Annotated in this window: 59 protein-coding genes and 2 riboswitches (1 of these 61 running past the window's edge); of the genes, 13 read left to right on the plus strand and 46 right to left on the minus strand. The window is 35.7% G+C overall.

The features are described 5' to 3' along the window. Positions 1 to 260: 260 nt before the first annotated feature. The 6 genes from thrB to yutH form a co-directional block, all read right to left on the minus strand. Positions 261 to 1,184, minus strand: coding sequence for a homoserine kinase (gene thrB, locus BKP45_RS14925; RefSeq protein ID WP_071390497.1), 924 nt, complete (start codon positions 1,182 to 1,184; stop codon positions 261 to 263). Beyond that, on the minus strand, positions 1,181 to 2,245 hold the full coding sequence (gene thrC, locus BKP45_RS14930; RefSeq protein ID WP_071390498.1) for a threonine synthase: 1,065 nt from the start codon (positions 2,243 to 2,245) through the stop codon (positions 1,181 to 1,183). The genes thrB and thrC overlap by 4 nt, the downstream gene beginning before the upstream one ends. Beyond that, on the minus strand, positions 2,238 to 3,542 hold the full coding sequence (locus BKP45_RS14935; protein WP_071390499.1) for a homoserine dehydrogenase: 1,305 nt from the start codon (positions 3,540 to 3,542) through the stop codon (positions 2,238 to 2,240). The genes thrC and BKP45_RS14935 overlap by 8 nt, the downstream gene beginning before the upstream one ends. 418 nt (positions 3,543 to 3,960) lie before the next feature. Beyond that, positions 3,961 to 4,182 (minus strand): DUF1450 domain-containing protein, encoded by a 222-nt coding sequence (locus BKP45_RS14940; protein ID WP_071390500.1) that lies wholly within the window; start codon positions 4,180 to 4,182, stop codon positions 3,961 to 3,963. Continuing rightward, positions 4,182 to 5,444, minus strand: a complete 1,263-nt coding sequence (locus tag BKP45_RS14945) for an ATP-binding protein (protein ID WP_071390501.1) — start codon at positions 5,442 to 5,444, stop codon at positions 4,182 to 4,184. Before BKP45_RS14945 ends, BKP45_RS14940 begins: the two co-directional genes overlap by 1 nt. Positions 5,445 to 5,780: 336 nt before the next feature. Continuing rightward, positions 5,781 to 6,797, minus strand: coding sequence for a spore coat putative kinase YutH (gene yutH / locus BKP45_RS14950; protein WP_071390502.1), 1,017 nt, complete (start codon positions 6,795 to 6,797; stop codon positions 5,781 to 5,783). A gap of 460 nt (positions 6,798 to 7,257) precedes the next feature. On the opposite strand from yutH, the gene BKP45_RS14955 reads away from it, so the two are divergent. Further along, positions 7,258 to 7,752: a phosphatidylglycerophosphatase A family protein gene (locus BKP45_RS14955; protein ID WP_211272979.1), complete on the plus strand. Its 495-nt coding sequence runs from the start codon at positions 7,258 to 7,260 to the stop codon at positions 7,750 to 7,752. Between the two features lie 464 nt (positions 7,753 to 8,216). Here BKP45_RS14955 and BKP45_RS14960 read toward each other — a convergent pair whose 3' ends face one another. The 3 genes from BKP45_RS14960 to BKP45_RS14970 form a co-directional block, all read right to left on the minus strand. Continuing rightward, positions 8,217 to 8,984 carry a TIGR01457 family HAD-type hydrolase gene (locus BKP45_RS14960; RefSeq protein ID WP_071390503.1) on the minus strand — a complete coding sequence of 256 codons (768 nt, stop codon included), beginning with the start codon at positions 8,982 to 8,984 and terminating at the stop codon, positions 8,217 to 8,219. Between the two features lie 679 nt (positions 8,985 to 9,663). Further along, positions 9,664 to 10,299 carry a helix-turn-helix transcriptional regulator gene (locus BKP45_RS14965; RefSeq protein ID WP_071390504.1) on the minus strand — a complete coding sequence of 212 codons (636 nt, stop codon included), beginning with the start codon at positions 10,297 to 10,299 and terminating at the stop codon, positions 9,664 to 9,666. Between the two features lie 108 nt (positions 10,300 to 10,407). Continuing rightward, on the minus strand, positions 10,408 to 10,857 hold the full coding sequence (locus BKP45_RS14970; RefSeq protein ID WP_071390505.1) for a DUF86 domain-containing protein: 450 nt from the start codon (positions 10,855 to 10,857) through the stop codon (positions 10,408 to 10,410). A gap of 207 nt (positions 10,858 to 11,064) precedes the next feature. On the opposite strand from BKP45_RS14970, the gene glpX reads away from it, so the two are divergent. Then, positions 11,065 to 12,033 carry a class II fructose-bisphosphatase gene (glpX, locus tag BKP45_RS14975; protein WP_071390506.1) on the plus strand — a complete coding sequence of 323 codons (969 nt, stop codon included), beginning with the start codon at positions 11,065 to 11,067 and terminating at the stop codon, positions 12,031 to 12,033. A 93-nt stretch (positions 12,034 to 12,126) separates the two neighbouring features. Beyond that, positions 12,127 to 12,393 carry a DUF3055 domain-containing protein gene (locus BKP45_RS14980; RefSeq protein WP_071390507.1) on the plus strand — a complete coding sequence of 89 codons (267 nt, stop codon included), beginning with the start codon at positions 12,127 to 12,129 and terminating at the stop codon, positions 12,391 to 12,393. Between the two features lie 79 nt (positions 12,394 to 12,472). On the opposite strand, the gene BKP45_RS14985 is transcribed toward BKP45_RS14980, so the two are convergent. Both BKP45_RS14985 and lipA read right to left on the minus strand, forming a co-directional pair. Beyond that, entirely contained in the window at positions 12,473 to 12,787 is a 315-nt protein-coding gene (locus BKP45_RS14985) for a YutD family protein (RefSeq protein WP_071390508.1), read from the minus strand. 144 nt (positions 12,788 to 12,931) lie between these two features. After that, a complete protein-coding gene (gene lipA / locus BKP45_RS14990; RefSeq protein ID WP_071390509.1) occupies positions 12,932 to 13,840 on the minus strand; it encodes a lipoyl synthase in 909 nt (302 codons plus the stop codon). Positions 13,841 to 14,139: 299 nt separating this feature from the next. Here lipA and BKP45_RS14995 point away from each other — a divergent pair, with 299 nt between their 5' ends. Then, positions 14,140 to 15,147, plus strand: a complete 1,008-nt coding sequence (locus BKP45_RS14995) for a M23 family metallopeptidase (RefSeq protein ID WP_071390510.1) — start codon at positions 14,140 to 14,142, stop codon at positions 15,145 to 15,147. Positions 15,148 to 15,931: 784 nt separating this feature from the next. Here BKP45_RS14995 and BKP45_RS21720 read toward each other — a convergent pair. The 10 genes from BKP45_RS21720 to BKP45_RS15045 all read right to left on the minus strand — a co-directional run bounded on the left by BKP45_RS21720 (position 15,932) and on the right by BKP45_RS15045 (position 26,673). Next, on the minus strand, positions 15,932 to 16,036 hold the full coding sequence (locus BKP45_RS21720; RefSeq protein WP_084788005.1) for a methionine/alanine import family NSS transporter small subunit: 105 nt from the start codon (positions 16,034 to 16,036) through the stop codon (positions 15,932 to 15,934). Then, complete coding sequence (locus BKP45_RS15000; protein ID WP_071390511.1) at positions 16,036 to 17,556, minus strand: sodium-dependent transporter; 1,521 nt, start codon at positions 17,554 to 17,556, stop codon at positions 16,036 to 16,038. The genes BKP45_RS21720 and BKP45_RS15000 overlap by 1 nt, the downstream gene beginning before the upstream one ends. Positions 17,557 to 18,146: 590 nt before the next feature. Then, positions 18,147 to 19,706, minus strand: coding sequence for a Na+/H+ antiporter NhaC family protein (locus BKP45_RS15010; RefSeq protein WP_071390513.1), 1,560 nt, complete (start codon positions 19,704 to 19,706; stop codon positions 18,147 to 18,149). An 89-nt stretch (positions 19,707 to 19,795) separates the two neighbouring features. Then, positions 19,796 to 19,983: riboswitch (Lysine riboswitch) on the minus strand. Between the two features lie 94 nt (positions 19,984 to 20,077). Beyond that, positions 20,078 to 20,863 (minus strand): sporulation protein YunB, encoded by a 786-nt coding sequence (gene yunB / locus BKP45_RS15015; RefSeq protein WP_071390514.1) that lies wholly within the window; start codon positions 20,861 to 20,863, stop codon positions 20,078 to 20,080. Between the two features lie 196 nt (positions 20,864 to 21,059). Next, positions 21,060 to 21,542 (minus strand): dihydrofolate reductase, encoded by a 483-nt coding sequence (locus tag BKP45_RS15020; RefSeq protein WP_071390515.1) that lies wholly within the window; start codon positions 21,540 to 21,542, stop codon positions 21,060 to 21,062. Continuing rightward, positions 21,539 to 22,336: a thymidylate synthase gene (locus tag BKP45_RS15025; RefSeq protein ID WP_071390516.1), complete on the minus strand. Its 798-nt coding sequence runs from the start codon at positions 22,334 to 22,336 to the stop codon at positions 21,539 to 21,541. The genes BKP45_RS15020 and BKP45_RS15025 overlap by 4 nt, the downstream gene beginning before the upstream one ends. Positions 22,337 to 22,429: 93 nt before the next feature. Further along, positions 22,430 to 23,524, minus strand: coding sequence for an HD-GYP domain-containing protein (locus BKP45_RS15030; protein ID WP_071390517.1), 1,095 nt, complete (start codon positions 23,522 to 23,524; stop codon positions 22,430 to 22,432). A gap of 254 nt (positions 23,525 to 23,778) precedes the next feature. Continuing rightward, positions 23,779 to 24,087, minus strand: a complete 309-nt coding sequence (locus BKP45_RS15035) for a YunC family protein (protein WP_071390518.1) — start codon at positions 24,085 to 24,087, stop codon at positions 23,779 to 23,781. A 168-nt stretch (positions 24,088 to 24,255) separates the two neighbouring features. After that, positions 24,256 to 25,659 carry a bifunctional metallophosphatase/5'-nucleotidase gene (locus tag BKP45_RS15040; protein WP_245747525.1) on the minus strand — a complete coding sequence of 468 codons (1,404 nt, stop codon included), beginning with the start codon at positions 25,657 to 25,659 and terminating at the stop codon, positions 24,256 to 24,258. A gap of 195 nt (positions 25,660 to 25,854) precedes the next feature. After that, positions 25,855 to 26,673, minus strand: coding sequence for a sulfite exporter TauE/SafE family protein (locus tag BKP45_RS15045; RefSeq protein WP_071390519.1), 819 nt, complete (start codon positions 26,671 to 26,673; stop codon positions 25,855 to 25,857). 308 nt (positions 26,674 to 26,981) lie between these two features. Between BKP45_RS15045 and BKP45_RS15050 the strand changes: the two genes are divergently transcribed. Further along, a complete protein-coding gene (locus BKP45_RS15050; protein WP_071390520.1) occupies positions 26,982 to 28,082 on the plus strand; it encodes an acyltransferase family protein in 1,101 nt (366 codons plus the stop codon). 16 nt (positions 28,083 to 28,098) lie between these two features. Here BKP45_RS15050 and BKP45_RS15055 read toward each other — a convergent pair whose 3' ends face one another. Further along, positions 28,099 to 29,181, minus strand: coding sequence for a serine hydrolase domain-containing protein (locus tag BKP45_RS15055; RefSeq protein ID WP_245747528.1), 1,083 nt, complete (start codon positions 29,179 to 29,181; stop codon positions 28,099 to 28,101). Between the two features lie 200 nt (positions 29,182 to 29,381). Here BKP45_RS15055 and BKP45_RS15060 point away from each other — a divergent pair, with 200 nt between their 5' ends. Further along, positions 29,382 to 29,630, plus strand: coding sequence for a hypothetical protein (locus BKP45_RS15060; protein WP_071390522.1), 249 nt, complete (start codon positions 29,382 to 29,384; stop codon positions 29,628 to 29,630). A 154-nt stretch (positions 29,631 to 29,784) separates the two neighbouring features. Here the strand turns inward: BKP45_RS15060 and BKP45_RS15065 are convergent, their stop codons facing one another. Further along, the gene (locus tag BKP45_RS15065) at positions 29,785 to 30,018 is read right to left on the minus strand and encodes a hypothetical protein (protein WP_071390523.1); all 234 of its coding nucleotides are present in this window, start codon (positions 30,016 to 30,018) and stop codon (positions 29,785 to 29,787) included. A 404-nt stretch (positions 30,019 to 30,422) separates the two neighbouring features. Between BKP45_RS15065 and BKP45_RS15070 the strand changes: the two genes are divergently transcribed. Further along, the gene (locus BKP45_RS15070) at positions 30,423 to 30,785 is read left to right on the plus strand and encodes a hypothetical protein (RefSeq protein ID WP_071390524.1); all 363 of its coding nucleotides are present in this window, start codon (positions 30,423 to 30,425) and stop codon (positions 30,783 to 30,785) included. A 490-nt stretch (positions 30,786 to 31,275) separates the two neighbouring features. Here BKP45_RS15070 and sufB read toward each other — a convergent pair whose 3' ends face one another. The 13 genes from sufB to BKP45_RS15125 form a co-directional block, all read right to left on the minus strand. Continuing rightward, the gene (gene sufB / locus BKP45_RS15075; protein WP_071390525.1) at positions 31,276 to 32,673 is read right to left on the minus strand and encodes a Fe-S cluster assembly protein SufB; all 1,398 of its coding nucleotides are present in this window, start codon (positions 32,671 to 32,673) and stop codon (positions 31,276 to 31,278) included. Positions 32,674 to 32,789: 116 nt separating this feature from the next. Further along, complete coding sequence (gene sufU / locus BKP45_RS15080) at positions 32,790 to 33,227, minus strand: Fe-S cluster assembly sulfur transfer protein SufU (RefSeq protein WP_071390526.1); 438 nt, start codon at positions 33,225 to 33,227, stop codon at positions 32,790 to 32,792. After that, a complete protein-coding gene (locus tag BKP45_RS15085) occupies positions 33,214 to 34,437 on the minus strand; it encodes a cysteine desulfurase (RefSeq protein WP_071390527.1) in 1,224 nt (407 codons plus the stop codon). The genes sufU and BKP45_RS15085 overlap by 14 nt, the downstream gene beginning before the upstream one ends. Continuing rightward, entirely contained in the window at positions 34,437 to 35,729 is a 1,293-nt protein-coding gene (sufD, locus tag BKP45_RS15090; protein WP_071390528.1) for a Fe-S cluster assembly protein SufD, read from the minus strand. Before sufD ends, BKP45_RS15085 begins: the two co-directional genes overlap by 1 nt. A 27-nt stretch (positions 35,730 to 35,756) precedes the next feature. Next, on the minus strand, positions 35,757 to 36,542 hold the full coding sequence (gene sufC, locus BKP45_RS15095; RefSeq protein WP_071390529.1) for a Fe-S cluster assembly ATPase SufC: 786 nt from the start codon (positions 36,540 to 36,542) through the stop codon (positions 35,757 to 35,759). A gap of 436 nt (positions 36,543 to 36,978) precedes the next feature. After that, complete coding sequence (locus BKP45_RS22655; protein ID WP_169824138.1) at positions 36,979 to 37,116, minus strand: hypothetical protein; 138 nt, start codon at positions 37,114 to 37,116, stop codon at positions 36,979 to 36,981. Between the two features lie 315 nt (positions 37,117 to 37,431). Next, on the minus strand, positions 37,432 to 37,593 hold the full coding sequence (locus BKP45_RS22660; RefSeq protein WP_169824137.1) for a hypothetical protein: 162 nt from the start codon (positions 37,591 to 37,593) through the stop codon (positions 37,432 to 37,434). A gap of 233 nt (positions 37,594 to 37,826) precedes the next feature. Continuing rightward, the gene (locus BKP45_RS15100) at positions 37,827 to 38,192 is read right to left on the minus strand and encodes a carboxymuconolactone decarboxylase family protein (RefSeq protein WP_071390530.1); all 366 of its coding nucleotides are present in this window, start codon (positions 38,190 to 38,192) and stop codon (positions 37,827 to 37,829) included. Between the two features lie 142 nt (positions 38,193 to 38,334). Then, positions 38,335 to 38,919, minus strand: a complete 585-nt coding sequence (locus BKP45_RS15105; RefSeq protein ID WP_071390531.1) for a TetR/AcrR family transcriptional regulator — start codon at positions 38,917 to 38,919, stop codon at positions 38,335 to 38,337. A 334-nt stretch (positions 38,920 to 39,253) separates the two neighbouring features. Then, complete coding sequence (locus tag BKP45_RS15110; protein WP_071390532.1) at positions 39,254 to 40,129, minus strand: MetQ/NlpA family ABC transporter substrate-binding protein; 876 nt, start codon at positions 40,127 to 40,129, stop codon at positions 39,254 to 39,256. Positions 40,130 to 40,200: 71 nt separating this feature from the next. Beyond that, a complete protein-coding gene (locus tag BKP45_RS15115; RefSeq protein WP_071390533.1) occupies positions 40,201 to 40,869 on the minus strand; it encodes a methionine ABC transporter permease in 669 nt (222 codons plus the stop codon). After that, a complete protein-coding gene (locus BKP45_RS15120; RefSeq protein WP_071390534.1) occupies positions 40,862 to 41,887 on the minus strand; it encodes a methionine ABC transporter ATP-binding protein in 1,026 nt (341 codons plus the stop codon). The genes BKP45_RS15115 and BKP45_RS15120 overlap by 8 nt, the downstream gene beginning before the upstream one ends. A gap of 347 nt (positions 41,888 to 42,234) precedes the next feature. After that, positions 42,235 to 42,349, minus strand: a riboswitch (SAM riboswitch). A gap of 113 nt (positions 42,350 to 42,462) precedes the next feature. Beyond that, entirely contained in the window at positions 42,463 to 42,816 is a 354-nt protein-coding gene (locus BKP45_RS15125) for an SCP2 sterol-binding domain-containing protein (protein WP_071390535.1), read from the minus strand. A gap of 293 nt (positions 42,817 to 43,109) precedes the next feature. On the opposite strand from BKP45_RS15125, the gene BKP45_RS15130 reads away from it, so the two are divergent. Next, positions 43,110 to 43,343, plus strand: a complete 234-nt coding sequence (locus BKP45_RS15130; protein WP_071390536.1) for a YusG family protein — start codon at positions 43,110 to 43,112, stop codon at positions 43,341 to 43,343. Between the two features lie 58 nt (positions 43,344 to 43,401). On the opposite strand, the gene gcvH is transcribed toward BKP45_RS15130, so the two are convergent. From gcvH to BKP45_RS15145, 3 genes are all read right to left on the minus strand, one after another. Continuing rightward, positions 43,402 to 43,785, minus strand: coding sequence for a glycine cleavage system protein GcvH (gcvH, locus tag BKP45_RS15135; RefSeq protein WP_071390537.1), 384 nt, complete (start codon positions 43,783 to 43,785; stop codon positions 43,402 to 43,404). A gap of 307 nt (positions 43,786 to 44,092) precedes the next feature. Next, entirely contained in the window at positions 44,093 to 44,458 is a 366-nt protein-coding gene (locus BKP45_RS15140) for an arsenate reductase family protein (RefSeq protein WP_071390538.1), read from the minus strand. A 70-nt stretch (positions 44,459 to 44,528) separates the two neighbouring features. Continuing rightward, the gene (locus BKP45_RS15145) at positions 44,529 to 44,717 is read right to left on the minus strand and encodes a hypothetical protein (protein ID WP_071390539.1); all 189 of its coding nucleotides are present in this window, start codon (positions 44,715 to 44,717) and stop codon (positions 44,529 to 44,531) included. A 294-nt stretch (positions 44,718 to 45,011) separates the two neighbouring features. On the opposite strand from BKP45_RS15145, the gene BKP45_RS15150 reads away from it, so the two are divergent. The 5 genes from BKP45_RS15150 (at position 45,012) to BKP45_RS15170 (ending at position 49,001) form a co-directional block, all read left to right on the plus strand. Then, positions 45,012 to 45,287 carry a hypothetical protein gene (locus tag BKP45_RS15150; RefSeq protein ID WP_071390540.1) on the plus strand — a complete coding sequence of 92 codons (276 nt, stop codon included), beginning with the start codon at positions 45,012 to 45,014 and terminating at the stop codon, positions 45,285 to 45,287. 12 nt (positions 45,288 to 45,299) lie between these two features. Beyond that, on the plus strand, positions 45,300 to 45,641 hold the full coding sequence (locus BKP45_RS15155) for a spore coat protein (RefSeq protein WP_071390541.1): 342 nt from the start codon (positions 45,300 to 45,302) through the stop codon (positions 45,639 to 45,641). 294 nt (positions 45,642 to 45,935) lie between these two features. After that, positions 45,936 to 46,211, plus strand: a complete 276-nt coding sequence (locus BKP45_RS15160) for a hypothetical protein (RefSeq protein ID WP_071390542.1) — start codon at positions 45,936 to 45,938, stop codon at positions 46,209 to 46,211. A 99-nt stretch (positions 46,212 to 46,310) separates the two neighbouring features. Further along, complete coding sequence (locus tag BKP45_RS15165) at positions 46,311 to 46,886, plus strand: methyltransferase family protein (RefSeq protein WP_071390543.1); 576 nt, start codon at positions 46,311 to 46,313, stop codon at positions 46,884 to 46,886. Positions 46,887 to 48,125: 1,239 nt separating this feature from the next. Then, positions 48,126 to 49,001, plus strand: coding sequence for a radical SAM/SPASM domain-containing protein (locus BKP45_RS15170; RefSeq protein WP_071390544.1), 876 nt, complete (start codon positions 48,126 to 48,128; stop codon positions 48,999 to 49,001). Between the two features lie 114 nt (positions 49,002 to 49,115). On the opposite strand, the gene qoxD is transcribed toward BKP45_RS15170, so the two are convergent. The 7 genes from qoxD to BKP45_RS15205 all read right to left on the minus strand — a co-directional run. Further along, positions 49,116 to 49,418 (minus strand): cytochrome aa3 quinol oxidase subunit IV, encoded by a 303-nt coding sequence (gene qoxD / locus BKP45_RS15175; protein WP_071390545.1) that lies wholly within the window; start codon positions 49,416 to 49,418, stop codon positions 49,116 to 49,118. A gap of 1 nt (position 49,419) precedes the next feature. After that, complete coding sequence (qoxC, locus tag BKP45_RS15180; RefSeq protein ID WP_071390546.1) at positions 49,420 to 50,025, minus strand: cytochrome aa3 quinol oxidase subunit III; 606 nt, start codon at positions 50,023 to 50,025, stop codon at positions 49,420 to 49,422. Beyond that, complete coding sequence (gene qoxB / locus BKP45_RS15185) at positions 50,025 to 51,980, minus strand: cytochrome aa3 quinol oxidase subunit I (RefSeq protein ID WP_071390547.1); 1,956 nt, start codon at positions 51,978 to 51,980, stop codon at positions 50,025 to 50,027. The genes qoxC and qoxB overlap by 1 nt, the downstream gene beginning before the upstream one ends. Beyond that, entirely contained in the window at positions 51,964 to 52,914 is a 951-nt protein-coding gene (qoxA, locus tag BKP45_RS15190) for a cytochrome aa3 quinol oxidase subunit II (protein ID WP_071390548.1), read from the minus strand. Before qoxA ends, qoxB begins: the two co-directional genes overlap by 17 nt. 518 nt (positions 52,915 to 53,432) lie before the next feature. Continuing rightward, positions 53,433 to 54,866, minus strand: coding sequence for a UDP-N-acetylmuramoyl-L-alanyl-D-glutamate--2,6-diaminopimelate ligase (locus BKP45_RS15195; RefSeq protein WP_071390549.1), 1,434 nt, complete (start codon positions 54,864 to 54,866; stop codon positions 53,433 to 53,435). Between the two features lie 770 nt (positions 54,867 to 55,636). Further along, positions 55,637 to 57,040 (minus strand): sensor histidine kinase, encoded by a 1,404-nt coding sequence (locus tag BKP45_RS15200; RefSeq protein ID WP_071390550.1) that lies wholly within the window; start codon positions 57,038 to 57,040, stop codon positions 55,637 to 55,639. 13 nt (positions 57,041 to 57,053) lie between these two features. Beyond that, positions 57,054 to 57,671: the 3' portion of a response regulator transcription factor gene (locus BKP45_RS15205; protein WP_071390551.1), read on the minus strand. Its footprint extends 84 nt past the window's final position; 618 of the gene's 702 nt are visible here — the last part of the coding sequence; its start codon lies off the right edge, out of view; it ends in the stop codon at positions 57,054 to 57,056.

A 57,671-nucleotide genomic window follows, 5' to 3' on the forward strand; every position in this document is an offset into this window, starting at 1 on the left:
AAAAATCGTATGACATGATCAACCTCTTCAACCTTCTTAATGAGCACATCTTTCAATCCTGGCAAATCTATGATAAAATTCACTCACACGCAACCCCAATCTTTTACTTGTTTCTCGTCAATTCAAGTATAAAAGAATTGGTAGGTTGCGTGTTCTTTTTTGCTTCATGGGCTACGCCCATGAAGCAAAAAAGAAGAATATCACCACTAACCTAATTGTTTGGATACCCCAACAATTATTATAGAGCCTTTATTTTACAATTATAATTCAATTTCTAAGGTCTCATTTATAACCTCAACTTGAACTCCGCTATTATCTACCTGAACTTGTAGGTATTCAAAATTAAGGAAACTTCTTTTTAGCGAAGAGATAACTTGTTTACCTTCATTAGCTGGTGCAAGAACAATTAATGTTGGTCCCGCACCACTCAAGGCAGCTCCATAAGCTCCAAAATCTTTAATCGTTTCTACGATTTCTTTCAAACCAGGAACTAATGACATGCGATGAGGCTGATGAAATAAATCACGTGTCATCATCTCACCTGCTAATGACCAATTATTGGTGAGAAGTGCGCCAACTAGTACGTTACTTACACTGCTAGCCAAAACAGCATCAGAAAATGAAAGAGTCGTAGGAAGTACGCCTCGAGCTTTCTTAGTAAGAAGCTGTTCAGAAGGCACCATCATAATAATGTCTACATCGTTCAATTCTCCTTGCATTACAAAAGTTTCATCTGAACTATGGCTACCAATAACCAATCCTCCACATACAGAAGCTGCAGCATTATCAGGATGTCCTTCAATTAAACTAGATTCTCTTACCTTGTCCTGTTGAGTAAGCGAAAGGGAAGCCATTTGGTTGGCTAGCTCAATAGCTGCAACAATGGCAGCGGCGCTACTTCCCATACCTTTTCCAAGGGGAATTCCACTAGTCATTTTCACATGACATGGTGGCATTTCTTTTCCATATTTTAAAGAGATCTTATTAGAAATATCATAGATTAAATTATCTTTTCCAGGTGAAATACCGTCTAAGTTTGGCCCTTCAAATGAAAACGTCCATTCATCTGCATAACTTGCTTCGAGGCGTAAATATCTATTTAATGCAAGCCCAACCGAATCAAAGCCTGGCCCAAGGTTTGCAGTACTTGCTGGAACTGTAATTACTACAGTTGGTTTTGTCACTGAAACACACCGCCTCGAATTTGCTCTAAGAAAGCATCTTCGTCGTTTGGTAATACTGTCGGCTTAACAGAGATTGTATTCATAGCAGTATTCGGATCTTTTAGTCCGTTACCTGTTAAGACACAAACAACTTGAGCACCTTTTTTAATTTCACCACTTTTTAATTGTTTCATTAACCCTGCAATAGAGGCACAAGATGCAGGTTCTGCAAATACCCCTTCTGTTTTAGCAAGAAGCTGATACGCTTCTAAAATTTCATCATCTGTAACGAAATCTACAGCGCCATTTGACGTTTCCGCTGCTTCTACTGCTTGTTTCCAGCTAGCTGGGTTTCCAATACGAATTGCCGTCGCAATCGTTTCTGGATTATGAATAACTTCATTTCTTACAATTGCCGCTGCACCTTCTGCTTCAAAACCGCGCATTTGTGGTAGGCCAGTATTTTTCTTCTCATTATACTCTTTAAAACCTTTCCAGTAAGCTGTAATATTACCAGCATTCCCAACTGGAATCGCTAATACATCTGGAGCTTTTCCTAACGCATCACAAATTTCGAACGCGGCTGTTTTTTGTCCTTCGATGCGGTACGGATTTACAGAGTTTACGAGCGTGATCGGTTCTACTTCACTAATTTTTCGAACAATTGCTAATGCATCATCAAAATTCCCTTGAATTTCAAAAATCTCAGCTCCATACATAACCGCTTGCGCAAGCTTTCCTAACGCAATTTTACCTTCAGGAATAACAATGATCGAACGTAAGCCTGCTCTAGCACCGTAAGCTGACGCTGCTGCTGACGTATTACCTGTTGATGCACAAATAATTGTTTTACTACCTTCTTCTTTCGCTTTGGCTACAGCCATAACCATCCCGCGGTCCTTAAAAGAGCCTGTTGGGTTCGCTCCCTCTACTTTTACGTATAGCTCTACTCCCCACTCTTTTGAAAGAGTGTCTAACCGAATTAAAGGTGTGTTTCCTTCGTTAAGAGTTAGCATAGGGGTATTTTCATTTACAGGTAAAAATTCCCTGTATTCGTGTAGCAACCCTTTCCAACTACTCATCGTAGCTAACCCCCTCAATACGATAACTACTCTTCACTTCTTTTACGACTTCTAAATCTGTTAAACAACTGCTAATTAATTCATACGTTTTTTTATTTGTTTTATGGGTAATGATAACCACTTCGGCTACATCTTTATTTTTAATCGGCATTTGTAGAAGCTTTTCAAACGAAACGTTATTTTCTGAGAAAAGCGTTGTAATCGCTGCAAATGCACCTGCTTTATCTTCTACGTGTAATCTCATAAAGTATTTCGATATAACATCTTCATCTGTTTTCATTTGTTTTTCATGAAGTGGTGGTAGAGCACTTCTACCATTTACACCTAACCGCATATTTTTCATCACAGTAATTAAATCTGATACTACCGCTGTCGCTGTCGGTAGTGATCCAGCTCCTGGTCCATAGAACATCGTCTCGCCAACTGCTTCTCCATATACATAAACAGCATTAAATACATCATTTACAGAGGCCAATGGATGATTTTTCGGAAGAAGTGTTGGTTGAACACTAACTTCTACTTTCCCTTCGTCACGTTTAGCTACGCCTACCAATTTCATACGGTATCCTAGTTGTTTAGCATAGTCCAAATCTTCTTCGGTTACTGCTGAAATTCCTTGCGCTGAAACATCATCTAACCCAATATTCATTGAAAATCCTAATGTCCCTAAAATAGCCATTTTTCTTGCTGCATCAAGTCCCTCAACATCTGCTGTTGGATCACTTTCTGCATAACCTAATTCTTGAGCTTCTTTAAGAACATCATTATAGGAGCTTCCTTCATTACTCATTTTTGTTAGGATATAATTTGTTGTACCATTAACTATTCCCATCATTTTAGTAATTCGATCTGACGATAACCCTTCAACTAATGACCGGATAATCGGAATTCCTCCTGCGACACTTGCCTCGTAAAATAAATCACAACCATTTTTCGATGCAACTGTTAAAAGTTCTGCACCATACATAGCCATTAAGTCTTTATTTGCTGTTACAACATGTTTTTTATTTTCTAGGGAGCGAATAATATAATCCCTTGCTTCCTCAATTCCACCCATAACCTCAACTACAACGTCAATGTTTGGGTTTGAAATAATGTCTTCTGGATCTTCTGTTAAAACACGTTCATCAATCTCGATAGCACGAGGCTTCTTTGCATCCTTAACTAAAATTTTATCTACAACAACGGATGAACCAACCTGATGCTTTAACTCTTGTTGGTGATTTTCGACAATACGTACAACGCCACTACCGACTGTACCAAATCCTAATAAACCAATTGAGATTTTTTCACTCATGTTATTCACTCCCCACGATCTCTTATATATTATAAACCAAAAATTTGTACGTTCATAAAACATGTTTGTTTTTTCTACAAATACATTTGTTTATCTATAATGGACATTATATTCTCTAAACTTGTTATTTACAAGAGTATTTCACCAATTTATACGTCTATTTTTAAATTTTTTTTATTTTCATATAATAAAGCGTTTACAGTGCTTCTGAGTAAAATTGGTACGATAAAACATACTTGTTCACTTTTGTTTATTAATAATCACTATATTTAAATAGTCTGGCTAAAATGTTTAAGAATATTTTGTATAGACCTATAAGATTTATAGGACTGTGAGCATTTTAGTGTTCTTCATCTAATACCATTACTAAAAGGAACAAAAGTAAAACGAGAAAACCAATTTGTCGGCTTTCTCGTTCTTATAGGTTACTCACAATTAATTTCTTTAATTCATCCGGCGTATCAGCTACATATCGGTTCCCATTTAAGATTGTATGAAACTTTGTCGAGCAAATCAAGCAGTTACCGATACAATTGAATGTTTCGATACGAACGTTCTCTTTTTCTTCAAGCGATGATAATAATTCATCACTTCCATTTAACCTATTAATCAAACAACACTCAATGCGGTTAACTCTCATCACAAATCACCAACACGAGGAAATACTACCTTAAAACTTGTGCCAACACCCTCACTACTTTTAACTTCTATACGCCCCCTCATGCCCTCTATTATTTTATAGCTGACCATTAACCCTAATCCTGTTCCCTTTTCTTTGGATGAATAGAAAGGCATTCCTAAATTACTTAACTGCGTCTCTGACATGCCTTTTCCTGTATCATGAACCTCAACAATAACATCACTATCAGTAGACTTTAAGTAAATAGTAACGTTACCTTTCTTCTCCGTAGCCTCGATAGCATTTTTAATAATATTAAGAAAAACTTGTTTAAATTTATTTTGATCACCATACATACTTATGTTTTCTGTTGCACAATGAAAAGAGATATTGACACTTTTTAATAGAGCATAACTATGTAAGGTATCTTTTACTTGAAGAAGTTCCTTTTTAACATTTATAGCTCTTATTTTACCTACTTCTTCTTTAGCTAATGACAAATACTCATGAATAATGGCTTCTGCACGATCCAATTCAGATATCATTAACTTGTTATATTTTTGATAAGATTTAGGTATATCGCTCGCTTGGCCCATTAACTGCATAAAACCTCTAATAACTGTCATTGGGTTACGAATTTCATGAGCAATACTAGCTGCTAGTTGTCCAACAAGATATTGTTTCTCTTTCAGATGGATTTGTTGATACAATAAATTCCTTTCTTCTAGAGCTTCTATTAACGAAACAACCGAAATAACAGACACTATATTAGTAATAACAAAAAATAAAAAGAATAAAACAATTTGACCATTCAAGGATAAATCAAAAATATAAATATAATTACAAACAACCATAAGTACTGCTGATAAAGTAGCCATAAATACTACATTACTTTTCTTCGTTTTAATTATTTTTGATTCTTTACAAAAAATTATTAAGATTACAGAACAGAAACTATATATGAACAACGTTATGTATGCGCCTATCGTCATACTTATTAAAAAGCGAGCAATGATAAGAACTGCTGTAACGACTAAACCAACAAATGGCCCACCGTAATAGTAAGCTATAAGCCAAGGAATACTTCTTAAATCCATAATTGTTTCATTTCCAACTACCGCTGGGAATAACATACAAATAATTACCGAGACACTCATTAGGATACCAATGACCAGCTTTTTCTGTACTCTTCCTAACTGATAGCCATTTGGACGAAACATCGAATAATACAAAAGAATTGGCACTAAAACTATTACAATTTGAACCAACATATCTTTAAACATTATTTTCACCTTCTGACATTCCAATTTTTACTATCTGTCAATATAATAGCACTTTCTAAACGTATGTATATACTAATGTGCTTAAATCCATAAGAAAGCCCTACAAAACTAGCGAAAGCAGCGACATAAGTACTAGTTTTGTACAAGGTTTTCACTAGACTCAAAAGTTTACTTTATTTAATGAATTTCACTCTATTATTTACAAACACCAAGTACATAAAATTAGCTTGTATTAAAAAAAGTTAATTGCAAGTGGTAGTACTAATGAATATATACTATACTACCACTTACTTTTCAAATAAAACTTTATTAATATTGACGGTTCTCGGTGTTTTTTTACGTTGATAACCAATCTACTTTTGGAATGTATTGTTGCAATGAAGAGGGGATAATTCGATCATGGAACTCTCTTAGAAAATTTTCCGCTTTTTTTTCTTCACTGAATAATTTTAAAAGTTGATCTGAATAATCTTCAATAAATTCATCTTGAATACTTCGATAATACCCTTCAATGATTTGATAATAATCAATTGGGAATAAAATCCTAGCATAAATATATCGCCAAGTTTTTGGACTAATTACTTGTACTTGCTCATATTCCTTAATAAATTGATTTATTTTTTCATATGTTTCTTCTGTTGTTCCTACTTCTCTTATCCATTCAGCAAGATCTCTACTTGGATGATCATAAACAAACTCTATTGGACTTTTTACTCCGGCATTAGTCTTGTCATCAATCGTTAACCAAGTACGTTCTGAAAACTTGTAGTGACAAATCGTTTTAGTTTCATTGCCAAATTGATCACCAAAGTCTAAATCTGTATCTACAATATATTGTATTGCATTTTCAGTCCTACCTAAATAGTAAGGAAAGGATGTCATAAACATTTGGTCAAAAGTTGATTTTTGTTTTTGAGATGCTACGTTTTGATATGCAATGTCTAACTGCGACAACCGCCTTATCCAAAATTGAGACCAAGTCCCTTCCTGTTTCTTTTGCTTTTGATATGCTCTTCCTCTATTGTGGAAACGAGCTAACTCATGACCTAAAGTTTTCTCTCGTTTACTTCTTGAGAAATACTGAGGAAATTGAAACAATACACAGTTCTGACCATCAATAAATCCAGTTAAAGAGTTATGAACATTTGGTACAAAAGTAGCAACTTCATGATCACCAGCTACTTGTATATGATTTCCCATATTAATCATCTCTCTAAGATCATCATCTTCAATTTCATCTACACAAACTAAAAAATAATGCTTATTTTGGGCTGTGAAACCTTCGTAATCTCCAAGCATAAACCTTTGTTCACAATATAGTTTATACTCATCAAATATATTGCGCTCAAACAACGATACTCACCTCAACTTTCAAGTGAAGTTTCTTGACTACAATAAAGCTGCACTTCAAACAATGGGGGTCTTACTGCACCTTAAGAGTGGGATAAAAAAACTCACAGGTCGTTTTTTTGAATGTTGCCCTACTTTTACATCATTGTTCATAATTTATTTTACTTGCTCTCTTCGATATATAATAAAACCAAGATAATGTATACATACTGTTCTACACATTAGTCTATGACTGAATTGGGCAAAATGATTCTCATTAATTTAGGTAATTGAAATAAGTATGGAATAAAGGCCCCATTTCATTCAAACAATGTAGAAGAGTTGTAATTTATTTAACAATTATTAAGTATTAGAAAAACTTGACTTAAAGCTAAGCCATTGCATAAGTCTTAGTTACTTTAATCCTTTAATAAAAACCGACGTAAAATTGTAATAATATTACAGAAAGGGTCTAGGTGATATCATGAAAAAAGAAATGGATATTGTAGAAAAAACCGCTAGGGAATGGTTAGTTAAACGTGGAGTCACACTCGACGACATTGCAAATCTTGTCTATTTTCTTCAAGTAAAATATCATACAAATTTACAGATTGATGACTGCAAAGAAAATGTTGATCGTGTTCTTGCTAAACGTGAAGTACAAAATGCCATTTTAACAGGAATTCAATTAGATATGCTTGCTGAAAAAGGATTGCTCGAAGAACCCTTATTAGATATTGTTAAACGTGATGAAGGTCTATATGGTGTAGATGAAATTATTGCTTTGTCTATTGTAAATGTTTATGGATCTATCGGATTTACTAACTACGGGTACATTGATAAACAAAAACCTGGTATTTTAGAAGAACTTAATGATAAAGACGGGAAGCTTTGTCACACATTTTTAGATGATATCGTCGGTGCAATTGCAGCTGCAGCATCTAGCCGCCTTGCCCACCGAGCAGCAAATGTAGAGTAGAAAGAAAAGCGTAAGGCGCCCGCCTATCGGCGACAAACACTGGAAGGCCTAATCTAGCGGTCGGTTTTTGACCGAAAGAGTAGGCCTGAAGTGGTCGAGCCGATGGCGCCTGGAGCTAGACAAAGAAAAGCGTAAGGCGCCTTGAGCACGAGCGATAGGCACTGGAAGACCTTTGACAGAAGCCGCTCTTTGGCTCCTTACGTGCTTCTGCGTCTTCATGTACCGCTTCGTAGAAAGCTTCCTCGAAGCAGTGTTTTGTGCGACGAGTAACCGCAGGAGCAATTGTTTTCCGTGCGACGAGTAACCGCAGGAGCAAAGCTGCATGAAGCTAATCAACGAAGAATTTCAAGCGGCAATTGAAGTCAGTTGCTTGCATGAGTGACCGAGCTCATAGGCGCTGGTTAAACACCTCTAGAAGTAATTTAGGGTAATGCTTAATAAGCATTACCCTCAAATTTTTTTACCTAAAGAAATTTCCACTCCTCTAGTGAAGTAATTGAAAATGTCGGTTGTTTTTCGTATGTCTTCAGTTGTTCTTTTGACGTCACACCTGTATGTACCATAATCGTGTCCATGCTTGCATTCATCCCCGCCATAATATCAGTATTATAGTTGTCTCCAACCATCACCGTTTGTTCCCTTGGTGTTCCAATTACTTCAAGAGCTTGATCAACGATGATGGACTCTGGTTTACCGATAAAAACAGGTTTTACTTCTGTTGAAACTGAAATAACTGATGTAAGCGAACCGTTCCCTGGCATTAAGCCTCTTTCAGTAGGAATTGCAATATCTCCGTTAGTAGAAATTAATTTTGCACCATTTCTTACCGCTAAACAAGCTTTTGCTAATTTTTCATATGTAATTTCGCGGTCAATACCAATAACTACATAATCAACATCTTCATCTCTAAACGTAAAGCCCTTCTCTTTTAGGGCCGTTTGTAACCCTTCTTCACCAATTACATAAATTGAAGCGTCTTTATTCTCCTCAGCGATATAGTTAGCTGTTGCAATACTCGTTGTAAAAACATGTTGTTCAGTAGCTGGTATTCCCATACTTACAAGAGTTTCAGCTACTTGATCACATCTTTTTGATGAGTTGTTCGTCACAAAAAGATACGGAATATCTTTCTTCGCTATTTCTTTTACAAATTCTACTGCCTCAACGATGCGTTCTTTACCTCTATACATCGTACCGTCTAAGTCAATCAAGTAACCTTTATAATGTTTCATTTCACAATCCCTCCATTTTTTACTATATATGTCATTTCAAACTTCTTGGTCAAAGATAAGAAAAGCTCTAGACATAAAAATAACTGTTTTATAAAGCTGAACTTCAATCAGTGAGGGGGTTCCTTCATCCCCCACTGATTGTTAGTTCAACTTATACCACGGGCATAAGAATAACTAATCATCAGCTTCACTGATGAAAGTTATTCTATATCGGACCTTTAGGGGCAGTTTATCCCCCACCTAAACTTCTCGATTTTCTTAAGTTTTGAGGTCGGGGTCTTACTTGCCCCTTAAGTGTGGGATAAATTATCTATCAAAAAAATCCTTGTGTCTATCGTATCGCTTTTTATCTTAGCGCACTCATGTACTTCTTATACTACCCACGTGGAAAATTATACTTTTAGGGGCATGAAAAATTTTAGTCTATAGAAAAAAAGCCACCCCAGTAGAAGTGACTTCACAAGAAAAGCGCAAGGCGCCCGCCTATTGGCGACAAACACTGGAAGGTCGTCAAGAAGCGGTCTGCTCTTTGACCGCAATTGACGATCTGAAGTGTTCGAGCCGATGGCACCTGGAGCTAGACAGTTTCCAAGTAAGGAATTTTATACTTTCTTACATTGTTAAATACGACTTTATCCCATTCATAAAGTGGCGATTCCCTTGCTAATGAAAATGAGCTTTATTTCTTAGGCTTAATTTTGTAAAAACAATGAGGTTCAGAATCAACAGCCATACAAATCTCACAATCTACTTGGTCAGTTCCTAGTAATTCTTGAAATAAGGATAGTTCACAACTACATGCTATAGGGTATTCTTTTGCAATTTCAGATATTGGACAATTATATTCTTTAAAGATATAACTACCCTCTGCATCTTTATCTAGTTCTACCATATAGCCATGTTCATTTTGTAAGCGCGCTAGTTCTGTAATTTTTTCATCTAAAGTTAGTTCATCGGTAATTCTTGAGCCGTATTTTCCTTTTAAACGCTCTTTACGACGTTCAAACAATTGTTGAACCATTTCTTTCCCACTTAAGTCTTCAATGTCCCTAAGTAAATCAACCGTTAGTGTCGCATAATTTCTTGGGAACATTTCTTGGCCTGTTTTTGTTAGAAAATAGACATTAGTTGGTCGTCCCATTGCCTGACGAACTAGAGTGGTTGCAATTATATTATCACGTTCTAATGTATTTAAATGTCGTCTAACAGCCATTTCTGTAATCTCAAGGTGATTAGCCATTTCAGAAACTGTCAGCTGTTTATTAACCTTTAGTAAGCTTAAAATTTGATCTCTTGTAGAAACTTGATTCCCCATGTCTACACCATCCTTTCTTTTAATTTTAAAGGAAGGCTTTACGTATGTAAATTAAACAACAAAATTGTTTAAAAATATACATAATTACGAACCGATTATGGAAGATATCTACATTCCTTCATCTGGTTTAAACGCGGTTACATGCCCTAGTTCATTTTTTAGGTACTCTTGAACAGAGGAAGAAAAGTTATTCAGGCACTCAATATTAGTTAAAAACACTCGATCCAGCTCTTCGTGATCGACGTTTGTATAATCGCGAACAACCATTTTTCTTAAAGTAATCACATTCTTAAGTCCACCTGCATTATTTTCACTAACCACTTTTTCATCTAAAAGGATAGCGATAATATCCTCATAACTACCAGGGTCTCTCATAATAAACCCATCAATTATCGCATTTCCAACATCTAGGATTGACTCGATTATAATATGTACGATTCTTTCTAATAACAATTTGTCCGTAAACGTCGTCCATTCGTTTTTACTCTTATAAAAATTTAGGTATTCATTCAATAACGATAGCTTTTCTTCAATTGCCTTACGATCAACAAAATACATAGAATTCACCTCTTTAGGGAAATTTATTCTAAAATATAGTATAACATAATGCATCTTCGCTTTTTTTGATTTAGTGTTTAATATTGATTGTCATTTTGTTATACTTTAAAACAGTGAAACTTTGCATAAGGTTACGATTTCGTTATATTTGTACCAATAATAAATTCTTATGTAAAAATTATAGAGTGTAATGGAGGAATTATAAAGGTGGAACGTGAATTAGCGTTAGAAATTGTTCGTGTAACAGAAGCAGCTGCATTGGCGTGTGCACAATGGATGGGTCGAGGATTGAAAAATGAGGCTGATAATGCAGCAACAAGTGCAATGCGCGCAATGTTTGAATCTGTAAATATGCAAGGTACGGTGGTAATCGGTGAAGGTGAACTAGACGAAGCACCGATGTTATATATAGGCGAAGAATTAGGAAATGGAAACGGCCCTAAAGTAGATATTGCTGTTGATCCTCTAGAGGGTACAAGCATCGTTGCCAAAGGACATCCTGATGCTATGGCAGTAGTCGCTGTTGCCGATCGCGGTTGTTTACTTCATGCTCCTGACATGTATATGGAGAAAATGGCAGTTGGCCCGAAAGCAGCTGGGCTTGTTCGTTTAGACGATCCTATTGAAAAGACTATTGATATTATTGCAAAAATGACAAATAAACGAGTTCATGACGTAACAATCATTATTCAAGAACGTGAACGTCATGAGGAAATCATTGAAAGAATTAGAAAAAAGGGTGCGCGCGTTAAACTTTTTGGGGACGGCGATGTTGGAGCTGCAATAGCTACAGCCCTACCTCATACAGGTATTGATTTATTTATTGGTATCGGTGGTGCCCCAGAAGGAGTCATTTCTGCTGCAGCACTAAAAGCACTTGGTGGAGATATGCAAGCAAGATTGGTTCCAATGAATGATGAAGAAGTCGCTCGTTGTAAACGAATGGGCCTAGAAGATCCAAGCCAAATATTACAGCTAAATGATTTAGTTCGTGGCGATGATGCAATTTTCGCTGCAACTGGTGTAACTTCCGGTGAACTGCTTCACGGTGTACGTTTCCTAGGTGGCGACCTAGTTGAAACAGATTCAATTGTCATGCGTGCAAAAACCGGGACTGTTCGTTATATAAAAGCTCATCATCATTTAGAAAATAAACCACATTTAGTATTTGAGTAAAAATGCAAAGAAATTGGCTATTAAGGTCAATTTCTTTTTTTATTGTGAAATTTAAGATATGATCATACTAACATTAAAAAGAGGTGAGACTTCATGGCAGATCGCTTTTATCTTTACGACGAGAGTGAACAAACGAAAACACGATTTGTAAGTTTTATGGGGGAAAATCAACGCTTTGATATCGCCATAATGTCTACAACCAGGTACTACGGAAAGCAGCTTGTATTAGATGTACAATCAAACAGGTTTGCTATTATCGGAATTGATGACCTTGAGGAACCAGGATACATTGAACATGCATTTCACTTAGACGAAAAAGACGCTGATGAACTTCGAAGTTTTTTGTACGAGATAGTTTAAAAAATAATTCTAAGTTCACTTAGACTAGACCGACTGATTGTAAAACAAAAGCACATCCCATTTAGGAATGTGCTTTCTGCTATTCACTGACTAATTGTTTATTAGCTTCTTGTGCTTTTTTTGTATTTACTTTTCGTAATACGAAATAAGGGCAACCAAAGTTGCAATATTCATATAAGTATTCAGGCAACGTACTAATTTTTGAATCGTAGGTTGCTTTTCGGTTAGAATCATTAAAAAAACCACGAAGGCGTAACTGACTATAACCCCAATCGCCTACAATATAATCGTATTTATTTAATATATCACTGTAACGTGCTTTAAAAGCTTCTTCGTTCCATGCATCTCTTGAATCTTCAATAACTTCAAAGCTAACGCCTTGTACACGAATCATTGCTTTCACCTCGATTCCTATATTGCCTCATCTAATGAAGAAATTCAACATAAAAATATAACTTGTACAAATTTTATTAATATATACCTTTTCAGGATTGAAAAATTTTCCTTCTTACTTTAAAAGTAAAGGATTAGGTATGACCTAATCCTCAGTTACTTTTAATGCTTCTTGTCTTGCTTGAGCTTCGTTTACTTGCTCATCAGCATGGTAGGATGAGCGTACTAATGGACCACTTTCACAATGACTAAACCCTTTGCTCATTGCAATTTCTTTTAACTCTGCAAACTCTTCAGGGCTCCAATATTTACTAATTTTTATATGTCCTTTTGTCGGTTGTAAATATTGACCAATTGTTAAAATATCCACATTATGGGCACGAAGATCATCCATTGTTTCTATAATTTCTTCTTTCGTTTCTCCAAGGCCTATCATTAAACTAGACTTAGTTGGAATAGTAGGATACATTTCTTTTGCTTTTTTTAATACAAACAGTGAACGATCATATGTAGCTCTCGCTCTTACTCTTGGTGTTAAACGCCTAACTGTTTCAATATTATGATTAAAAATATTCGGTCGGGCGTCCATTAAAATTTTCAAATTTTCTTCTGAACCCATCATATCAGAAGGAAGCACTTCCACTGAACAAAACGGACTTTTACGACGTATAGCACGAACTGTTTCAGCAAATACTTTCGCACCGCCATCTTTTAAATCATCTCTTGCTACAGCGGTGATAACAACATGTTTTAACCCCATTGTTCTCACAGACTTCGCTACTCTTTCTGGCTCAGCTAGATCTAATTCAGTTGGAAGACCTGTTTTTACTGCACAAAAGCGGCAAGCTCTCGTACAAACATCTCCTAAGATCATAAATGTTGCTGTTTTGCGCTCAGCCCAACATTCATGAATATTAGGACATCGCGCTTCCTCACAAACTGTATGTAGCTTTTCTTCACGCATCATCTTTTTTAACCCTGTATATGAGTCGTTTGTATTCAATTTAATTTTTAGCCAATCTGGCTTACGTATGTGTTCTTCTTGTTTTGCCAAGTCTTTTCACTCCCACTCCGAGGCTATAAGCTCTAGTAACAGTAACATTTTTTCTTTTTTAACTTTAACACGAAACGATAAAAATCACAAAAATGTTGCTCAGTCATTATTGGTATTATTTAGCATATATTATTTTCTCTCTTTTCTACAAACTATAGTTATGAGCTGATCAAGAAAGTTTGGCTTATTAACCTACATAAAGTACTTTCACTAAAGATCTCCCTTAAAGGGATTCAGAAGAAAGTCATATTCTTTAGTTAAAGTTAACTTTCTTTAATCTCAAGAAAGGAGCTAGTTAGATGAAACGTTCACTATTTATCATAATTAGTTTATTGATTACAGTAACCTATCTTCCTTTACCTGCGTATGCAAATGAAAAAACTCAGCTCACCTACGAAGAACGACAAGAGCAACGTATGGATTTATATCAAAAAATGGAAACTTTAACAAATGTTCCATGGTATTATTTAGCAGCTGCAGACTCCTTTGAGCGAGGTTTGCGCCGTGCAAGGAGAGATTTACCTAGAGAAGAAGGAGCTATAGCAATTTACTACTCACCACAAAAATGGGTAGGACCACTTAACCCAGATCTAGAGGATAATAATCCACTTTCCATTAGTATGTTCGGTGGTGTAGGATTAGATGGAGACGGCGATGGATTAGCCGATATTAATAATGACGAAGACGTGCTCTATACATTTTCCAGACATTTGGAGTCCTTTGGCTATGATGAAGAAAATATCCGTATAGGTTTATGGGAATTTTACAAGCGAGAAAAATCTTTACAGCTAATTATGGGGCACGCAAAAGTTTATGAGACTTTTAATACAATTTCCTTAAGCAAAAATGCATTTCCACTTCCTCTCCACTTTAACTATAGTTATAAAAACACATGGGGTGATGCCCGTGGTTGGGGTGGCAGAAGGATTCATGAGGGCACAGACATTTTTGCGGGTTACGGAACACCTGTTAGAGCAACTACTTATGGAATCGTAGAACTAAAAGGATGGAATAAATATGGTGGTTGGCGTATCGGGATAAGAGATCTAGATAATATCTACCACTACTTCGCACACTTAAGTGGGTTTGAAAAAGGGATTGAAGAGGGACTAGTAGTAGAGCCAGGAACTGTACTTGGATACGTGGGTAGCTCAGGTTACGGAAAACCCGGAACTCAAGGGAAATTCCCACCACACTTACATTACGGTATGTATCGAGACAATGGTTTTACAGAATGGTCTTTTGACCCGTTTCCTTCATTAAAAAACTGGGAGAAAAAAGATAGAGCAGCGAAACGAAAGAGGTAATTTTAAAAGCTTAAAACCCCAGGGATTTGATGCACAGCTAGCTTAGCTAATTGGATTGGTTGGGCAAGAACTCACATTAGGGATGTTTTTTTAAAAACCAGTTTATCTACTCCTAGAGTAATAAGTGATGAATTAACTTACGGATAGTAAAACTTTCGCGGACAGAGGATCCGTTATTTCTAAGAATTCACCACTTTGTAGCTTTTTTTGGACATGAGTTCCGTTATTTTCATAAAATCACAAGAAAATTAAGCATTTACTATCAAATAACGGAACTGTGGTCCGTAAATTTTGAAAAATGACTCTTTTTTTAGAAATAACGGAACCACAGTCCATTTAAATATAATGCATAACTAATGCACAAGCTTGTGGTCACGAGCAGCTGCTCAAATCCGTCTCAAAAGGTTTTAAAGTGTCCTTTACGATACCATAGATGAGTTATTTTATATAAGAAAAGTTCAAGCGCCTTGTTCACGAGCGATAGGCACTGGAAGGCCTTTTCGGAAGCCGCTCTTTGGCTTCCCCGTGCTTCTGCGTCTACTAGTAAAGCTCTGAGGTAGGCTTCCTCGAAGCAAAGCTACATGGAGATATTCAGTGGAGTATTTCATGTAGTAATTGAAGTCAGTTACTTGCCTGAAGTGACCGAGCTCGTAGGCTGCTTGCGCTTGACAGTTTCCAAGTTAGAAATTTATAAATTCTGATTATATAAAAAAACTGCACCACCAATTGGGGGTGCAGTTCAAATCCATGCGTTTTTCAAATACTAGTAACCATAAACCAATATTTATTTTTGTTTAGAAACCTTCACTGCATTAAAAATACTCGCTCCAAGTCCGCCCCAAATAACAATCATACCGATAAACATCATAACAATGGCACTTCCACTCATTATTCATTTCCTCCTTTTCCTTCTGAAGAAGTAGGTAATTCTAAATCTTTTTCTCCCCATTTTAAAGAAGCAAAGACAATTCCTAAAACAATCGCTCCAATTGCAACTGCCCAACCTGAGAAGAATAGGAATGAAGTTGGATAACCTTCGTAATTTTCTTTAATATTATCGATCAAGTTCATTACAAACATGTAACCTAATACGATTGGTGTGATTACTCCTAAGCAAAATCTCCACCATAAGCCAGTTCTAAGATCCGACGTTGCATTCGCATGATCTTGAAGTGGTTTAAGGTTCTTTAAAAACCAAGAAACTGTAATAACTGATACAAGTCCTGCTAAAGCAACCCCAAACTGATTGATAAAATAATCAGCTGCATCTAGTAAAAATAAACCACCTTGTGTTGCAAATAGGAATGATATAAGCGCTGATAATCCACCACCTATACCTACAGCCTTCTTACGAGACACTTTGAACTTATCTTGAAATCCTGCAATAAATGTTTCAACAACAGAAATTAATGAAGATAAACCTGCAAATACTAATGAGCCGAAGAATAAAACACCAAACAACCCATTAAACCCTGGAAATGAGTTTAAAATTTGCGGGAAAACAACAAACGCTAAACCAATTCCAGCAGTTGCAACCTCATCTACTCCAACACCAGCTTGTGTTGCCATAAAACCTAATGCAGCAAACACACCAAAACCTGCTAATAATTCAACACTTGAATTACTAAAACCTGCGATAAAGGCATTGTTATTAATGTCAGCTTTTTTAGGTAAATAACTTGAATAAGTAATCATAATCGCAAATCCGATAGATAAACTATAGAATATTTGTCCGTATGCCGCTACCCAAACTCCTGGAGACATAATTTCACTCCAGTCTGGCTTAAAGAGTGTTTCTAATCCAAGTGCAGCTCCTTCTAATGTAAGAGCACGAATAACGATAAGTAAAAACATAATCATTAATGTAGGAATAAAAACACGGTTTGCAACCTCAATTCCCTTTTTTACCCCTTTAAATAAAACACCTAATGTAACGACCCAAACGATTAATAATGGAATAAATACTGACGGAACAACACTCCCAATCTGTCCTGGTGCTTCGGCCAAATTTAAGAAATCACCAAATAAAAATCCACCAGTATCTTCTCCCCATTTTAGACCAACTGCAAAGTACGTGTAAGCTAACGCCCATGCAATAATAACTGCATAGTATGTCGAAATGACGAATGAAATGGCCACTTGCCACCAACCAATCCATTCTGTTTTCTTGTTCATACGAGCAAATGTAAGTGGTGCCGAACCACGATATTTATGACCCATTGTAAATTCCATGATGAGAAGTGGGATACCCGCAGTTAAAAGTGCAAATAGGTAAGGAATAAAAAATGCTCCTCCACCATTATCATAAGCTACATACGGGAAACGCCAAATATTTCCTAAACCTACAGCGGAACCAACAGCTGCTAAAATAAACCCAGCCCTTGTACCCCATTGTTCACGACCTTCCATTTTACTACCACCTTTTCTTTTTGTGTAATATAATTTGTTATATTCCGAAAATTATAACCACCCTGTTAATAACATTTAGAAAATGAGTTCAATTACCAATTATTAGTTACAATATTCAGATTATTTATTATTTTTTTATTTTATTATTATCACTTTAATTTGTCAAAGAATATTTTTTCAAAATATTATATTAATTGACATTTTTCATTTATATTCGAAGTTTTTTTCAAAAAATACCACTTAAAAAAGATACTAAAGTTGAAACATGAAAGAGGGTGTAGAAATTCAGGAGATTGCTCACAAATGCTTGAACTCACATGTTTTCTTCCGGATCGTTCATATCCATGAACGGCGAACAATTCCTTTGGATCGCGCATATTTTTCATGAATCGTTCACATTTCCACAGATCGTGCATATTTTTCACGAATCGTTCACAAATCAAGAAAAGCTTCACAATCCTCCTGCTTCCATGCCAAATTTGCTTTTCGCACCTATCTTCCTGGTTACACGCAGAAATCACCTTCACAACATTAATCCTCATTACAGAATAAGCCCAAGTACTTACCATTAGTACTTGGGCTGTTAAACATTAAGCTCCTTTTAATACAGGAACGACTTTTTTCATAATTACTACTACGATCACAAATACTACTGCTGCAACTATGAAACCAATAACGGCACTACCTGTAAAGCCTAATACAAGATAGCCGACAATTGTAATTCCTGCAGTCATCAAAGCATATGGAAGCTGCGTTAATACGTGATCGATATGATGGCTACCTGCTCCTGTTGATGACAGGATAGTTGTATCTGAAATTGGAGAACAATGGTCACCGAAGATAGATCCAGCAAGTACAGCGGCAAGCACTGGCAACATCATTGAAATATCCGTGGCTGCTGCAATATCCCCTGCGATAGGTAGCATAATTCCAAATGTACCCCAACTTGTACCAGTTGAAAATGCCATAAATCCAGCTATGATAAACAAAATGACTGGTAAATACGCTAAGTTAAAATTTGTATCTTGAACTAAGCTTGCTAAATACGCACCTGTTCCAAGATCCTTAATAATAGAAATAATTGTCCATGCAAAAATAAGAATATAGATTGCTGGTAGCATCGACTTAATTCCAGCCCATAATCCAAATCCAATTTCACTTACGCCTAATTTTCTTGAGAAGCTTAAAATAAGTGTAACAGCCAAGCTTACTAAACCACCATAAAGAAGAGCTGCAGCTACGTCTGTGTTTTCAAAAATAGCTAAAATCGAGGTGTCACCTTCTGAACCATCAATTCCCGTTGTAATCATAAAGAAAACTGTTGCAACAATTAACGTTACGATTGGCCATATTAAATCGCCAACTTTTCCCTTTTTGGTAGATACATCTCCATGGTCACCTGGAACTGCTCCTTTTTTCTTGTCTACAACCTCACCTGTTTCAATTGCTCGTTTTTCATGTACACGCATTTGTCCAAGGTCTAATTTAAAATAAACGACGGCAATAACCATTAATATTGCAAAAATCGCATAAAAGTTCATAGGGGCGATTAACACAAATGCTTGTAACGCTTCCCACTGCGTCACACTATGTGATACTAAAATTCCACCAATAATTGTAATAATATAAGCTCCCCAACTTGATACAGGAGCAATTACACACATTGGAGCGGCTGTTGAATCCACTAAATAAGCTAACTTTGCTCTAGAAATACGGTGTCGATCCGTTAACGGCCTGCCTACGTTTCCAACTGTTAAACTATTAAAATAGTCATCAATGAAAATGATTACACCAAGTAGTACCGTAATGAGTTGTGCCCCTACTCTCGTCTTCACGCGAGAAAGTGCCCATTCTCCAAATGCACGACTACCACCTGTAATTGCAATCAATGATGCAATCATACCTAATAATAATAAGAAAAAGATAATATATAATTCCCACGAATTGATTGCACCATCGTCAATAAAAATTCCATCCACAATAGAGAAAATTTGGTTTACACTTTCCAAGAATACATTTCCACTATCATAATTAATCATGAATGCTCCAACTACAATTCCAACTCCAAGTGATAGTAACACTCGTCTTGTAAACATAACCATCACTAATGCTAAAATTGGTGGAAGCAGACTAAAAATCGATCCTTCCATCAAACTTTCCTCCCTTTTTTTGCAAACAAAAAGGCAGCACTAGAAAAACCTACTGCTACCTCCATCAGTAAACAACGGTCCTCACCCTAAACAACAGTAGTTCTCCACAATTATTTTGTGAAATAATAATTGTGACAGTGCTACATTTATTTAATGTAGCCCCAGCAATGATAATCTTGACTCTTATCACCACTTCGGCAAAACTTCCTTTCTGATAGTCTTCATCGTTGTCATTCTCTAACTATCTACTCATAAGTTTCGCGCCTCTACCCCACCTTTAGATGAGGCATTGCTTTATTTTATTTTTAACTCAATTATTATAGCAATATTATTAGAGTATAACAACCACTAATTTATACCACTACTACTATTTATTCACCAAGATCACCTGGTTGAACGATTGCTGGCATTGGCATATTCCCACCTTCTCCGCTTCCACTATAGAAAAATTCAGGTACAACTCCTGGAACAAATATACTCCCAACTAGAATCGATGTTTCAACTACTTGTGTGGTTGTCGAAAATGGAATAACGATCCGAACGTCAACTGTTATATCAACTAAATATTCAATTGTTGTGTTATTTATTCCGCTCGCTTCTAGATTTCTCCTCAATTGTGATTTTACATCTCCTATAGCTGTTAAACGAACAGGAACCTTTGGGCCTAGATGAGCAAGAAGGACATTATTAGTCGCTTGACCTAATGGAATCCAATGAATAATTCCATCTTGGAAATAAGGCTCACCATTATGTTCGATATCAATACTATCAGGAATGCTCAAATCTCTTATTTTTCCTAGTGCTATATCATTTAAATAACTTTGAACTCGATGAGTAGATTCATGTAAAACTCGATTAGCTACAATTGGATTAAAGGTTACAGATATGATCTGTCCAGAATTGTCTTGTTGAACTTCAATCAGTTTATCTATATCACCATTTTCTATTAATTTTTTATGAAGTGCTTGATTAATTGCAAGTGTTCCAATTCTTTGTGTTTCAGTATTGGCAATATCGAGGAGTGTTGGTCGTATCCCTTTCTCCACTATCCAAAGACCTTGTACCGACATAATACAAAAAATAATAAACGATATCAAAAATACATAGCGAAACGGAAGCGGACCTTTACGGGGTCGATACCTTCTCTTTTTAAACATTCAAAAACCCCCTTCACATACTAAATGTGTATGCAAAGAGGGACTGGTTCTTACCTAGAAATATAGAATTACACAGGATTTTTTAATTAGACTTTATAACCTGAGCAAATTTCTTAATCGGATTCATTTTGCAACTTAAAGTAAAAAACACACTAAACTTCAATCAATGAGAGTCATACTAACACTTATTTCTTTTCTACTCTCGTACCTTATCAAAAACTTGAAATTCATAAATGTAGCGATTTTTCTCATCTGGATCGTGAATTTCACTTGAGGTAAGCTGCCAATTTTCACCTAATTCAGGGAAAAATGTGTCTCCGCTAAAGCTCTCATGAATTTTCGTGATATAGGCGCGATCTACAAAAGGAAGAAACTGTTTATAAACTTCGGCTCCACCTATGACAAAAATATCCTGATCTTTCCCAATCTCTAACGCTTCTTCAACCGAGTGAATAACAAGACAGTCAGCAGCTGAAAAATGAATATCTCTAGTTAAGATAACGTTCGTTCGATTAGGAAGGGGTTTCCCAATTGATTGAAAGGTTTTTCTCCCCATGATAACTGTATGACCTGTGGTGACCTTTTTAAAGTATGCTAAATCAGCAGGTAAATGCCACGGCATTTTATTTTCGAATCCGATAACTCTATTTTCCCCGATTGCTACAATCAACGAAATCATACAGAAACTTCTCCTTTAATATGAGGATGGGGATCATAGTTCACTAATTCAAAATCTTCATATGTAAAATCAAAAACCGATTTTACATTTGGATTTAATTTCATTTTCGGTAATACTCGAGGCTCTCTTGTAAGTTGTAACTTTACTTGCTCAACATGGTTTAAGTAAATATGGACATCACCGAAAGAATGAATAAATTCACCAAGCTCTAAATCACATTCTTGAGCAATCATCATAGTTAATAATGCATAAGAAGCAATATTAAAAGGAACGCCTAGAAAAACATCGGCACTTCTTTGGTAAAGCTGACACGATAATTTGCCATCATTCACATAAAATTGGAATAAACAATGGCACGGTGATAACGCCATGTCATCTAATTCGCCTACATTCCATGCATTAACAATTAGTCTTCTTGAATCAGGATTTCGTTTAATTTCATCTATGACATTTGAAATTTGATCAATTGTCGTTCCGTCTGGTGCTGTCCATGAGCGCCATTGTTTTCCGTATACAGGGCCTAGGTCCCCATTTTCATCGGCCCATTCATTCCAAATCTTAACATTGTGCTCTTTTAAATATTGGATATTTGTGTCTCCCTTTAAAAACCATAAAAGTTCATGAATTATGGCTTTTAAAGAAAGCTTTTTTGTTGTAAGTAATGGAAAACCGTCTAATAAATTTGTACGCATTTGGTAGCCAAATGTACTAATGGTTCCCGTACCTGTTCGATCCGTTTTTTTTGCGCCATTTTCTAATATGTGTTTACATAAATCTAAATACTGCCGATCCATAACCAAACATCCTTTCTTTTTTTCGCTGAAGGATGTAAAATATTTGTCTTTAACATAATATATATTATTACATTCTACATCCTAAACTCTTCATTATTCTGTGCCAAGTCTCGCTTCGCATTCAATAATGGCAACGCTTCTTTCTTTGAGCAAGTCAACTTCATAAGGTTCAACTCTGTCACCGTTTTGTTCAAATACTCTAACGTGAGGTCTCATACTAAAATATTTATTTTGTTTTGAAACAACACCTTTTCTTCCATCATTTAAGTACACAGTAATACCGATTGGGTATATGGCAATTGTCCTACTGAACAATTCAACAATTGTTTTATCAAACAATGTTCCTGCACCAGAATATAATATTTCTAAACCTTCATGTGGGAGCATAGCTTTACGGTAAACTCGGTTAGAAGTGACCGCATCAAAAACATCGGCTACTGCTAAAATTTTTGCGTATAAATGTATTTCATCTCCAGAAAGTCCTTGAGGGTAACCCGATCCGTTTAATCTTTCATGGTGTTGAAAAGCACAATGAGCGGCTAATAATGGAATATTCGGTGCGTTTCGTAATAAATCATAGCCTGCGCGAGAGTGAATTTTTACTATTTCATATTCTTCGTCAGTAAGACGCCCATTTTTTTCTAAAATCTCTTTGGTTACCATAACCTTACCGACATCATGTAAGATAGCACCTAGACCTATTTCAAAAAGCTGCTTTTCTGAAAATTTCATTTTCATAGCTAGTCCAACTGTGTAGATCGTTACATTCAGTGAATGAGTGAAGACATATGAATCATAACAATAAACATCAGATAAAATAGAGATTACATCGTCACTACTTTTAATATCGTTTAATATCTTTTGGATAATATTGGAAAAGTCTTTACTTAAGTGGAGTGGGTTTAGTTTTTGACCAACGATATGGTGATTGGCAATTTCTTTAAACTCTTTTGTTATGGTATGAATTGCCTCTTTACGAGTCTCATCTGATATTACATTTTTTACGATAATGTCTTTCGTAATCTCGTCATCAACATATACGTAGCCGATCCCAAAATCAGATAGTCTACTTATAATCCGGTTAGATAATGGAATACCAGATTGAACAAGTACATTTCCATTATCATGTAATACCGGCTTACTTAAAATATCATTTTCTTTTAATGATCTTGTCGCGACTAATCTCATTGGCAATACTCCTACACTAAAAAATTGTTACTTTATTTTTCAAAAATATTATGTACGTAGACGTAAACTAGTATAACACGTGCGTATCCTTAAGTAACTATTATGTATTAGTTTAATTATATCCGACAACCTATCTATTGTGTTAATTTTTAAGTAACATCCTGTCATATTCACTTCTTTAGTCCTATTTTCCTCTAAAATTAACAAACAGTAAGGAGTATGCCCTCACTGCTTGTTTTAAAGCGTTTTAATGACTATATCATTTTTAATAATGCGTCTTTGCCCTTCATACCTGCTTTGATGCCTAATTCTTCTGCAGCTAATGTAACAGACTCTAACGGTGCATCTATTAATTGTTCAATCGTTCTTACACCAACAGCTCTTCCTGCAATAATTTTACGTTCCCTTAGCTTTTCATTGCTATTGAATAGGGCAACATCTAACGCACCACACATGATATAACCTTTATCATTTGTAACAGCCATAAAGTTTGTTTTTGGCAACTTCATTTGAACTGCTGTAAATTGATGACCGTCTATAATGATTGGTTGCATTTCAAGCATTATCTCACACCCCTAACCAGTCGTTATGGTTTTCAGGACGTTTAGTATAGTTCGCCCTCTCTAACAAAGTATGAAATCCAAGTAGAAAAGTGCAATAATACCTTTTGGCTAATAACCCAATTTTAAATACAAAGTTTATGATATGAGTTCAATGAGCTTGCTCTACAACTAAAGATCTGATGCAGATTCTTGAAGCTTCCATGCTATTAAATCTCTAAGTAATTCCGGCATGTAGTACTTTTTCACTTTTGCTTCTACTAGCGCTGGATAGAAATGGGCAAAGGCAAACATATCAATCGTAGCAACCTTATAGACACGGTCAGGTTCAATTTCATTACCGTTTATTTTTATGTTTGTTATATGCGATAATCCATCGTTAAGCTTTTTCTCTTCATATGTAACACCATCAAATACCATAATCCCCATTACACTTCCCCGAAAACCAAATCCTCGAATTTCCTTGAAAACCATCTTTTCAGAAAGAGAATAAAGAATTGTTTCCTTTAACACCTTTCCGCTAATTTCTAATTTACAAGGATTAATAGGATGTGGACAAATCCGATGTAAATCCGCTCTCGTCACAGCTCCAACTTTCAAGCCTTCGAGTAAAAGGCCTGAATTGATCATTCCAACCTCTGCACGACACCATTCTTTTACAGCGGTTGCCAGAAACGAGGCGAATGGGCTTGGTTTATCCCAGGAGATAGGTAATTGTTTTGTTAATGATAAAATCTCTTCGTCTAATATAGGTTGTTTCTGTTGTGAAATGGTCGTAATCTTTTCAACTGTTTGTTTACATGCAGGGTATTCATTCACATGTAAACACTTTGCCTGATAATTCAAAATTTGTTTATTTTGATGGTCATAGCTAAAAGATAACTCACCTACATATGTCCCAAATTTTCCTGCTTGATGAATGATTGTATTATTTATATATAAACCTTCTTCAAGGACATCATGAGTATGTCCCCCCAATATAATATCAATGTCATCAATTTGCTTTGCAACTTCTTCATCGAGATTTAGTCCTAAGTGCGATAATAGTATGACAAGATCGGCTTGTTCCCTTACTTCTTTTACTATGGTGGGTAACAATGCAAACGGATCTTCTATATTCCAATCTAACGCATCGTAAAAAGGACGAAACGGTATGGTCATTCCAATAACCCCAACTGTGAGATCATTAGGTAGTTTCATAATTTCGTATGGTTTTAGCCAACCTGGTCGTTTACCACTTTGATCGAATAAATTAGCAACTAACACTGGGAAATTGGCATCATCATATAGCTCATTTAATGCTTGTTTTGATATCGTAATCCCTTCATTATTACCAATCGTCACCGCATTGTAAGATACCTCATTCATGAGTAATACGTTGACTTTCCCAAGACTTGCTTCTGTTAATGGGTGAACTCGATCTGCGTGATCTCCGATGTCAAAAACTAATACTGATTCACCATTTTGTTCAAAACTCTTTCTTTTTTCCGTTAATAAAGAAACAATTTTGGGCCATTGTTCTAAACGACTATGTAAATCGTTTGTATGCAAAATATGAATAATAGAAGAACTCAAAGAAATCACCGCTTTAATTAATGTAGAATTTCAAAATGTAACAAGAAGACATTGAAGTCAGTAACTTGACTGAAGTGACCGAGCTCGTAGGCTGCTTGCGCTAGACAGTTTCCAAGTTAGAAATTTATAAATTCCGATTTTAAAATATAGATAAAAATCACCTCAAAAACCGTTAAAGGTTATTTTTCTTCAACCTTAAAAAAGGCCTTGGTAAATTAATCGAATACCAATTATGACCAGAAAAATTCTCAAAAGTTTTACAAGTGTGTCACTTTGAAGTCGCTGATTAATGAAAGCTCCTAATACACCTCCAAACCAAGCTCCAGGAATTAACGCTAACGCGTATAACCAATTAACATTACCTAAAGAAATATGTGTAATTGAGCTAACGATTGCAGATAAAAATATCAAAAACATCGAAGTGGCGACAGCACGATGAGGTGGAAAACCAAATAACAATATCATCGCTGGCACCATTAGTGAGCCACCGCCAATTCCAAATAAACCTGAGCACATTCCAACGATAAAAGCGATAGATAATGCTACTAACGGGTGATAGCCATACTCAACCGTTTCCCCAGCTTCATTTATGTATTCACGTTTGATTCCTTTCTTCGTAAGCTTTAATGGTTTTAAATACTTTCGTATCATTAATACGAACGAAATAAAGATAATAAAACTACCAAAGAAAATTAAGAAAACTCTTGGATCTATTCCATTATTAAAGTAAACACCTAATAGCGCACCTGGACCACTGCCAGCAAAAAATAACCATCCACTTTTTAAATCGACCGTCTTTTGCTTAACATAGGCTAACGTAGATGAAAGCCCTGTAAATATCATAATTAACAAGGAAGTCCCTACTGCCACTTGTGGAGTCACACCAGCCAATATACTTACATAGCCACTAAAAATCATTAAAGTAGGAACAACAATTATTCCACCGCCAAGTCCCATTAAGCTTCCTAACGTCCCTGCGACTAAACCAATTAAGGTCAAAAGTATCCATTCCATAATAAGCCAACTTTCTTTTTTAAAGTCAGCTTTAATTATGAATGAAAGATGTTTAATTGTCTATTTTTGAAGAAGTGCTCCCACGGACTGGATAAAAATGTTATTATGAGTAACAATCGCGTCGATATTCATGAGATCATGACTAAATGAATTTCACAATTACAAAAAACGTGCCGAACAAATCTGTATTTAGTCACAAACGTTTCAGCGTCACGATATATTATAGAATCTTTTGGACGAAAATAACGAGTAATGAAATTCATTCAACTTATTCTCCTAAACCTTAAAAAGTATCAGGGGGTCTTATTATGAATCAAACGAAAACAATCAAGGAATTGTATGTACTTAGAAGTATAGCTTGCTTAAGTGTCGTATTTCTCCATGCCATCGGAATTGGCTTAAGTTCTATTCCGACTAGCCAAATTAGTCACACTGCTTACGTATTTTGGGATTCGCTAAATATGTTGTTGTATTTTAGCACCCCAGTGTTTATCTTTATTTCTGAATTTTTATTGGCATATTCTTATCGAAATAAAAGAATTCCTTCAAATTTTCTAAAAAAACGTGCTAAGTTCCTTCTAGTACCATTTCTATTTATGGCTTTTTTCTATGCCATCCCTTATGCGACACCTTTATCTGAAGGAGTAAAAAAGTTTTTGCTAAATGCTGTTATTGGAGATTATCACGGATATTTTGTATTAATTATTTTTCAGTTTTATTTTTTACATTTACTATCTCACAAACTATTTAAAAAAATAAACCCTAAAATTGGTCTAAGTATTTCTTTATTTATTAATGTTGCCTATTTAAGTTTTTTTCATTTTATCGACCCATTAAACATTCCCTTTAACAATTATATTTGGGAGCGATTTTATTGGATCCCATTCTTCGGATGGTTTTTTTATTTTACGTTAGGTTTTTATTGTGGGCATTATTACGAATCGTTTATAAAACTGCTAGTAAAATACAAAGTCATCATTCTTTCTGCACCAATATTTACTAGTGCCGTATTATTATTTTTCTATCACTCAAACCTTTTAATGGTCCATAGCTCTAAACGTGTAGATATATTGCTCCATGCAACATTTGTTATGTTCTTTATTTATTACATAGCTTATCATATGAAGAAAATTCCAACTGTTTTTTTGACGGTAAGTAAATACTCCTTTGGTATTTACTTACTCCATTTTTTCTTTATACTAGCGTTTGACTATTTCTACGGATTTTTTTCTATTAAGCTAGGAGTTTCTTACATCTTTATTTTATTTTTCTTTAGTACTAGTAGTTCGATGGCAACTACATTTTATGTAAATAAGTGGCGATTCGGGAATTACTTAGTCGGACAGCTACCACAAAAAGTAAAAGAACAAATAGAACAAAACCAAGATATAAAAGCGTCCAATCTATGAAGATAGGGCGCTTTATTTATGGTGCTTTTGCATCTATTACGAGTTTCAATAATTGTAATCGTTCTTCTTGACTCACTTTTTGGGGCAACGATAGCCATGATTTTTGATTAGAATCTAGTCGATGAACAAAGACAAGGTTTAATGAAGGGATGATATCAATTGATTGTCCGTACCTGCCAACAGCAGAAATAAGCTTTCCACCCTCAAATTGACTTGGTTCAGCAACCCACCACATGTACCCGTAATCATATACATTGTTGCCAGGAACATGAGCTTGTATAGCTGTACTTTCTATCACCCAGTTTTCAGGGATAATCTGTTGTCCTTTCCAGTTTCCGTTTTGTAAGTAAAGTTGACCAAATCTCGCCATATCACGTGCTGACATTTGGAAAAGATATGACGGATGAAGGGACTTTTTAAACTCGTATTTATATTTTGTTTGCTCTAACGAGAAATCCTCCATACCAAGTGGTAGAGCAAGTTTCTTAAAAAATTCTTCAAACAAATCAGTACCTGTTTGTTTATTAAATATCGTTCCTAAAACATTAAAATCCCAATTATTATAATAAAAGAATGATCCTGGGGCAAAACGTCCTCTTATTGGACGTTTTCTTCTCATATTCCAGGATTCTTGACCAGACTTTAAAAACACACCAGATCGCGATGTTAATAAATCAACTACTTGAGCCTCTTTTTCTAGATCAGATAAAGGTTGAATTTCTTTTATATCCAACTCTTTTAATGTTGCGTGTAAATCAATCCCATTTTCATGGTGTATACCAAACAGAGCACTAAGAAAGCTTTTTCTAATCGAATGAACATTTGTATTTTTCGACACATCGCCCCACTCAAAAAGAACCTTCCCATCAACAATAGCAATAGCTGCGGTAGAATTTAAGGAATCAAAATATGTGCGTGCTTTCATTAATTTTTCTGAAGACCAACCAGCTGCTTCTAAAGAGTAGTGATACTCCCATGTAGATTCGTCATTTTTTACATTCGAAGTCGGTACGCTATCGTTACTATTTAAGCCTTTAAAGATAGATATAGGTATTATTGCACCAAATACGACGATGCCTATAACCACTAAAGTCTTCACTTTTAACACACCTTTTTATTTCAATTTAAAATTAGTTTAACAAACGTAGCCAGCGCATATCAAACTAAACTATTATCATCAAGTTCTTTAGCATTTTTTCGGGCAGAAAAAAATTTTTTTGTCTTAGTTTGTCGAAGTGCTTTCTTTATTTCTAAAAAGTAGTATAATCATCCTGTATATAAAAAAAGGGGGTAATACCAATGAAAAAAACTTTAAAATTATCAATCGCAACATTATTAATCGCTATGATGGCAGCTTGTAACACAGCTGACGAGCCAACAGAAACAGAAGAGCCAACAGATGTAGAACAATCAGAAACTGATGCACCTGAAGAAGAAGCAGATGAGGCTGAAGAAGGCGAAGAGCTAGAAGATGCTGAAGAAGAAGCAGAAGCAGATGAGGAAGAAGTAGACGAAGACGCTGAAGAAGAAGAAGAAGCGGCTGAGTAAACTTAGGTCACACGGGTCAATTAACAGAGAGATAAAAAAAGATAATTAAAAACAAAGAAATACAACTACTTAAATGAGAAGAAGGTGTCTAAAAGCATTAGCTTTTGATGACACCTTCTTTTAAATTAATCATTTACCGTTGCGATTATTTACATTAATAAACCGTTTCATAAAGAAACTTGATTGATTTGATATCAATGTTGATCGGTTCGTTCTGCTCTTTCATTTTTCTCGTTTTATTCTCATGAGCGGTCCACTTGATAAACTTTTCCTCTACTGCTGCATATGTGTATTCTTCAACAAATATCACTTGATCGACTTGCGATGTCGGTAAAGATTCTCCCCGTTGTAAATTAGCAACCACTTCAAATACAAATCCATTTTTCATTTGTTCTAACTCCTCTTTTTTCACCTATTAAAACTGTGCATTAAGTAATACTCAATGTTAATTATTTGTTGTATGATAAAAACCAATTAGATTGTTTTAATTAATAAGGAAAGTAAAATCTTTACATGTATCAGCCTAATCATAGGTTCCTCAATACTATAAATCTTATATATATTTTTTTGTAATCCGATTATAGAGTACAACTACTTAGATATGGATAATGTTTAGCAATGATTTGATTTCCCATTGCTTTTTTTCGACACAGTTTGACTCTATTTTACAACAAAAACAAACTCATAGGCTATGAAATTGATAAAAAAAAAGAAAATTCATCCAATTGGGCTAACAAGACAAACATTTACTACATATGGTTGTGAAAATAATAAAAGAGGGTGCTTCTTAACATGAAAACAACGGTGTACTACGATTACTTTGAAGGGAAACAGGTCCCTATATGGTTTGTAATATATATATACGGAGAAGTAAATTGGAACGATCAATATATTTACATACCAATCAATGCGCCTTTTGAAATTCTAGATAGGGGCAATTTTGACCCTGATGTACTTAGTGTATCCATTACTATGGGAGATTTAACAAGGCATTTAAAGCACCATTCAACAATTGGTATTTACTTACCTCGATTGAAGCAAGCTATCCATGATTTTGGCGGAAATGTGGATGAGGTTCAACAATTTATCATACAAGTAGCTGACGTTGAGGAGCTGCTGCAGTTTAACGTTATTCGAGAACATTTTGGATGGTAATTTCAATGAGGATAACCATACCGAGTCTGTCTGTCATAAAAATCAAGCAAGCAAAACATAATACTTAGTACGCTAGAAAAGTATATACGGCAATATAAAGCTGAACTTCAATCAGTGGGGGGGTTTCCTTCATCCCCCACTGATTGTTAGCTCAACTTATACCACGGGCATAAGAATAACTAATCATCAGCTTCACTGATGAAAGTTATTCTATATCGGACCTTTAGGGGCAGTTTATCCCCCACCTAAACTTCTCGATTTTCTTACTTTTTGAGGTGGGGGTCTTACTTGCCCCTTAAGAGTGGGATAAAATATGCGACGTACTTAAGTGAACTACCACCACTTAGCATAACTTAAAGTGAGAGACTTCTTTCAAAAATCGTTAAAAGGTTGAAAATACACCATGATGGTTTAAGAATTCTTTTACGCCCAAAAAAAGAAGTAATGCGCGTATTCGAGACTTAAATCCCTAATACGCGCACCTTTTTCTTTATCCGATTGAACCTTCCATCTCGAACTTGATTAGGCGGTTCATTTCTACTGCATATTCCATTGGAAGTTCTTTTGTAAATGGCTCAATGAAGCCCATTACGATCATTTCAGTTGCTTCTTGCTCTGAAATACCACGGCTCATTAAGTAGAATAATTGATCTTCTGATACTTTTGAAACTGTCGCTTCATGCTCTAACGTAATGTTGTTGTTAAAGATTTCATTGTACGGAATTGTATCAGACGTTGATTCGTTATCCATGATTAGTGTATCACACTCAATTTTTGATTTAGAACCATCAGATTTACGACCAAAGTGGCAAATACCACGATACGTAACTTTTCCTCCGTGTTTAGAAATTGACTTAGAAACAATTGTCGATGAACAGTTAGGTGCTAAGTGTAAAACTTTTGCTCCTGCATCTTGGTGCTGTCCTTTACCAGCGATAGCGATAGAAAGGATTGTTCCTTTTGCTCCTTCACCTTTCATGACAACAGCAGGATATTTCATCGTAAGCTTTGAACCAATATTTCCATCTACCCATTCCATAGTTGCATTTTCATAGGCTACAGCACGTTTTGTAACTAGGTTAAAAATGTTTGGAGCCCAGTTTTGGATCGTTGTATAACGGCAATAAGCGTTTTTATTAATAACAATTTCTACTACCGCACTGTGTAGTGAATTTGTTGAATAAACAGGCGCTGTACAGCCTTCAACATAATGCACAGATGAATCTTCGTCGGCAATGATTAACGTCCTTTCAAACTGTCCCATATTCTCTGAGTTAATACGGAAATATGCTTGAAGTGGAGTCTCACATTTTACTCCTTTTGGTACGTAAATGAATGAGCCACCAGACCAAACCGCAGAGTTTAAAGCAGCAAACTTATTATCCGCAGGTGGAATAACTGTTCCAAAATATCGTTTGAAGATTTCTTCATTTTCACGAAGCGCAGAGTCTGTATCTTTAAACACAACCCCTAGTTCTTCTAAATCTTCTTTCATGTTATGATAAACTACTTCTGACTCGTACTGAGCAGAAACCCCTGCTAAATACTTTTGTTCAGCTTCTGGGATACCTAGCTTATCAAATGTATTTTTAATTTCTTCAGGAACTTCATCCCAAGATTTCTCTGACTTCTCTGAAGGCTTTACGTAGTACGTAATGTCATCAAAGTTTAAATCCGCTAAGTCTCCGCCCCATAAAGGCATAGGCATTTTATAAAATTGCTCTAATGATTTTAAACGGAACTCCAACATCCACTCAGGTTCTTTTTTCATTTTTGAGATTTCCTCAACAATTTCCTTTGTTAAACCTTTCTTGGAGCGGAAAATGGATACGTCTTTATCAGAAAAGCCATATTGGTATTCTCCTATTTCAGGCATTTTTTTTGCCATCGATAAACCCTCCTTAAATTTCAAATTTCTTTTCAAGGATTTTAAAGCAACAACAACTTGTTATTTTAAGATCCTTTTCTCCCATAAGCGTTCGGGTTTAATTGAAAACTTACATTCTAGTCTTCGCTATTTAAACCTTTTTCCATTGCTTTCCAAGCTAATGTCGCACATTTTATTCGAGCAGGGAATTTACAAACTCCTTGTAGAGCCTCGATATCACCAAGATCAAATTTGTCTTCGTCATATTCTTTCCCTTGCATAATATTTGAAAAGATTTCAGAGATCGTTAGCGCCTCTTCTACAGTTTTACCTATAACGGTTTGCGTCATCATCGATGCTGATGAAAGACTAATCGAACAACCTTCGCCAACAAATTTCGCATCAGCAATTTTTCCGTCTTCTACCTTCATCTGAAGCTGAATGCGATCACCACATGTTGGGTTGTTCATATTAATTGTAAGGGAATCCCCCTGCAATTCACCTCGATTACGAGGGTTTTTATAATGATCCATAATGACCTGACGATAAAGGTTATCTAAATTAGCTGAAGACATTACCGAAGTACTCCTTTGTTTTTATTAATGCTTTTACAAAAGCATCGATTTCTTCTTCTGTGTTATAAAGATAGAAGCTAGCTCTAGCTGTTGCACTTACATTTAACCATTTCATTAAAGGTTGTGCACAATGATGACCGGCACGTACGGCAATCCCTTCAGAATCAAGCACTGTTGCAACATCATGAGGGTGAACATCATCACAATTAAACGTAACAACACCTGCTCTTTTTTCAGGGCCATAAACCGTTACTCCTTGAACTTCACTTAAACGTTGCAAGGCGTACTGAGCAAGTTTGTGTTCATGAGCTGCAATCGTATCTAAACCGATTTCTTCTAGGAAATCAATAGCCGCACCTAATCCTATTGCTCCTGCAATGATTGGTGTACCACCTTCAAATTTCCATGGAAGTTCTTTCCACGTTGACTCTTGTAAGCCAACAAAATCGATCATTTCCCCACCAAACTCAATTGGTTCCATTTTATTTAACAGTTCTTTTTTACCGTAAAGTGCACCAATACCCGTTGGTCCGCACATTTTGTGTCCAGAGAGAGCAAAGAAGTCACAATCTAAATCTTGAACATCAATTTTCATATGCGGTGTACTTTGTGCCCCATCCACGACCATGATCGCTCCATTTTTATGAGCAATTGCAGCAATTTCTTTAATAGGATTTATCGTACCTAACACGTTAGAAACTTGCATCACTGAAACAATTTTTGTGTTTTCAGTCACTACCTTTTCGACGTCTGTTAAATCAATCGTTCCATCATTTTGTAAAGGAATATATTTCAACGTAGCTCCAGTACTTCGAGCAACTTGTTGCCAAGGAATGATGTTTGAATGATGTTCCATAGGTGTTATAACTATTTCATCACCAGGGCCTACATTTGCCCGTCCGTAACTCGAAGCAACTAAATTAATCGCTGTCGTTGTTCCTCTAGTAAAAATAATCTCTTCTATTGAATTTGCATTAATAAATTTTTTTACCTTTTCCCTTGCACCTTCATATCCATCTGTAGCAAACGTACCTAGAGTATGAACGCCACGGTGAACATTCGAGTTATACTTACGATAATACTCATTTAACTTCTCAATAACCTGAACTGGTTTTTGAGATGTAGCTGCACTATCTAAGTATACTAGAGGCTTACCATTAACTTCTTGGTCAAGGATTGGGAACAGTTTACGGACTTCATGAACATTCATTAGTTTACTTTCCTTTCTATCACTTCAATTAAACGCGTTTTCACAGCTTCAACTGGCATTTCTTTTACTACTGGTGCTAAGAAACCATGAATAACAAGGCGTTCTGCTTCTTTTTTCGAAATACCACGGCTCATCAAGTAGAACATTTGCAGTGGATCAATACGACCAACACTAGCAGCGTGGCCTGCTGTAACATCGTCTTCATCGATTAATAAAATTGGGTTTGCGTCTCCACGAGCTTTTTCGCTTAACATAAGTACACGCTCTGTTTGTTCACCATTTGATTTTGAAGCGCCGTGTTCAATTTTTGAGATACCATTAAAGATTGAACTTGCACTATCTTTCATTACACCGTGAGTTAACATTAACCCTTCAGAATGCTTACCATAGTGAACAACATGAGATGTAAAGTTTTGGCGTTGCTCTCCAGTACCTACAGACACCGTCTTTTTATCTGTAAATGAACCGTCACCGACTAAAAACGTTTTGTTTTCACTAACCGTATTTCCATCATTAAATTGACCTAATGCCCAAAGGATTTTTGCATCACGCTCAGCATGACCACGACGAACCACGTACGTCGTAACACCTGTAGAGAAATTATCTACTGCTCCAAAAGATACACTCGCACCTTGTAATGCATATACTTCTGCAATAACATTCGCTACTGCAGGTTCATTATCTTCAGAAACGTAATTCTCAACATAAGTAACTGAACTATTTTCATCAGCTACAATTAAAACATGATTGAAAAGGCCAGTATTCCCACTTACTGAGAAAACAGCTTGTAACGGGATTTCTACTTCTACATTTTTAGGAACGTAGATGAAAGTCCCTCCGTTCAATAAAGCTGCGTGCATCGCAGTTAATTGATTTTCATCTTGTGATACTGCTTCTTTCATGAAGTATTTCTCAACAAGATCACTATGCTCTTTTAATGCAGTAGCAAAATCCGTAAAAATAACACCTTGCGTTTTTAATGTTTCAGACAGCTGTGCAAATACAAGTTTTCCATTTCGCTCAGCTAGAACATTTTGATCTGCTTTATCGTTCGGTATAAGACCTTTAATAACTTCTGGTAGTTCACCTTCAACTGGTGCAAATTTATGCTGTGAAAATTGAGTGAAATTCCATTTTTCAATTTTTGTTTTATCTGGTTTTGGTAATTCCTTCGTTCCAACTAATTCTAAAGACGAAATACGAGAGTTTAGAAACCATTCAGGCTCATTGGCGTCTTTAGAGAGGTTGGTAATGTATTCACGATCAAATTGTAGCTTTGTATCCACTGACATACTAAATTCCCTCCTCTAGTTAACCAATTATGCTTCTTGACCTACTGTTTCGTCTTCAATTCCTAGCTCTTCTTTAATCCAGTCATACCCTTGGGCTTCTAAACGCTCTGCTAATTCTGGACCACCAGATTTTACGATACGGCCTTGCATCATAACGTGAACGAAATCAGGCTTAATATAATTTAATAGACGTTGGTAGTGAGTAATAATAAGACAACCAAACTCTTCTCCGCGCATTGCATTTACACCATTTGCAACAACTTTAAGAGCATCGATATCAAGTCCAGAGTCAATTTCATCTAAAATGGCGATTTTGGGCTCTGTCATTAATAATTGAAGAATTTCGTTACGCTTCTTTTCACCGCCCGAAAACCCTTCGTTTAAGTAGCGTTGAGAATATTCCTCATCCATTTCTAAAATGTTCATTTTTTCATCTAATTGGCGAATAAATTTCATTAAGGAAATTTCATTTCCTTCACCACGTTTTGCGTTAATTGCTGAACGTAAGAAATCAGCTGTAGTAATACCAGAAATTTCACTAGGATATTGCATAGCTAGAAATAATCCTTCACGAGCTCTCTCGTCAACTTCCATTTCTAATAAGTCTTTCCCGTTAAAAGAAACTTCTCCACTTGTCACTTCGTATTTTGGGTGTCCCATTAATGAGGAAGCAAGTGTCGACTTACCAGTTCCGTTCGGACCCATAATCGCATGGATTTCTCCACCTTTTACTTCAATATTAAAACCTTTTAAAATTTCTTTTCCTTCAATAGCTACTCGAAGGTCTTTTACAGTTAAATTTGGTGCTGTCATCGCAGTTCCCTCCATATAAACAATGTTTAATTTAAACGACTATACTGGATAATCGATACATTCTCAATCTATTCTCATTACAATCTTATAACAAATAGAATTCTACTTCAAGCATGTTGCATTGTTTTTCCGAAACTTTTTATACCCTTATGTTTAGAAAGTAGGTTTTTATTGTAAAAAGTAATAAATATTTACTTTTCACAATTGATATTTTACGTATAGTTTCATAAAACATGTATCTAAACAAACAATTAATTATTTTAGAAAAAAACGAGAGCTTAATTTCTCAATTAGCTTATTCCAAATAATAATCAATTATCATTGATTAATTGAGAAAAGTCTACCCCTTTGATACATTTTCTTCAAAAGAATCTGCAGTTGATAGTTGTTATCAATTAGACTTAGTTTTCACCTTTACTTATGTTATTTATAATTATTATAAAGTTTGCTGACCCTGTATTACTAAGCAAAGCATAAGAAAAGCGCAAGCGCCTTGGTCACGAGCAGCTGCTCCTGTGCCACTCCGTTTGCTCGTCGCAAAGCCGCTTCGTAGTAATCCAAGTAGTAGCTTCACTGGGGCGGCCTTTGACAGAAGCCGCTCTTTGGCTTCCTACGTGCTTTTAGCGTCTTCTAGTATTGCTTCGTAGTAAGCTTCCTCGAAGCAGTGTTTTGTGCGACGAGTAATCGCAGGAGCAAAGCTGCATGAAGCTATTCTAAGAGGTTATTCAAGTAGTTATTGAAGTCAGTTGCTTGACTGAAGTGACCGAGCTCGTGGCTGCTTGCGCTAGACAGTTTCCAAGTTAGAAATTTATAAATTCTGATTACATAATAAAAAGCGTGTGAGAATTGCTTCTCATCACGCCTTTATTTTAGGGATATAATCGTTTAGTTATTTCAAGCCTGATACTAGCGCTAAACTTTTTTGATAATCCTTTTCTCTTTTTCTTTCTACTTTTAAAAGATTTTCTAATTTAAGGTTGTACTCAGCGTATCCCATTCCATGCGTTTTTTGCATCGCTTTTTCCATCTCACTTGTATGCCTTGTTTTCATCTGGTGGATAATAAATCACCCTTTCAAATTATTACGTACAATTAATATAGTAGCATGGTAACTTTATTACGACAAAGTGTGTTTTGTGTGAAATTATTTAACATTCTGAATTCTTACCTTGTCATATGATCCTATCGCTCTTTTTTTTAGAAAAGCTTCCATTTTCTTTGTTTTTCATGTATAGATTATATTTTTTTGCGCTTTTTTGTCTATTAAGCCCCTAGGTATTCGAGTTAATTTATTTTTTGACTGAACTCATTATAACAATCGAAAACGAGTGTTACAGCTTGACTCATTGCAGCGCCACCACCAAAGGCCCCTGTTACTCCAATCGCTTCGAAGATTTCCTCCTGCGTACATCCTTGATCAATACAGCCTTTTGTATGATAAATAATGCAATATTCATCTTGAGAATAAATACTTATTCCAAGAGCAATCAGTTGTTTTTCCTTTTGTGTTAATTTTCCTTCAGCAAAACACGCTTCTGTAAAAGCGTTAAACTTCCTTGCGATCTCTGGCATTCTCTCTGTAAAATTCCCTAACCCTAGCTTATAGTCGTGTAGTATCATTTCATACGAACTCATATTCATTTCATCCATCGTAGCAACTCCTTTGAATTTTTTCAAACAACCTTATTATTAGTTACGGTGAAGAGAACTATTTTAACAATCAGAACTTTTCTAGACACAAAAAAAGCCCTATTTAACACCTTTGTTAACAGAACTTTAAGTATACACAATATTATTCTTTCTTTAATCCCCTAGCAAATACTTTAACACTATGCTCAATAAAGGCATCTAAAGGTACGCTAGCTACTTTTTTCCCTGAAATAAATTGCGCTGAGAAGTAGCCTAAATTCATCGTCATAAAACTAAATACTACAACTTCAATATTTGTATCAATAATCTTACCTCTTTTTTCCATTTCAGTTAAATAATCTACTAAGAATTTTTTCATTAACCTTGGATTTACTGTTAGCGTTTCTGATATTTCATCATGAGTACCACTCTCTTTATATGCTAATAGGACAACTTTTTTATTTTCACTCATAAAATTCTGATATGTTCGACTAACATTTGCAAGGTCAGTTTCAAGGTCATAAGTTACTTCGTTATTAGTAAATAGTTTTTCAGAATGAAATGCACAAGTATATGTTTTAATAACAGCATCTAAAATTTCTTGTTTATTTTTAAATTTTCTAAATAAGGTCATTTCTGATAACCCTGCGAATTGAGCAATTTCTTTAGTAGTGGTTGATGAATACCCTTTTAAGCTCATTAAATTAATAGCAGCATTAATAATTTTCTCTCTTGTTTCTTGTGGCATAATCCTTCCCTCCAAAAATCCAGCCCTAAACATTTGTTTCATTTTTAACATAACATAGTTTAATAAGTGAAAATGTGTCTATAAATGAAAAGATATCTTAACTTCAAGTTATTATTAGATACTTGAAGTTGACGGTGAGATATAAAAAGGAACTAGCCTATTTATATAGACTAGCTCCTTTTCCTGTGCCACCTAGGCCTATAGATAACTCGTTCTAGCTTCGCTAGAACATCGAAAATTCAGATGGAGTCTCAACTCCACCTGAATGTAAGTTCCCACCTACGCTACGCTTAAAGGTGGAGGGCTATGTTCCTTAAAGTAAAAATCAGTTTAATTAATTAGCAGGTACTACGTCTCCGCCCCATCTTTCTAAGATGAAGTTTGTGATTGCTTCTGATTGTAGTACTTCAACTAACTTTTGGATTTCTTCGCGCTCTTCGTCCCCACCACGTACAGCAATTACGTTTACGTATGGGTTGTTTTCTGGACTTTCTAAAGCAATTGCATCTTGTCCTGGGCTTAGTCCAGCACCTAATGCAAAGTTTGAGTTAATAAGAACTGCGTCCCCTTCACCATTTAAATATGCTTGTGGTAATAATGAAGCTTCTACACGATCTTGGAATTTAAAGTTTTTCGGATTTTCTTCAATATCATCAAGAGTTGCTGTAATACCTACACCTTCAGCTAATGTGATTAAACCTTGTTGCTCAAGCATCGCTAAAATACGACCATGATCCGGAATCGCACTACTCATAATAATTTCTGCACCTTCTGGAAGTTCGTCTAAGCTTGCCCACTTTTGTGAATAAATACCGATTGGCTCAATATGAATACCACCTGCATTTACAAAACCATAATCTTCTTGCTCATTTTGCGCTGTTAAATACGGAATATGTTGGAAGTAGTTTGCATCTAACTCTCCATCGGCTAAAGTCTTATTTGGTAGTACATAGTCTTGGAAACGGCGTACTTCAATTTCAATGCCTTCTTCTAATAAAAGAGGTGCTGCTTCTTCTAAAATTTCAGCATGTGGTACGTTAGATGCACCAACTACTAATTTTACAGTTTCTTGATCAGTAGCTTCTGTCGTTTCTTCTGTATCTCCTGTTGTATCTGTTTGGTCTGCTGGTTGCTCATCTGCTGCTGGACCACAAGCAACTAATGCTAGTGATAAAAATGCAGCACTTAAAATTCCTGCTAATTTTTTCATTTTATTTACCCCTTTCAATACTTTCTTTTTTTATTATTTACTCTCTTCTTTAATTTTAAAAGAGAAATTTACTAACGCTTATCAGTTACATGCTTAAAGAAATCACCAATTGATTGAATAATAAATACAATTAACAAAATAACGATTGTTGCTACAAAAGTTACATCTGTACGACTACGTTGAAAACCATCTAAAAAGGCTAAATCACCGAGACCACCTGCTCCTACAAATCCAGCCATAGCTGTAAATGATACAAGAGCAATTGCTGTTACTGTAATCCCTGAAATTAATGCAGGGAATGATTCTGGTATTAATACTTTATAAATAATTTGAAGCTGATTAGCACCCATGGATTGGGCAGCTTCGATAACCCCTTTATCAATTTCCCTTAGTGCAATTTCAACCATCCTAGCATAAAAAGGAGCTGCACCAATAATTAATGCTGGTAATGCCGCTTTTGCCCCAAGCATTGTTCCCATAAGAAATTTTGTAAAAGGGATGAGTAAAATAATTAATATAATAAACGGTATCGAACGGAAAACATTTACAAACGCCGCTGTAATGGCATGAACAATTTTGTTTTCCCAAAGATTACCTTTATCAGTTAAAAATAAAACAAGACCTAAAATGATTCCAAAAATTAGTGTAAATAATACAGAAACACTTGTCATATATAACGTTTGTAGTGTCGCTTCCCATACTTGCGACCACCTTACATTAGGAAGTAACTCGCTAAACATTGCTAATCACCTCCACATTTACTTGTTTGCCAACAATATAGTTAATAGCTTTTTCAACTTCGCTAACTTCCCCATCAATATGAATAAATAAAGCTCCATAAGGTCCGTTCTGAGTTTGCGATACTTTCCCTTGTAAAATATTAATATCAACTTCGAAAGAACGAATTAATTGAGAGATTAAAGGTTTCTCAGCGTCTCCACCTACAAAAGTAAGTTGAACAATTTTACCTGTTTTCGTTTCTTCTAATAAATGTTTGATCGTTTCCTTTGTTTCTTCAGGCTCGGTTACTTGCTTAACAAATTCTTTCGTCATTTCCTGAGTAGGATGACGGAATACTTCAAGTACCGGACCTTCTTCTACAATACTACCATTTTCCATAACAGCTACACGGTGACATATTTTCCTAATCACGTGCATTTCATGGGTAATTAACACAATCGTTAAACCCAACTTTTGATTGATATCAACAAGTAGATCTAGGATGGAATCTGTTGTCTTTGGATCTAATGCTGATGTTGCTTCATCACACAGTAATACTTTAGGATTGTTAGCAAGTGCACGAGCAATCCCAACACGTTGCTTTTGACCACCACTTAACTGTGAAGGATAAGAACCTCCTCTTCCTTCTAGACCAACAAGCTTAATTAGTTCTTCTACTCGCTCTTTTCGTTTTTCCTTTGGTACACCTGCAATTTCTAAAGGAAATGCAATGTTTTCTCTAACAGTTCTAGACCAAAGTAAGTTAAAATGCTGAAAAATCATACTAATTTCTTGTCTTGCTAAACGTAGATCTTTTTTACTAAGCTCTGAAAGGTTCTTACCTGCTACTTGTACAGTACCTTCCGATGGACGCTCTAACATATTCAACATACGGATCAATGTACTTTTCCCAGCACCACTATAGCCGATGATTCCGTAAATTTCACCTTTATTAATTGTTAGATTTATATTATTAACAGCCGTTACTTGACCGTCTTTCGTATTAAAAATTTTCTTCAATGAGCTTAAAGTAATCATTCGCCCTCACCTCTATTCTGTATATTCACATCGGATTACTCATATTAATACACAAGCAATGTTCCCACAGCTCCAACATGTATTAATTCTCATCCATAGTCCATAAATAAAATTAGTTGAAAACATTCATACAACAAGAAAAGCGCAAGCGCCTTGGTCACGAGCGAGAGGCACTGGAGGTCCTTTGACAGAAGCCGCTTTTTGGCTTCCGAAAAGGAGTGAAGTGACCAAGCTCGTAGGCGCTGAAGCTAGACAGTTTCTAAGTTAGAAATTTTATACTTTCTTACCTTACACAAAAAACCTTTATGCCCCAAAAGAGCAGAAAGGTTTAATAGATAGGAATATCCATCTCATCTTTCAAAGCTCTTTGCTCTGCAGGAATTGGCACCTTCCTAAGTAAAATGCTTACTTAGCGGTTGCCGGGTTTCATCGGGCCAGTCCCTCCACCTCTCTTGATAAGAGTATCAAATTTCATATATGGTTTTCGTTCATAAATTGAATATTTCAATAGATCAAATCTTACCACGGTCATTTGCCACTGTCAATTAATTTTTCTCCAATAATTTATATGGTAATTACTGGACCGAAACTTCACACTGATTTAGGTAAAATATCGTCTCAGCTTTCAAAACAGCTGAATACGTCCCTTCAATTTTTAGTTCATTTCTTTTATACATTCGTTGTAATCGTTCTTTTCCAGTTAAAACATCAAGAAGCGCTTTTTCTACTCCACTTATTACGACATCAAAACGTTCGACTTCACTCTTTGAAACAAAAGCGATCTGATCACGCTCAAATTTTATACTATAAACCTTCCCGTCTGTCGGTTCGAGTAAAATACAATAAGGTTTTTCTTTGAAAATCAACTTTAAGTGTGTAGCTTGCAAAAATTGTTGACGAAAACGTTGTAAGACCTCATCTAACACCATATCATCACTAACCTCCTAGTAAGATTACCTTGAATTAGGATAATTCGAGAACTACCTTGCAAACTCCTTGTAAATGTTTACATTTAATTCAAAAGCACACAAAATTGTGGGGCACATAATTCATTAGGTTGTGTACATCCGACTCAGAAAACCTTAGTAATGATGAATGAATATGAATTTACATTATCGTTTCCATTTAATACATACAACCTTTCTCTTAAAATTGGATATTCTAAATACGACAGAGGTGTGACCATTTATTAATGAAAAATAAATGAGGAGGCTGTTTGGTTATGGATAAATTCGATATTACCAATAAAGTACATGCTAAGTTAGAAACAGGAAGTAAATTGAACCTTTACCTTGATGAAAAAAAGATTGGTCATATCACATTGACAAATCAAGGGAATCATTATGAAATGGCTGAAGGCTTCTTACTTGAGAACGATAAAATATATAAAAATGAAAATAATGATATTGAATATACAAAACAATATGTAGACGATTGTGACATGGGTTGGTGTTAACCCGAGTTAAAATAAAAAAGCTCTTACCCTTTAAAATAAGGCGAGAGCTTTTTATTAATTAGTCTTCTTTAGTCATCGCTTCGTATTGTTCTGCAGTCATCAATTTATCAACCTCAGATACGTCACTTGGTTCAACGATAATCATCCATGCTTTTTCATATGGCGATTCATTTACAAGCTCTGGTGAATCATCAAGGTCTTCGTTAATAGCAACTACTTTCCCACTAATTGGAGCGTATAGTTCAGAAACTGTTTTTACAGATTCAACACTTCCAAACGGCTGATCTGCTTCAATTTCGTCACCAACTTCAGGTAACTCAACAAAAACGATATCTCCTAATTCAGATTGAGCAAAATCTGTAATTCCAATACGTACTTGGTTTCCTTCAACCTTTGTCCATTCATGTTCTTCAGAATACTTAAAATCTTTTGGTAAATTCATTAATTGATCCCTCCAAAGCTTATATTTGCCAGATCTGTATGTATCATACTCTCAGCAGTAAAACTTTCCATTTTTCTATTATACCAAAATTAATTTCCATTAATAAAGCTGAACTTCAATCAGTAGGGGATTTCAGATTGTTAGTTAACTTATACCACGGGCATAAGAATAACTAATCATCAGCTTTTTCCGATGAAAGTTATTCTATATCGGACCTTTAGGAGCAGTTAATCCCCCCACCTAAAGTGATAGAGGTCTTACTACCCCTTAGAGTGGGATCAACGTTGTTGTTGAATTTTTGAGTAAACTAATTACCATTTTTCCATGTTTCCTCAAAAGTCTCTTCTTTAAACCCAACCGTTACAGTTTTTCCATCGGTAACAATTGGTCTTTTCAATAACATTCCATCTGAACCTAGTAATTCAAATAATTCATCTTCAGAAGCTACTTTTATTTTATCTTTCAAGCCTAGTTCGCGATACTTTTGACCAGATGTATTGAAGAACTTTTTGAGTTCCAAGTCGCTTTTTTCATACAGCTTTACTACCTCATCTTTTGATGGTGGATTGTCTACAATATGTACTTCTTCAAAAGTAACTCCATTCTCCTCTAACCATTTTTTTGCCTTACGACAAGTTCCGCATTTCGGATATGAATAAAACTTTAACGCCATATTTCAAGCTCCTTTCCTTCTTAATTTATATAAGTGGAACAGGCTTGTCGCCCATTCCATCTTCATCTTACTATGAATTCGGTCTATTTTTCATGTCTTCTGCTCGAACTTCAGCATTATTTCCTTCATTAATGCCAGATTTCCATACTTCTTGGATGCCATTTTGACTAGTCTGATCTATTCCATCAAATTCCTTTGCAAAACGATCAACTGCTTCCAAAGGTCCATCATAAACAATTTCATTTTCTGGATCCCTCATTAAAGACACACCCCTTTTTATAAAATTATTCTCACTTCACTAACGATAAAAAGCGTTAACCTAGAGTGAATGGATCTTAACTGATTAAGATCTTATTTAGTATTTGAAGTCAAAATTGAAAGAAATCAACCAATAATTGGCGGGGGCACGTCATTATATTTTTAAATTTGTTAAGTATAGTCTTTTATAAAACATCAAAGAATATCAACGAAGCGTGCCTTTGATTTTTCATTTAAAGGATTACGTAAAGAATTGACATTGCGTCAAGTGTTTCTATAAAGGAGGTAAATAACAATGCAACAACAACAGCAAATAAATCAAATGCAACAGCAAGGGATTATGACACAACCACCAACTGTCATTACTAGTAAAGACCAACTATATATAACTGACATGTTATCTTGGAATTTATTAGCAATGAAAAAAGCACACTTTTTTGCTCAGCAATGTATGGATCCAGAAATTAAAGCTGCGATTGAACAAGCTGGTCAAATGCATGAACGTCATTACCAAAAAATCTTAACTCATTTACAAAATCCTAATCAACCTTCCAAGAGCCCATTGCAATAAGGAGGATATAACATGAATAATAATCAAAACATGAAAATACAAAATCCAAAAACTCAAGTTCCAGAGTCTCCACAAATGTCTGACCGTGATTTCATTAATGATATTTTAACAACTGAAAAACACATGACAGAATCATATAGCACTGCTTTAAATGAAGCTAGCCATGAATCTTTATATAAAGATTTAAACCAAATTTTTAATGAAACACAAGATTGCCAACGTCAGTTATTTAACGTCATGTTTAAAAAAGGTTGGTACTCATTTGATGCAGCTGATCAACAACAGTTAAACCAATCGTACCAACAATTTTCTGGCTATTCAAACCAATTCCCATATAAAAATACCATTTCATAGGTATTACTGACTTGCCTGTTTTTAGGCAAGTCTTTTTTCACTTTTGGATCATTCAATATATACTATCGTTAAAGAAAGTATGATAAAGCTGAACTTCCATAAGTGGGGGGCTCCTCACCTTAAGTTTTGAGGTGGGGCCCCTTAAGAGTGGGATAAAACAAAATTACTCCATAATAATAAACAGATTTTATAAAAATTTCCCCATATTGTATTTTTTTCCTGTATAATAGAAAAAGTGAACCTTGATCAAGACAATCTTTTAAAGTAGAGAAAAAAGGGAGCGTTCGGTACGTAATGAAGGATAGTAAAATATATGCCTCAATGATTTTCAGTATTTTATCCTCAAGTAGAGATAAGGATTCAGCCTTACGAGCAGTACAACAAAACTTTAATTTTCATGGAACTTTACGAATGGAAATAGAAGAGTTGTATGAAACATATCATAATAGTAACATCAAATTAACAAATGAATTTATAAAACTCATTGATCAATTTTCTAAAAATAGGTATCCCTACTTGGCTGGCATTTCGCTTAAACCAACTAGAAGAACTCAATCCCACTCTTCTTAATGAGTAATAAATAATGGAAAATTTGCCCTACAATAATAAATTGTAGGGTTATTTATTTTTTTCATCCACGACTAAATTCCAGGGATAAAATCCGAAAAAATGATACATATTAAAATTATGGAAAAGGATCAAATTATTTTTGTCGTCGTTGTAGGTCTTTGGGTTTTTCAATTTTTTCTTTTTAAGGATCAACTGAAAAAGGAGGGACAGGGTGGTAGAGACTCGAGTTTGAAGTTAATACAAGTTGGTTTTTTCTTATGCTTGTTAATTAGCTTTGGGATTTCTTATTATTTTCCCAAAACAGAAAACTTGTTATTGAAACAAATTAGTATTCTCTTACTACTTAAGGGGATTTTTATTCGTTATTGGGCTTATTATGTGATGAAGAATTATTTTACTAGGACCATACATCCTCACAAAGATCGCCCACTCATAAGTTATGGTCCATACCGATTTGCTAGGCACCCTTTTCATGTCGGACTTTTTCTTATCGTATTAGGTTTATGCATGTTTATTTGCAGTCATCTATTCGCGATTTTAATTGTCTTACCAATTATGGGGAGTATATTGCATTATCGAATGTCTTTGGAAGAACAGCTTCTCTCTCAGAAATATGGGGAAATATATATAGGTTGGTGTCGACATCGGTTTCGACTGTTTCCATTTCTCTATTAGCTTTCGTCTTATAATGGCGAAAGCTTTTTGTATAAGTTGGAAGTGAGATACAACACGAACAGACAATGACACTTGTTTTTTAGACATCGTTTTATACGAGATTATGTGCGTTCATAGATTTATGCACAATCCCGTTGTGGTTGTGCGCGTTTTTCCGGATTTATGCACGATTTTGATAAGTTTCTGCTCGGTCTTGATTTTCTGCGCGATTCAGTTCTGGTTGTGCGCGAGAACACTCTGGTTCTGCGCGTTTTTCTGGATTTATGCACGATTTTGATAGGTTTCTGCTCGGTCTTGATTTTCTGCGCGATTCCGTCCTGGTTGTGCGCGAGAACACTCGATTTCTGCGCGTTTTTCTGGATTTATGCGCGTTTTTGATAAGTTTCTGCTCCGCCTTGATTTTCTGCGCGATTCCGTCCTGGTTGTGCGCGAGAACACTCTGGTTCTGCGCGTTTTTCCGGATTTATGCACGTTTTTGATAAGTTTCTGCTCGGTCTTGATTTTCTGCGCGATTCAGTTCTGGTTGTGCGCGAGAACACTCGATTTCTGCGCGTTTTTCTGGATTTATGCGCGTTTTTGATAAGTTTCTGCTCGGCCTTGATTTTCTGCGCGATTCCGTTCTGGTTGTGCGCGAGAACACTCTGGTTCTGCGCGTTTTTCTGGATTTATGCGCGTTTTTGATAAGTTTCTGCTCGGCCTTGATTTTCTGCGCGATTCCGTCCTGTTTGTGCGCGTTTTTCTGGATTTATGCGCGATATCACCGTAGTGGTACAAATCAAACCAATTATTACCTATTTAAATACAATCGCTTCCAGGCGTTTTCACTTCTCTTCTATTACATAATGAGGTATTATTCACATAGTAAATAATCGTCATTAACCATCACTGATATCTACAGTCAAGCTTACAAATAACATCCTTTTACTAATGGTCTCATTACTTCCCTTTTATCTAGACGCTGGAGCCAGATAGTTTCCAAGTAAGAAATTTTATCCCACTCTTAAGGGGCAAGTAAGACCCCCACCTCAAAACGTAAGAAAATCGAGAAGTTTAGGTGGGGGATAAACTGCCCCTAAAGGTCCGATATAGAATAACTTTCATCAGTGAAGCTGATGATTAGTTATTCTTATGTCCGTGGTATAAGTTGAACTAACAATCAGTGGGGGATGAAGGAAAACCCCCACTGATTGAAGTTCAGCTTTATCAGAATTACATTATTTACAACAAGGAGTCAAACTGATGAAAACTTTCAAAAAGGTTTATGTTGAAATTACGAGTGTTTGTAACCTAGCATGTAGTTTTTGTCCACCTACTGAACGGTCCAAACAATTTATCCAAATAGATCAATTTAACTATATATTAGATCAAATAAGACCTCATACGAAGTATATCTATCTTCATGTAAAAGGAGAGCCACTTTTACATCCAAAGATCGACCAACTTCTTGATATTAGCCACGAAAAAGGATTTAAAGTAAACATAACGACGAATGGTACATTGCTGAAAAAAGCCAAGCATAAAATTTTGATGAAACCAGCGTTACGGCAAATGAACTTTTCGTTACACAGTTTTGATGGTCACCCCGGTTCAACAAACAGACATGAGTATATTACTTCGATACTTTCATTTGCTAAAGAGGCTGTAGAACAAAGCAAGATGATCGTTTCCTTACGCTTATGGAATTTAGATCAAGATAATGCCACAAACGCAGAAAAAAAACGTAATCGTGAAGCGCTAGAAATTATTGAAAAAGAATTTGACTTAGATTACCAAATCGAAGAAAAGATCTCCCCAGGTACTGGCGTGAAAGTTGCTGACCGAATTTACTTAAACCAAGATTATGAATTTAAATGGCCTGCTTTACATGAGGAAGAAGATGATGGCAAAGGGTTTTGCCATGCGCTAAGAAGTCAAGCTGCCATATTAACGAATGGTGTTGTTGTTCCTTGCTGTCTTGATGGTGAAGGAGTAATAAATTTAGGAAACGTCTACCAAACTTCTTTTTCTGAAATAGTAGACGGTAAACGTGCAAATAATATTTATCATGGTTTTTCAAGACGAGAAGCAGTAGAAGAACTATGTAGAAAGTGCGGGTATCGTAAACGCTTTGGTTAAGGTAAAGCACGCCAGTCTCAGGCGTGTATTTTTTGTAAACAAATGGGGCAATTTTTTATAAAGCCTTAAAGTAAAAAGATGCCCTAGACTATTGTCCAGGACATCTTTTCTTCATTAATGAGCCATATGACCAGATGTTAAGATCCAGATCGAACCAAACACGATTACAGCTGCTAAGAAAAAGCTATATACCATATTAACGATGTTTGCCTTTCCGTCTTTACCTTCTGTCACGTGCATGAACATGATTAATTGCAAACCAGCTTGTAGGAGTGCTAATGTTCCTATGATCGCCATAATTGCACCTGTAGAAAGGTTTGTGCGAAATGCAACGATGATTGCCAAAATGGTCATTACTATCGATGATAAAAATCCAAACACTTCTTTTTTGGGAAAACTGCTTGTTGGCTGTGCCATATTACATCACCATCCCTTGGATATAGACGAATGTAAAAATGAAGATCCATACAACGTCTAAGAAATGCCAATACAAGCTAATGATAAACACTTTACGTGCCGTAACAGTCGTTAACCCGCGACGATAAACTTGTAAAATAATTAGAAGCATCCAACCTATACCTAAAGCAACGTGCAATCCATGAGTACCAAGGAGTGCGTATAAACTAGATAGAAATGCACTTGTTTGCATTGTTGCTCCCATATGAACATAATGAGCAAACTCCATCACTTCCATCCCGATAAACGCAATACCTAAAAGCATTGTAATTGCTAACCATAACAACACACCATTTTCATTGTTACGACGCATTTCATGAATCGCAAGTCCGCATGTGAAACTACTTGTTAATAGAATAAACGTTAGTATTAATACATCTTTCAAAACGAACATATCTTGTGGTGTTGGTCCACCTACTGTACGATCTTGCAGGACAAAGTAAGTGGCGAAAAGCGTGGCAAATAATACGATTTCTGCACCAAGGAACACCCAAAAACCAAGAATATTCATTTGGTTTTGCTGAGTTTGATACTCCAACGGTAAGGATTTATCAACACTAGCTGCCATTATAAATCACCTCTCCAACTTTGTTCTGTACGAGTTACTTCGTCAACACCAACATAATAACCGTCATCGTAATCAAATGAGCGCATGATGAGGCCGGCGACAATTAACGTCGAAGCAACAAGTGCCGGTATTAGCCATTCAAATACTAGGAACAATCCTACGATTGTGAATGCAACACCCATAAAGAACGGAATACCTGAATTACTTGGCATATGCACTTTTTCAATTTCTTCTTTCTGTAAATGAATTTTTCCTTCTTTCTTCATTTTCCAATAAGCATCAATTGAATCAACTACTGGCAGCTTCGCAAAGTTATAATGTTGTACTGGTGAAGCAGTTGCCCACTCAAGTGTACGACCATCCCACGGGTCGTTTGAAACTTCGCGGGAAGCATAACGGAAGCTATAGTAAATGTTGTAACAGAAAGCCGCAAAACCAGCTGCTAATACTAATGAACCCATAAATGAAATCATTAGTAACGGTTCCCATCCAAGTCCTTCTTGGTATGTGTACATACGACGAGACATACCTTTTAATCCTAAGAAGAACATTGGCATAAATGTCATGTTAAACCCTATGTTGAATAACCAGAAATGCCATCTACCGATTCGTTCGTTAAGAAGGAAACCGAAGATTTTTGGCCACCAGTAGTAAAGAGCTGCAAATACCGCAAACACAACCCCAGGAATTAATACATAGTGGAAATGCGCAACTAAGAACATTGTATTATGGTATTGATAGTCAGCGGCAGCCATTGCCAACATAACCCCTGTAACCCCACCAATCGTAAACGTTGGAATAAACGCTAATGACCAAAGCATTGCTGTTGTCATTTGGATGCGACCTTTACGCATCGTAAATAACCAGTTGAAAATTTTCATACCAGTCGGTACGGCAATTAACATTGTTGTAATCGAGAAAACCGAGTTAACGACAGGTCCTGATCCCATTGTAAAGAAGTGGTGAACCCATACAAGCATACTTAAAATCGCAATACCAACGATCGAGATAACCATTGAACTATATCCATATAAGTTTTTACGTGAGTGTGTGGCAATAATTTCTGAGTAAATACCAAATGCAGGTAGAGCTACGATATATACCTCAGGGTGACCCCATAACCAAAATAGGTTCGCCCAGTGCATTGGTTCCCCACCACCAGAAATAGTAAAAATATGAGTTCCAAAAATACGATCTAATCCCATGTAAGCTAAAGCTACAGTAAAAATTGGGAATGCAGCAACGATAATAACTGATGCAATAAATGATGTCCATGTGAACATCGGCATGCGCATTAACGTCATTCCTTTAGTACGCATTTTTAATATTGTTACGATAAAGTTAATTCCCGACATTAGTGTACCAATTCCAGCAATCTGTAGGGAAATTGCATAATAGTTATTAGCAATACTTGGTGTAAATTCTTTACCAGCGAGTGGGAAATATGACGTCCATCCAACGTCAGGCGCACCACCGATAACAAATGCAATGTTAAATAACATCGCACCACTGAAAAATAACCAGAAACTTAATGCATTTAACTGTGGAAACGCTACATCACGTGCTCCTATTTGTAATGGAATAATGACGTTCATTAAACCGATTAATAATGGCATCGCCATAAATAAAATCATAATTATGCCGTGAGCAGTAAATATCTCGTTATAATGCTGAGCACTTAATATCTCCATCCCTGGCCGAGATGTTTGTGCACGCATCATTAATCCGTCCATTCCACCACGGAAGAACATGACTACCCCAGCTAAAATATACATGATACCAATTTTTTTATGATCTACAGTCGTTAGCCATTCTGTCCATAGCCAACCCCATTTTTTAAAATACGTTAACCCTGCAACGATCGCAATCGACGTTAGTAAAATAGCAATCTGAGAAGCTAAAATTATCGGATCACCAGTTACTAGAATTTCATTAAATTTAATGCCCGTGCCCATGTTCATGACCTCCTTCTGTCGATCTAGGCTCTATCGTGTTTAATCTTTTTTCATAATCTTCATCTACCACTTTATAGTAGTTACGATATCCATCTTGATGTAGGAAAATTTGTGCATTTGGATCAGCATGATTTACCCATTGTAAGTGGGTTTCGTTAAACGTCATACGACCAACAACACCTGGATATAACAATTCCATATAATTTTCTTGTGTTAGTGTCGGAGCAGTTTCTTTCACATCCTGCACCCACTGTTCGTAATCGGCTTGTGTTTTCGCAACTACGTCAAAATCCATGTAGGTGTAACCTTGGCCATTAAAGTTCGTGTTACGACCCATAAATGTACCAGGTCGTTCAGCTAGTAGGTAAAGCTCGTTTTCCATGTTCGCCATCGCGTACTTCTGTCCACCTAATTGAGGCACCCAAAAAGACTGCATCGTACTCGCAGACGTTAATTTAAAAAGAATCGGGGTATCCACTGGTATATTTGCATAGTTAACCGTTTGAATATCTTCTTCTGGGTAACTAAAGATCCATTTCCAGTCTGCTGCTGTCACGTGGATTGTAATTGGTTCTTTATCTTCATACCCTTTTGGAACATCTTCAACCGCAAACGTTACGAGAACCGTTGGGATTGTTAATGCAATTACAATTAGTAGAGGGATTACAGTCCATGTAATTTCTAATGCTAGACTGCCTTTTTCCTCTTCAGGTTCATAGTCCTTATTTTTAGATGTTTCACGATACTTCCAGACGATATAAATAAAGAGTGCAAAAACAATCATCACAACAATCGCCATCATCAATAGAGAAAAATTAATTAAATCTAGGATACTCCTAGCCTGCGGTCCCTCTGGTTGGAAAACAACCATTTCACAACCACTAAGTACTGTTAGCAGTCCTAAAACAAACAGTGATAAAAGTAGTTTTTTCACAAGAGTAACTCCCTTCTTTTCAGACTACCTCATCTCTATATATGTAAAATTTAGGTGAGATAGTCTCATTTAATTTAGTTAACATTTGGCAAAAAAAGTTTTCACTATAGACAAGGTGTTAATATCTAAAAATAGTTTACGAGAAAAAATAAAGAAATTCTGTGTCTAAAGTGTGAACTTTTTGTGTCGGATTATTTTAGGAAGTAATGAAAACTATGTTTTTTACTTTTTTTGCCACTGTTAACATTTCTTACATTTATTATAATTCTTTGAATCTCTATATACCAACAATTTGACTCACAAGCCAATTGAAGAAAAGGAAAGAAGACCATTTGTGAACTTTTTGTGAACGAATAATGTTTTAACTATTCTTAATTTTATATTTTGTTATTTTCCGATAATAAAAAAGATTGACGAAAACGTCCACCATAGGTGGTTCATTTTTGTCAACCTTTTATTTAATGATTTTTGGAAAGGAGTCTCCCACTTTAAGCGCTGCTAAGTGATGGATAGTTCACTTACCCAGAATGTTCTAAGTAGTTAAGGGTTTCACGGTCAGACGTACTTGGTAAAGTAAACTGATGTTTATAGAGTTCTGGTCCCTTCCCAGTTATTAATACAGTATCATCACCTTCAACTACACCCCATGCGTATTTTATAGCCTCTGTTCGATCGACTATAACTTTACATTTTTTGTTATCACATTTATTTATCAACTCATTCATCTGCGCGGTCATATCATTAATATCTTCACCATTTAAATCATCTAACGTAAGGATGGTTTCGTTACATAAATTTGTAGAAGCTTTAAGCATTGGTAATCGTTTTTGCTGATCTCGTTTTCCCCGAAAACCAAAAATATGAAACAATTTACCTTTCGTTAGATTTCTTGATGTTGATAAACAATGAATGAGTGCATCAGGACTATGGGCGTAATCAACGATAAACTTAGCATTGTTCGGATGATTGTATTGTTCAAACCGTCCAGGTACACCTTGAAACGTTTGAAGCGCGTGAATAATTTCTTCGGGTTCAAGACCAAGTCGCCTTGCCGTCAAGTATGCTTGCATCGTATTCCAAATGTTATGTATCCCAGGTAATATGGAAAATAACGTATAGGTATGGATGCCATCTTTTATCACAAACGTTGGTTTTTCATACGTTTTAATTTCTAATAACTGAAGTTGGTCTTTATCTTTTTCACCAAATGAAAACACATGTTTTCTTTCATTTTCCAACTGGCTAATTAGCCGTTCGCCCCAGTTAGTATAACTGCCTACAATAGCCTCGCCATTCTTATTCATCAATTCAAATAATTTTGACTTTGCTTTAAAATAACTGTCTAGGGTACCATGATAATCTAAATGTTCATGGCTAAGATTCGTGAAAAGGCCATAATCAATCGAAGTACCTTCTAGTCTATGTTGGTCGATACCGTGTGAGGAAGCTTCCATTACCACGTATGAATCGTTGCTTTCGGATAACATTTTTTGCAAAACAAGTGTATCTGGTGTCGTATTTAGTGCAGGTATTTTTTGGTCATTAATCACATGCTCGACCGTTCCAAAAAGGGAACAACTCTCTCCTACAGTATTAAGGATATGTCTAATTAAGTAAGAAGTCGTTGTCTTTCCATTTGTCCCTGTTACTGCAACGACCGTATGTTTTTTTGAAGGGTTACAATAGTAATGGGAAGCTAAATTTCCTAGTACTTTCCTCGAATTTTCCACCTTAAAATAAGGGATAGGAAGTCCGTTCATGTCCTTCTCTCCAACAATAGCAATAGCACCTCTTGTGATGGCATCTTGAATATACTGATGTCCATCAATGGCATTCCCATTTATAGCAACAAAGACATTACCTCGTTCTATTAACTTCGAATTAGATTGAATACCGGTATATCTTAGGTTGTTTAAACTTTTAACTATATCGTGCAACCTTCTTTCAGACATCTCCAAACTCCTTTAAGTTAGTAATACTAGGTATAGATTTCTATTTTTTCTTCGTTTACATTCTTAATTATTAAGAGGAAACCATTCAAATACATAAATTGGTATTAAATAACATATTTAAAATTCCCTAGATTTCAGAAAAAAATACGTAGAAAAAAAAGACCCCTCATTGTTCGGAATACACAATCCTATACCAGAGAACTCGTTCTAGCTTCGCTAGAACTTCCATTCAGATGGAGTCTCAACTCCACGTGAATGGAAGTTCCCACCTACGCTCCGCTTAGAGGTGGGGGGCTATGAGCCTTAGGAACAAATCAGTTTTATTTATACAACAATGGTCATTGGCCTAAGTAAAAATTCACAAATTCAGCTACCATTTAGGACAGGGATTCCGTTATTTTTGAATAATTCGCTTTTATAAAATTTTCACGGACACCAGATCACTTATTTAATCAAAGCAATTAAATAATTACTATTAAGAGACTAAATAGCGGCTTCTCTGTCCGCAAAATCTTAAATTCACGTATTTTTTTCAAAATAACGGATCTGATGTCCGAATAAGTCAGTACAGTAACTGAGTCATGGGAGAAAAGGTGAGTCAATATAGAGGGAGGCTTTTCTTTCTCTACTTAATCATAGAGGAGAGACAAACTTTCTAGACAATTAGGCACTTTAGACAGCTTTGGAAATTCGTCATTTTATCTAAAATAAAGAGGTACAAATCGTAATTTTCGATTTGTACCTCTTTTTAGTAAACGCACCCTTCTAAATCATTTCAATTCTTTTGGTAAAATCAAATAAAAACTAGTTCCTTGTCCGATCTCGCTTTTTACTTTCACGCTTCCCCCATGGATTTCCACGATTTCCTTAACAATCGCTAGACCAAGGCCACTACCGCCACTTTCTCTTGAACGAGATTTATCAACTCGATAGAAACGCTCCCAAATGTGAGGTAAGTCTTCTTGACTCATACCAATCCCATTGTCCTTGATTTCAATCGTAATGTTTTTATCTTCCTCGGAAACAATTAAATGAATATAGCCATTTTTAGGCGTATATCGAATACTATTTTCGATAATGTTGATCACAGCTTGACCTAAGCGCTGTTCGTCAATTGGCGCTACAATTTCTTGATTGTTAGCAATCACCTTACAATCAATTGACTGATGATCTAACATAAGCTGTCTAGAAGCTACAATTGATTCAAGCCAGGAAAGGATGTTTTTACGCTCCTTATAGAGAACAAGTTTACCTTCTTCAAGCTTTGTTAACTGAAATAGGTCGCTAACTAAATATTCCATCCGTTTTGCTTCGTTATAAATTACATCTAAATTGCGTCGCCAATCTGTTTCATTAATAACCTCCTGATCTCTCATGATTGCTGAATACCCTTTTATATAGGTAATCGGTGTTCGTAAATCATGTGAAATGTGAGAAATAAACTGCCTTTTTGAATCACGGTAGTCTTTTAACTGCTTTGTCATTACACGAATATCTTCTGCTAGTTGGCCTACCTCATCATCACCAGAAATGGAGAGCTTAATATCTAAATCACCATTAGAAATTTCTCTTGTAGTTTGGCTGATTTTTATTAATGGCTTAGAAACTACTTTTGTTAAATAAACGGTTAATATGATACCTACAACTAATGCAAACAAACCCATACCTAGTAACAGTAAGGCTAACTGTTGTTTTGCTTTTTCAAATTCGCCCGTATCTTTATCCATAAAGAAAAATCCTTCTAATTTTCCATCAATATAGATTGGTTTATACGCCCAAATGTGCGGGATATGGAAATCAATACCTGTATTGATATATTGCAAGTTCTCTCCATGAGTTGTTTGTTGTTTTTTAATCCAGATCTGATATTGATATAACCAATCAAACTGGATCTCCCCTGAAGAATCAATCATATTTAAATTCGGGTCAAAATACACTAACTGAACATGCCGTTCACGATTTTTTTCAACCGCTAAGTAAGAAACAACTTCTGAATCCATACCTTCTTCAATCATCACGGTATAGGCACGTAACTCATCAAGAGCTTCATGGGCTAGATGTTCTTTATAAAAGTTTTTAAAAAAATGGTAAGAAAGGATAACCATTGTACTAATAATAATTAAGAGGATTATTAAAACAAAACCCGTAATTTTCCTTGAAAGCTTCTTTTTCATTCTTATGTCCTTCTCATTTTGAACCATTGTCTATCATTTGGTAGCCAACACCCCAAACCGTTTCGATAATTTGTTTATTTAGGCCAACAGCTTTTAATTTTTCCCTTACATTCTTTATATGAGTATCAATCATCCTGGTGTCTCCTTTATGATCGTCATCCCATTCTAGTTGAACGAGTTGTTCCCTACTATATACTCTACCGGGGTTTTTCGCCAAGCGTACTAACAACTTATACTCTTTCTTTGTTAATGTAAGTACATGACTCGCGTAGGAAACCCTCATTTTATCTTCTTCAAAGAGCAAACCATGTATCTGATAAGAGGAAACATCTTCTAACTCTGTTCTTTTTGATCTCCTCATCACTGATTCAATTCTAGCAATTAATTCTTTTGGTTCAAAAGGCTTAACAATATAATCATCGGCTCCAAGTTGCAAGCCTTCAACGATACGGTCTGTTTCACCAAGTGCCGTTAACATAATAATCGGAACATCTTTATCAATCATTTCACGTACATTTGTTAAAACTTCAAAACCGTCAACTGTTGGCATCATAATATCTAAAATAATTAAATCATACTTTACATCCATCACTTTTTGTAAGGCATCAAACCCTGTTTGCGCTTCATCGAT

This window comes from Anaerobacillus alkalidiazotrophicus (assembly GCF_001866055.1).

What these genes read in the sequence shown, in the direction of transcription:
- BKP45_RS15200 (WP_071390550.1), bottom strand. Translation starts at nt 57,040, where the DNA reads ATGAAAAAGAAGCTTTCAAGGAAAATTACGGGTTTTGTTTTAATAATC.
- BKP45_RS15050 (WP_071390520.1), top strand. Translation starts at nt 26,982, where the DNA reads ATGAATCAAACGAAAACAATCAAGGAATTGTATGTACTTAGAAGTATA.
- BKP45_RS15085 (WP_071390527.1), bottom strand. Translation starts at nt 34,437, where the DNA reads ATGAATGTTCATGAAGTCCGTAAACTGTTCCCAATCCTTGACCAAGAA.
- qoxD (WP_071390545.1), bottom strand. Translation starts at nt 49,418, where the DNA reads ATGGCACAGCCAACAAGCAGTTTTCCCAAAAAAGAAGTGTTTGGATTT.
- BKP45_RS15065 (WP_071390523.1), bottom strand. Translation starts at nt 30,018, where the DNA reads ATGAAAAATGGATTTGTATTTGAAGTGGTTGCTAATTTACAACGGGGA.
- BKP45_RS14985 (WP_071390508.1), bottom strand. Translation starts at nt 12,787, where the DNA reads ATGATTCGTGTACAAGGCGTTAGCTTTGAAGTTATTGAAGATTCAAGA.
- sufU (WP_071390526.1), bottom strand. Translation starts at nt 33,227, where the DNA reads ATGTCTTCAGCTAATTTAGATAACCTTTATCGTCAGGTCATTATGGAT.
- BKP45_RS15125 (WP_071390535.1), bottom strand. Translation starts at nt 42,816, where the DNA reads ATGGTGTTAGATGAGGTCTTACAACGTTTTCGTCAACAATTTTTGCAA.
- BKP45_RS14965 (WP_071390504.1), bottom strand. Translation starts at nt 10,299, where the DNA reads ATGGGGAATCAAGTTTCTACAAGAGATCAAATTTTAAGCTTACTAAAG.
- BKP45_RS15060 (WP_071390522.1), top strand. Translation starts at nt 29,382, where the DNA reads ATGAAAAAAACTTTAAAATTATCAATCGCAACATTATTAATCGCTATG.
- BKP45_RS14945 (WP_071390501.1), bottom strand. Translation starts at nt 5,444, where the DNA reads ATGTTTAAAGATATGTTGGTTCAAATTGTAATAGTTTTAGTGCCAATT.
- BKP45_RS15115 (WP_071390533.1), bottom strand. Translation starts at nt 40,869, where the DNA reads ATGTTTAGCGAGTTACTTCCTAATGTAAGGTGGTCGCAAGTATGGGAA.
- BKP45_RS15130 (WP_071390536.1), top strand. Translation starts at nt 43,110, where the DNA reads ATGGATAAATTCGATATTACCAATAAAGTACATGCTAAGTTAGAAACA.
- BKP45_RS15110 (WP_071390532.1), bottom strand. Translation starts at nt 40,129, where the DNA reads ATGAAAAAATTAGCAGGAATTTTAAGTGCTGCATTTTTATCACTAGCA.
- BKP45_RS15150 (WP_071390540.1), top strand. Translation starts at nt 45,012, where the DNA reads ATGCAACAACAACAGCAAATAAATCAAATGCAACAGCAAGGGATTATG.
- BKP45_RS15025 (WP_071390516.1), bottom strand. Translation starts at nt 22,336, where the DNA reads ATGGATCGGCAGTATTTAGATTTATGTAAACACATATTAGAAAATGGC.
- qoxC (WP_071390546.1), bottom strand. Translation starts at nt 50,025, where the DNA reads ATGGCAGCTAGTGTTGATAAATCCTTACCGTTGGAGTATCAAACTCAG.
- BKP45_RS15120 (WP_071390534.1), bottom strand. Translation starts at nt 41,887, where the DNA reads ATGATTACTTTAAGCTCATTGAAGAAAATTTTTAATACGAAAGACGGT.
- BKP45_RS15035 (WP_071390518.1), bottom strand. Translation starts at nt 24,087, where the DNA reads ATGCTTGAAATGCAACCAATCATTATAGACGGTCATCAATTTACAGCA.
- BKP45_RS15010 (WP_071390513.1), bottom strand. Translation starts at nt 19,706, where the DNA reads ATGGAAGGATCGATTTTTAGTCTGCTTCCACCAATTTTAGCATTAGTG.
- BKP45_RS15170 (WP_071390544.1), top strand. Translation starts at nt 48,126, where the DNA reads ATGAAAACTTTCAAAAAGGTTTATGTTGAAATTACGAGTGTTTGTAAC.
- BKP45_RS15105 (WP_071390531.1), bottom strand. Translation starts at nt 38,919, where the DNA reads ATGCCACAAGAAACAAGAGAGAAAATTATTAATGCTGCTATTAATTTA.
- BKP45_RS15165 (WP_071390543.1), top strand. Translation starts at nt 46,311, where the DNA reads ATGATACATATTAAAATTATGGAAAAGGATCAAATTATTTTTGTCGTC.
- BKP45_RS15020 (WP_071390515.1), bottom strand. Translation starts at nt 21,542, where the DNA reads ATGATTTCGTTGATTGTAGCAATCGGGGAAAATAGAGTTATCGGATTC.
- BKP45_RS14935 (WP_071390499.1), bottom strand. Translation starts at nt 3,542, where the DNA reads ATGAGTGAAAAAATCTCAATTGGTTTATTAGGATTTGGTACAGTCGGT.
- BKP45_RS15045 (WP_071390519.1), bottom strand. Translation starts at nt 26,673, where the DNA reads ATGGAATGGATACTTTTGACCTTAATTGGTTTAGTCGCAGGGACGTTA.
- BKP45_RS14955 (WP_211272979.1), top strand. Translation starts at nt 7,258, where the DNA reads ATGAAAAAAGAAATGGATATTGTAGAAAAAACCGCTAGGGAATGGTTA.
- BKP45_RS14940 (WP_071390500.1), bottom strand. Translation starts at nt 4,182, where the DNA reads ATGAGAGTTAACCGCATTGAGTGTTGTTTGATTAATAGGTTAAATGGA.
- BKP45_RS15030 (WP_071390517.1), bottom strand. Translation starts at nt 23,524, where the DNA reads ATGAGATTAGTCGCGACAAGATCATTAAAAGAAAATGATATTTTAAGT.
- BKP45_RS14995 (WP_071390510.1), top strand. Translation starts at nt 14,140, where the DNA reads ATGAAACGTTCACTATTTATCATAATTAGTTTATTGATTACAGTAACC.
- sufD (WP_071390528.1), bottom strand. Translation starts at nt 35,729, where the DNA reads ATGTCAGTGGATACAAAGCTACAATTTGATCGTGAATACATTACCAAC.
- BKP45_RS15160 (WP_071390542.1), top strand. Translation starts at nt 45,936, where the DNA reads ATGAAGGATAGTAAAATATATGCCTCAATGATTTTCAGTATTTTATCC.
- qoxB (WP_071390547.1), bottom strand. Translation starts at nt 51,980, where the DNA reads ATGGGCACGGGCATTAAATTTAATGAAATTCTAGTAACTGGTGATCCG.
- thrC (WP_071390498.1), bottom strand. Translation starts at nt 2,245, where the DNA reads ATGAGTAGTTGGAAAGGGTTGCTACACGAATACAGGGAATTTTTACCT.
- BKP45_RS15000 (WP_071390511.1), bottom strand. Translation starts at nt 17,556, where the DNA reads ATGGAAGGTCGTGAACAATGGGGTACAAGGGCTGGGTTTATTTTAGCA.
- BKP45_RS15100 (WP_071390530.1), bottom strand. Translation starts at nt 38,192, where the DNA reads ATGGATGAAATGAATATGAGTTCGTATGAAATGATACTACACGACTAT.
- gcvH (WP_071390537.1), bottom strand. Translation starts at nt 43,785, where the DNA reads ATGAATTTACCAAAAGATTTTAAGTATTCTGAAGAACATGAATGGACA.
- BKP45_RS15195 (WP_071390549.1), bottom strand. Translation starts at nt 54,866, where the DNA reads ATGTCTGAAAGAAGGTTGCACGATATAGTTAAAAGTTTAAACAACCTA.
- BKP45_RS14970 (WP_071390505.1), bottom strand. Translation starts at nt 10,857, where the DNA reads ATGTATTTTGTTGATCGTAAGGCAATTGAAGAAAAGCTATCGTTATTG.
- BKP45_RS15070 (WP_071390524.1), top strand. Translation starts at nt 30,423, where the DNA reads ATGAAAACAACGGTGTACTACGATTACTTTGAAGGGAAACAGGTCCCT.
- BKP45_RS22660 (WP_169824137.1), bottom strand. Translation starts at nt 37,593, where the DNA reads ATGAAAACAAGGCATACAAGTGAGATGGAAAAAGCGATGCAAAAAACG.
- BKP45_RS15140 (WP_071390538.1), bottom strand. Translation starts at nt 44,458, where the DNA reads ATGGCGTTAAAGTTTTATTCATATCCGAAATGCGGAACTTGTCGTAAG.
- BKP45_RS14960 (WP_071390503.1), bottom strand. Translation starts at nt 8,984, where the DNA reads ATGAAACATTATAAAGGTTACTTGATTGACTTAGACGGTACGATGTAT.
- yunB (WP_071390514.1), bottom strand. Translation starts at nt 20,863, where the DNA reads ATGTTTAAAAAGAGAAGGTATCGACCCCGTAAAGGTCCGCTTCCGTTT.
- BKP45_RS21720 (WP_084788005.1), bottom strand. Translation starts at nt 16,036, where the DNA reads ATGAGTGGAAGTGCCATTGTTATGATGTTTATCGGTATGATTGTTATT.
- sufB (WP_071390525.1), bottom strand. Translation starts at nt 32,673, where the DNA reads ATGGCAAAAAAAATGCCTGAAATAGGAGAATACCAATATGGCTTTTCT.
- BKP45_RS14980 (WP_071390507.1), top strand. Translation starts at nt 12,127, where the DNA reads ATGGCAGATCGCTTTTATCTTTACGACGAGAGTGAACAAACGAAAACA.
- BKP45_RS15145 (WP_071390539.1), bottom strand. Translation starts at nt 44,717, where the DNA reads ATGAGGGATCCAGAAAATGAAATTGTTTATGATGGACCTTTGGAAGCA.
- sufC (WP_071390529.1), bottom strand. Translation starts at nt 36,542, where the DNA reads ATGACAGCACCAAATTTAACTGTAAAAGACCTTCGAGTAGCTATTGAA.
- BKP45_RS15155 (WP_071390541.1), top strand. Translation starts at nt 45,300, where the DNA reads ATGAATAATAATCAAAACATGAAAATACAAAATCCAAAAACTCAAGTT.